Annotated in this window: 47 protein-coding genes and 1 tRNA gene (1 of these 48 running past the window's edge); 34 read left to right on the plus strand and 14 right to left on the minus strand. The window is 74.0% G+C overall.

The window, feature by feature from the left end:
- From HIR71_RS06745 to HIR71_RS06765, 5 genes are all read right to left on the minus strand, one after another.
- A protein-coding gene (locus HIR71_RS06745) for a Maf family protein (RefSeq protein WP_169324287.1) crosses the window boundary here: on the minus strand, nt 1-313 show its 5' end (the start). Its footprint begins 362 nt before the window's first position; 313 of the gene's 675 nt are visible here — the first part of the coding sequence; the start codon lies at nt 311-313; the stop codon falls past the left edge of the window.
- Nucleotides 314-426: 113 nt separating this feature from the next.
- The gene (locus tag HIR71_RS06750; RefSeq protein ID WP_169324288.1) at nt 427-2199 is read right to left on the minus strand and encodes a DUF885 domain-containing protein; all 1773 of its coding nucleotides are present in this window, start codon (nt 2197-2199) and stop codon (nt 427-429) included.
- A 61-nt stretch (nt 2200-2260) separates the two neighbouring features.
- Nucleotides 2261-2521 carry an acyl-CoA carboxylase subunit epsilon gene (locus tag HIR71_RS16400; RefSeq protein ID WP_169324289.1) on the minus strand — a complete coding sequence of 87 codons (261 nt, stop codon included), beginning with the start codon at nt 2519-2521 and terminating at the stop codon, nt 2261-2263.
- The gene (locus tag HIR71_RS06760) at nt 2518-3072 is read right to left on the minus strand and encodes a hypothetical protein (protein ID WP_169324290.1); all 555 of its coding nucleotides are present in this window, start codon (nt 3070-3072) and stop codon (nt 2518-2520) included. Before HIR71_RS06760 ends, HIR71_RS16400 begins: the two co-directional genes overlap by 4 nt.
- A 121-nt stretch (nt 3073-3193) precedes the next feature.
- Complete coding sequence (locus HIR71_RS06765; protein ID WP_311836151.1) at nt 3194-4774, minus strand: acyl-CoA carboxylase subunit beta; 1581 nt, start codon at nt 4772-4774, stop codon at nt 3194-3196.
- 109 nt (nt 4775-4883) lie between these two features.
- Between HIR71_RS06765 and HIR71_RS06770 the strand changes: the two genes are divergently transcribed.
- Complete coding sequence (locus HIR71_RS06770) at nt 4884-5789, plus strand: biotin--[acetyl-CoA-carboxylase] ligase (protein ID WP_169324292.1); 906 nt, start codon at nt 4884-4886, stop codon at nt 5787-5789.
- A gap of 29 nt (nt 5790-5818) precedes the next feature.
- A complete protein-coding gene (locus tag HIR71_RS06775) occupies nt 5819-6919 on the plus strand; it encodes an adenylate/guanylate cyclase domain-containing protein (protein ID WP_311836145.1) in 1101 nt (366 codons plus the stop codon).
- A 3-nt stretch (nt 6920-6922) separates the two neighbouring features.
- Here the strand turns inward: HIR71_RS06775 and HIR71_RS06780 are convergent, their stop codons facing one another.
- Complete coding sequence (locus tag HIR71_RS06780; RefSeq protein WP_169324293.1) at nt 6923-7660, minus strand: SOS response-associated peptidase; 738 nt, start codon at nt 7658-7660, stop codon at nt 6923-6925.
- Nucleotides 7661-7720: 60 nt separating this feature from the next.
- Here HIR71_RS06780 and HIR71_RS06785 point away from each other — a divergent pair, with 60 nt between their 5' ends.
- A complete protein-coding gene (locus tag HIR71_RS06785) occupies nt 7721-8950 on the plus strand; it encodes a multidrug effflux MFS transporter (protein WP_169324294.1) in 1230 nt (409 codons plus the stop codon).
- A gap of 6 nt (nt 8951-8956) precedes the next feature.
- On the opposite strand, the gene HIR71_RS06790 is transcribed toward HIR71_RS06785, so the two are convergent.
- The 3 genes from HIR71_RS06790 to HIR71_RS06800 all read right to left on the minus strand — a co-directional run bounded on the left by HIR71_RS06790 (nt 8957) and on the right by HIR71_RS06800 (nt 10948).
- The gene (locus HIR71_RS06790) at nt 8957-10192 is read right to left on the minus strand and encodes a pyridoxal phosphate-dependent aminotransferase (protein WP_169324295.1); all 1236 of its coding nucleotides are present in this window, start codon (nt 10190-10192) and stop codon (nt 8957-8959) included.
- 23 nt (nt 10193-10215) lie between these two features.
- A complete protein-coding gene (locus tag HIR71_RS06795; protein ID WP_169324296.1) occupies nt 10216-10344 on the minus strand; it encodes a molybdopterin oxidoreductase in 129 nt (42 codons plus the stop codon).
- A gap of 148 nt (nt 10345-10492) precedes the next feature.
- Nucleotides 10493-10948 (minus strand): hypothetical protein, encoded by a 456-nt coding sequence (locus tag HIR71_RS06800; RefSeq protein ID WP_169324297.1) that lies wholly within the window; start codon nt 10946-10948, stop codon nt 10493-10495.
- A gap of 147 nt (nt 10949-11095) precedes the next feature.
- Between HIR71_RS06800 and HIR71_RS06805 the strand changes: the two genes are divergently transcribed.
- The gene (locus HIR71_RS06805; protein WP_169324298.1) at nt 11096-11569 is read left to right on the plus strand and encodes a nucleoside deaminase; all 474 of its coding nucleotides are present in this window, start codon (nt 11096-11098) and stop codon (nt 11567-11569) included.
- Nucleotides 11570-11614: 45 nt separating this feature from the next.
- On the opposite strand, the gene HIR71_RS06810 is transcribed toward HIR71_RS06805, so the two are convergent.
- The 3 genes from HIR71_RS06810 to HIR71_RS06820 form a co-directional block, all read right to left on the minus strand.
- The gene (locus HIR71_RS06810; protein WP_169324299.1) at nt 11615-11785 is read right to left on the minus strand and encodes a hypothetical protein; all 171 of its coding nucleotides are present in this window, start codon (nt 11783-11785) and stop codon (nt 11615-11617) included.
- 37 nt (nt 11786-11822) lie between these two features.
- Nucleotides 11823-11895: transfer RNA gene (locus tag HIR71_RS06815), tRNA-Arg, on the minus strand.
- Nucleotides 11896-11974: 79 nt separating this feature from the next.
- Nucleotides 11975-12628 carry a FadR/GntR family transcriptional regulator gene (locus HIR71_RS06820; protein ID WP_169324300.1) on the minus strand — a complete coding sequence of 218 codons (654 nt, stop codon included), beginning with the start codon at nt 12626-12628 and terminating at the stop codon, nt 11975-11977.
- An 86-nt stretch (nt 12629-12714) separates the two neighbouring features.
- On the opposite strand from HIR71_RS06820, the gene HIR71_RS06825 reads away from it, so the two are divergent.
- From HIR71_RS06825 to HIR71_RS06955, 27 genes are all read left to right on the plus strand, one after another.
- The gene (locus tag HIR71_RS06825; RefSeq protein WP_169324301.1) at nt 12715-13968 is read left to right on the plus strand and encodes a CynX/NimT family MFS transporter; all 1254 of its coding nucleotides are present in this window, start codon (nt 12715-12717) and stop codon (nt 13966-13968) included.
- A gap of 35 nt (nt 13969-14003) precedes the next feature.
- Nucleotides 14004-15671, plus strand: coding sequence for an arginine--tRNA ligase (gene argS / locus HIR71_RS06830; protein WP_169324302.1), 1668 nt, complete (start codon nt 14004-14006; stop codon nt 15669-15671).
- On the plus strand, nt 15668-17038 hold the full coding sequence (gene lysA, locus HIR71_RS06835) for a diaminopimelate decarboxylase (protein WP_169324303.1): 1371 nt from the start codon (nt 15668-15670) through the stop codon (nt 17036-17038). Before argS ends, lysA begins: the two co-directional genes overlap by 4 nt.
- A 190-nt stretch (nt 17039-17228) precedes the next feature.
- Complete coding sequence (locus tag HIR71_RS06840) at nt 17229-18602, plus strand: homoserine dehydrogenase (protein WP_169324304.1); 1374 nt, start codon at nt 17229-17231, stop codon at nt 18600-18602.
- The gene (gene thrC / locus HIR71_RS06845; protein WP_169324305.1) at nt 18602-19702 is read left to right on the plus strand and encodes a threonine synthase; all 1101 of its coding nucleotides are present in this window, start codon (nt 18602-18604) and stop codon (nt 19700-19702) included. The genes HIR71_RS06840 and thrC overlap by 1 nt, the downstream gene beginning before the upstream one ends.
- On the plus strand, nt 19699-20637 hold the full coding sequence (gene thrB, locus HIR71_RS06850; RefSeq protein ID WP_169324306.1) for a homoserine kinase: 939 nt from the start codon (nt 19699-19701) through the stop codon (nt 20635-20637). Before thrC ends, thrB begins: the two co-directional genes overlap by 4 nt.
- Before the next feature lie 320 nt (nt 20638-20957).
- Entirely contained in the window at nt 20958-22970 is a 2013-nt protein-coding gene (rho, locus tag HIR71_RS06855; protein ID WP_169324307.1) for a transcription termination factor Rho, read from the plus strand.
- Nucleotides 22971-23132: 162 nt separating this feature from the next.
- Entirely contained in the window at nt 23133-23354 is a 222-nt protein-coding gene (gene rpmE / locus HIR71_RS06860) for a 50S ribosomal protein L31 (protein ID WP_169324308.1), read from the plus strand.
- A 120-nt stretch (nt 23355-23474) separates the two neighbouring features.
- On the plus strand, nt 23475-24566 hold the full coding sequence (gene prfA / locus HIR71_RS06865) for a peptide chain release factor 1 (RefSeq protein ID WP_169324309.1): 1092 nt from the start codon (nt 23475-23477) through the stop codon (nt 24564-24566).
- Between the two features lie 98 nt (nt 24567-24664).
- Entirely contained in the window at nt 24665-25573 is a 909-nt protein-coding gene (prmC, locus tag HIR71_RS06870; RefSeq protein WP_169324346.1) for a peptide chain release factor N(5)-glutamine methyltransferase, read from the plus strand.
- Entirely contained in the window at nt 25570-26232 is a 663-nt protein-coding gene (locus HIR71_RS06875; RefSeq protein ID WP_311836146.1) for an L-threonylcarbamoyladenylate synthase, read from the plus strand. Before prmC ends, HIR71_RS06875 begins: the two co-directional genes overlap by 4 nt.
- A complete protein-coding gene (locus HIR71_RS06880) occupies nt 26229-27353 on the plus strand; it encodes a glycosyltransferase family 4 protein (protein WP_169324310.1) in 1125 nt (374 codons plus the stop codon). Before HIR71_RS06875 ends, HIR71_RS06880 begins: the two co-directional genes overlap by 4 nt.
- Complete coding sequence (locus HIR71_RS06885) at nt 27350-27877, plus strand: hypothetical protein (RefSeq protein WP_249051637.1); 528 nt, start codon at nt 27350-27352, stop codon at nt 27875-27877. Before HIR71_RS06880 ends, HIR71_RS06885 begins: the two co-directional genes overlap by 4 nt.
- Nucleotides 27878-27972: 95 nt before the next feature.
- Complete coding sequence (gene atpB, locus HIR71_RS06890) at nt 27973-28839, plus strand: F0F1 ATP synthase subunit A (protein WP_169324311.1); 867 nt, start codon at nt 27973-27975, stop codon at nt 28837-28839.
- A gap of 115 nt (nt 28840-28954) precedes the next feature.
- Nucleotides 28955-29194 carry an ATP synthase F0 subunit C gene (gene atpE, locus HIR71_RS06895; RefSeq protein ID WP_169324312.1) on the plus strand — a complete coding sequence of 80 codons (240 nt, stop codon included), beginning with the start codon at nt 28955-28957 and terminating at the stop codon, nt 29192-29194.
- The gene (locus HIR71_RS06900; protein ID WP_169324313.1) at nt 29194-29778 is read left to right on the plus strand and encodes a F0F1 ATP synthase subunit B; all 585 of its coding nucleotides are present in this window, start codon (nt 29194-29196) and stop codon (nt 29776-29778) included. Before atpE ends, HIR71_RS06900 begins: the two co-directional genes overlap by 1 nt.
- A complete protein-coding gene (locus tag HIR71_RS06905; RefSeq protein ID WP_169324314.1) occupies nt 29778-30590 on the plus strand; it encodes a F0F1 ATP synthase subunit delta in 813 nt (270 codons plus the stop codon). The genes HIR71_RS06900 and HIR71_RS06905 overlap by 1 nt, the downstream gene beginning before the upstream one ends.
- Nucleotides 30591-30665: 75 nt before the next feature.
- A complete protein-coding gene (gene atpA / locus HIR71_RS06910; RefSeq protein WP_169324315.1) occupies nt 30666-32294 on the plus strand; it encodes a F0F1 ATP synthase subunit alpha in 1629 nt (542 codons plus the stop codon).
- 2 nt (nt 32295-32296) lie between these two features.
- Entirely contained in the window at nt 32297-33190 is an 894-nt protein-coding gene (locus HIR71_RS06915; RefSeq protein WP_169324316.1) for a F0F1 ATP synthase subunit gamma, read from the plus strand.
- A 112-nt stretch (nt 33191-33302) separates the two neighbouring features.
- Entirely contained in the window at nt 33303-34790 is a 1488-nt protein-coding gene (gene atpD, locus HIR71_RS06920) for a F0F1 ATP synthase subunit beta (protein WP_169324317.1), read from the plus strand.
- A 44-nt stretch (nt 34791-34834) separates the two neighbouring features.
- Nucleotides 34835-35113, plus strand: coding sequence for a F0F1 ATP synthase subunit epsilon (locus HIR71_RS06925; protein WP_169324318.1), 279 nt, complete (start codon nt 34835-34837; stop codon nt 35111-35113).
- Between the two features lie 13 nt (nt 35114-35126).
- Nucleotides 35127-35552 (plus strand): DUF2550 domain-containing protein, encoded by a 426-nt coding sequence (locus tag HIR71_RS06930; RefSeq protein WP_311836147.1) that lies wholly within the window; start codon nt 35127-35129, stop codon nt 35550-35552.
- Nucleotides 35553-35614: 62 nt separating this feature from the next.
- On the plus strand, nt 35615-36310 hold the full coding sequence (gene nucS, locus HIR71_RS06935) for an endonuclease NucS (RefSeq protein ID WP_169324319.1): 696 nt from the start codon (nt 35615-35617) through the stop codon (nt 36308-36310).
- A gap of 26 nt (nt 36311-36336) precedes the next feature.
- Nucleotides 36337-37566: an N-acetylglucosamine-6-phosphate deacetylase gene (locus HIR71_RS06940; protein WP_169324320.1), complete on the plus strand. Its 1230-nt coding sequence runs from the start codon at nt 36337-36339 to the stop codon at nt 37564-37566.
- Nucleotides 37563-38996, plus strand: coding sequence for a GH1 family beta-glucosidase (locus tag HIR71_RS06945; RefSeq protein ID WP_311836148.1), 1434 nt, complete (start codon nt 37563-37565; stop codon nt 38994-38996). Before HIR71_RS06940 ends, HIR71_RS06945 begins: the two co-directional genes overlap by 4 nt.
- Nucleotides 38997-39043: 47 nt before the next feature.
- The gene (locus HIR71_RS06950) at nt 39044-39343 is read left to right on the plus strand and encodes a hypothetical protein (protein WP_169324322.1); all 300 of its coding nucleotides are present in this window, start codon (nt 39044-39046) and stop codon (nt 39341-39343) included.
- 88 nt (nt 39344-39431) lie between these two features.
- Nucleotides 39432-40259, plus strand: a complete 828-nt coding sequence (locus tag HIR71_RS06955) for an alpha/beta fold hydrolase (RefSeq protein WP_169324323.1) — start codon at nt 39432-39434, stop codon at nt 40257-40259.
- Nucleotides 40260-40384: 125 nt separating this feature from the next.
- On the opposite strand, the gene HIR71_RS06960 is transcribed toward HIR71_RS06955, so the two are convergent.
- On the minus strand, nt 40385-40810 hold the full coding sequence (locus HIR71_RS06960) for a hypothetical protein (protein ID WP_169324324.1): 426 nt from the start codon (nt 40808-40810) through the stop codon (nt 40385-40387).
- On the minus strand, nt 40807-43059 hold the full coding sequence (locus HIR71_RS06965; protein ID WP_211373869.1) for a coiled-coil domain-containing protein: 2253 nt from the start codon (nt 43057-43059) through the stop codon (nt 40807-40809). The genes HIR71_RS06960 and HIR71_RS06965 overlap by 4 nt, the downstream gene beginning before the upstream one ends.
- Before the next feature lie 274 nt (nt 43060-43333).
- On the opposite strand from HIR71_RS06965, the gene HIR71_RS06970 reads away from it, so the two are divergent.
- The 3 genes from HIR71_RS06970 to HIR71_RS06980 are packed head-to-tail and all read left to right on the plus strand — an operon-like array spanning nt 43334 to nt 46929.
- Nucleotides 43334-44920, plus strand: coding sequence for a hypothetical protein (locus tag HIR71_RS06970; RefSeq protein WP_169324325.1), 1587 nt, complete (start codon nt 43334-43336; stop codon nt 44918-44920).
- A complete protein-coding gene (locus HIR71_RS06975; protein WP_169324326.1) occupies nt 44920-45939 on the plus strand; it encodes a DUF8094 domain-containing protein in 1020 nt (339 codons plus the stop codon). The genes HIR71_RS06970 and HIR71_RS06975 overlap by 1 nt, the downstream gene beginning before the upstream one ends.
- A gap of 39 nt (nt 45940-45978) precedes the next feature.
- Entirely contained in the window at nt 45979-46929 is a 951-nt protein-coding gene (locus HIR71_RS06980) for a tetratricopeptide repeat protein (protein ID WP_169324327.1), read from the plus strand.
- The last annotated feature ends 476 nt before the right edge of the window (nt 46930-47405 follow it).

A 47405-nucleotide genomic window follows, 5' to 3' on the forward strand; every position in this document is an offset into this window, starting at 1 on the left:
AGCGCCGGGTCGCGTCCGCCGCGTCGAGCGGCTTGCCGAAGATCTCGCCGTCGAGCTCGAGCATCGAGTCGCACCCGAGGACGAGGAGGTCGTCGTCGTCGGTCCCCACGCCCTCGCTCACGACGTGCTGCGCCTTGGCCTGGGCGAGGACCAGCACCGCGTCGGCCGGCTCGAGCGTGCCGAAGCGCTCGCGCGCGGCCGCGAGCGCGGCGTCCTCGTCCACGCCCGACGGCGAGACCAGCACGTCGATGCCTGCGGCGGCGAGCGTCGCGCGCCGGGCAGGAGAGGCGGAGGCCAGGAGGAGACGGGTCACGGCGACGGAGCGTATACGGCGCACGCCCTCGTCGCCGTCGCCGCGGGGGTCGTGCTGCTCGTCGCGATGATCCTGCTGGAGCACGGGCCGGCGCTGCTCGGCTCAGCCGCCCGTCAGGCCAGGGTCTGCCGCAGCACGTCGAGGCCGACCGACCCGAGGCCGAGCGCGCGGGCGTGGAACTCGCGCAGGCCGCCCGCCCCGCCGGGCGCCCGCCGGGCGGTGACCGCAGCGTCGCGCGTCTGCTCCCAGAGCCGCTGGCCGATCTTGTACGAGGGCGCCTGCCCGGGCCAGCCGAGGTACCGATCGAGCTCGAAGCGCAGGTACGGCTGGGGCATCGCCACGTTGGCCCGCAGCAGCTCCCACGCCTTCTCCGCGTCCCAGGTGCCGCCGCCCCAGCGGGCGGGCGCCGGGAGCCCGAGGTGGACGCCGATGTCGAGGACCACGCGGACCGCCCGCATCCGCTGGCCGTCCAGCATGCCGAGCCGGTCGCCCGGGTCGTCGAGGAACCCCAGGTCGCCCATGAGGCGCTCGGCGTAGAGGGCCCACCCCTCGCCGTGGCCCGCGACCCAGCACGCGAGCCGGCGCCACCGGTTGAGCGTGTCGCGCGCGTGCACCGCCTGGGCGCACTGGAGGTGATGGCCGGGGACGCCCTCGTGGTAGACGGTCGTGCGCTCGCGCCAGGTCGTGAACTCCGTGACCCCGGCCGGCACGGACCACCACATGCGCCCGGGCCGGGAGAAGTCGTCGCTCGGCGGCGTGTAGTAGATGCCGCCCTGCTGGGTCGGCGCGATCAGGCACTCGAGCGCCCGGATCGGCTCGGCGATGTCGAAGTGGGTGCCGTCGAGGGCCAGCACCGCCGCGTCGGACGTCTCCTGCATCCAGGCCCGGAGGGCCTGCGTCCCGTGCAGCTGCCGGGCGGGGTCCGCGTCCAGCGCCGCGACCGCGCGCGCCACGACGTCGGGCCCCCCGGCGTCGCGCGGCCCGAGCACCTCCCGTGCGACCGACTCCTGCTCGGCGACCACCCGGTCGAGCTCCTCGAGTCCCCACGCGTAGGTCTCGTCGAGGTCCACGTCGGCGCCGAGGAAGTACCGCGACCACAGCGCGTACCGGTCGCGGCCCACGGCGTCGGCGGCAGGTGCGTGCGGAGCGAGCTCCTCGCGCAGGAACCCCGCGAGCTCGGCGTACGCGGAGCGCGCCGCGGCGGCGCCGTGCTCGAGCTCCTTGCGCACGAGCGAGCACGCCGCCGACTCGTCGAGCACCGCGTCGACGGCCGGGCCGGTGATGAACGACGTGAAGAACGACGACGCCGGGTCGGCGAGCTCGTCGGCCTGCGTCGCGCCGATCGCCACCTGGCGCGCGGCGGGGACGCGACCGCGGGCCGCACCCGCGCGCAGGGACGCCCGGTAGCCGGCGAGCGCGCCGGGCAGCGCGTTCAGCCGGGCGGCGACGTTCTCCCACGCCTCGACGCTGCTCGTGGGCATCAGGTCGAAGACGTCGCGCAGGTCCTGCACCGGGGACGCGATGTTGTTGAGCTGGCCGAGCCACTCGCCGGCCTCGTCGAGCTCGAGGTCGAGGCCCAGCCGCTCGCGCATGACGGCGAGCGTCACGTCGTCGACGTCGTCCACGGGCGGGGTGGTGTCGAGCTCGCGCAGGACGGCGCGGGCGGCGTCGGCCCGGGTCGCGTGCCCCGCCGGGGAGAGGTCCGTCATCTCGTGGTCGTGGCCGGGGACGCCCATCGACGTGGCCGCGAGCGGGTCCAGGCGAGCGATCGTGTCGACGTAGCGGTCGGCGACCGCGTCGATCGGGCTCGATGCGCGGGCGGGCCCCGGCGAGGGGGGCGTGGCCGGCGTGGACGGCGTGGACGACGGCGTGGTGCTGGACGGCATGCTCCGAACCTACCCGCGCGCTCGGTCGCCCTCAGCCACGCGACCGCCTGCCTCGGGTCGCTCAGCCGCGCAGGCTCCAGCGCCACGTGTCCGGGCCGGGATCGCCGAGCTGACCCGGTCGACGCAGCAGGCGTCCGCGGTCCGACCACGCCGCGGGCGCCGTCGTGGTGTGGCTCGGGGGCTCGTCGGCGCCGGCCGTGGCGAGCCCGGCGACGAGCGCCGCCAGCTCGAGGTCGTCCGGCGCGCCCCGCACGACGCGCACGTGGGTCCGCGGCGAGGCCTCGGCGGCGGGCTGGCCGGTCGACCCGGGGTGCTCGCTCACTCGTCGTCCTCGTCGTCGTCGAAGCCGTCGAAGTCGGCGGGTTCGCCGCGCGACGTCGCCCACTCGACGACCTCGAACCCGGCGTCGACGAGTCGCACCACGAGGCTCTCGCCGCCCTGGTCGAGCAGGTCGAGCACCGAGTCCATGGTCACGTCGCTCGTGCCCTGCGGCGGGCTGATGACGAAACCCAGGTGGAACACCTCGGCGGTCTCGGGCACCGGGGGCGCGTCCGGGTCCACGACCTCGTGGACGTGCTCCCCGGCGTCCCAGGCCATCGACGTGAGATCGGCGTGCAGGCCGAGCCGGTCGTGGAGCCGGTCGTACAGCTCCGCGTTGAGGGTCCCGACGCGCGCCTCGAGCGCGAGCACGCGTGGGTCCTCGTCGGCCTCGTGCGACCCGAACTCGCCGCGGACGCCGACCGCGGTGTCCACGTACTCGTGCAGCGCCGCCGCGAGCGCGTCGACCGCGGCGTGCAGCGGCGCGGCGTCGACCGGGCCGAGCGGCCGGTCGGAGTGCGCGGCCCCCGAAGAGTCGTGGTCGTGGACGCTCACAGCCCCCTCCGTTCGCGCGCGGTGCCCCGCTCGCTGCGCTCCCGGCGCCTCCCCGCGCTCACAGTGCTTGTCATTTCGCGCGCGGTGCCCCGCTCGCTGCGCTCCCGGCGCCTCCCCGCGCTCACAGCGGGATGTTCCCGTGCTTCTTCGGCGGCAGGCTCGCCCGCTTGGTGCGCAGCGCGCGCAGCGCACGGACGACCTGGACCCGGGTCGCCGACGGCTCGATCACCGCGTCGACGTACCCGCGGTCGGCCGCGTCCCACGGGTTCACGATCGCCTCCTCGTACTCGGCGGTCAGCCGGCCGCGCTCCGCCTCGACGTCGCCCCCGGCGTCGGCCATCTTCTTGAGCGCCCCGCGCTGCAGGATGTTGACGGCACCGCCCGCGCCCATGACGGCGATCTGGGCCGTCGGCCAGGCGAGGTTGATGTCGGCGCCGAGCTGCTTGGACCCCATGACGATGTACGCGCCGCCGTAGGCCTTGCGCGTGATGACCGTGACGAGCGGCACGGTCGCCTCGGCGTAGGCGTAGATGAGCTTGGCGCCGCGCCGGATGATGCCGTTCCACTCCTGGTCGATGCCCGGCAGGAACCCCGGGACGTCGACGAACGTGAGCACCGGGATGTTGAACGCGTCGCACGTCCGCACGAAGCGCGCGGCCTTCTCGGCCGCGTTGATGTCGAGCGTGCCCGCCATCTGGAGCGGCTGGTTGGCGACGACGCCCACCGCGTGCCCCTCGACGTGCCCGAACGCGGTGAGCACGTTGCGCGCGTAGAGCGGCTGCACCTCGAGCAGCACGCCCTCGTCGACCACGTGCTCGACGACCGTGCGCATGTCGTAGGGCTGGTTGTCCGAGTCGGGGACGAGCGAGTCCAGCTCGAGGTCGGCGTCCGACACCTCGAGGGGCCCCTCGCCGCCCGCGAACACCGGCCCGTCGGTGAGGTTGTTCTGCGGGAGATAGCTGAGGAGCGACTTCACGTAGTCGAACGCGTCGTCCTCGTCCGCCGCGAGGTAGTGCGCGACGCCGGACCGCTCGTTGTGCGTGTGCGCGCCGCCGAGCTCCTCGAACCCGACGTCCTCGCCCGTGACGGCGCGGATCACGTCGGGCCCCGTGATGAACATGTTCGAGGTGCCGTCGGCCATGACGATGAAGTCGGTCAGCGCGGGGGAGTAGACCGCCCCGCCGGCGCTCGGCCCGAGGATCAACGAGATCTGGGGGATGACGCCCGACGCCGCGACGTTGCGCCGGAAGATCTCCGCGAACTGGGTCAGGGCGGCCACGCCCTCCTGGATCCGCGCCCCGCCGCCGTCGGAGATGCCGAGGAGCGGCACGCCGGTGCGCAGGGCCAGGTCCATGACCTTGGTGATCTTCTGGCCGTGGACCTCGCCGAGCGACCCGCCGAAGACCGTGAAGTCCTGGGAGTAGATGCAGACCTGACGCCCGTGGATGGTGCCGTGCCCGACGACGACGCCGTCGCCGGGGACCCGCTTCTTCTCCAGCCCGAAGTTCACCGAGCGGTGCCGGGCGAACGCGTCGAGCTCGACGAACGAGCCCGGGTCGAGCAGGCCGTCGATGCGCTCGCGCGCGGTCTTCTTGCCGCGCGCGTGCTGCTTCTCGGCGGCCACGGTCTCGGGGTCCACCGTCGCGGTCTGCGTCCGCCGACGGAGGTCGGCGAGCTTCGCGGCCGTGCCGGACGTGCGCACCGTGCCGGAGGAAGGACTCGTGGGGAGGGAGCTCGTCGATGCGGAGCTCGATGCGTCGGTCACACGCCGAGACTAGTTCTCCCGTCGGTCGTCGCGAGATGATCGGCCGATGGGTGAGCCGGTCGACCGTCCCGCGCTGCGCGCCTCGGCGCTGCGCGAGCTGCTGCTGCACCCGGCGGGCCCGCTGGGCCGCCTCGAGGTGGTCGAGCGCGCGGAGTCGACCAACACCGAGCTGGCCGCGGCGCTCACGCGCGAGCCCGACGCGTGGCGCGGCGTCGGCATGGTCGTCGCGGACCACCAGGCCGGTGGACGAGGCAGGGCCGGGCGTTCGTGGCAGACGCCACCCCGGGCCGCGCTCACGCTCTCGATCTCGGTCTGGCCGACCGCGCAGGACCAGCGGTCGATCGGCTGGCTGCCGCTGCTCACCGGGCTGGGTGCGGTGCGAGCGCTGCGCGCGACCGCGGGGGTCGACGCCGGGCTCAAGTGGCCGAACGACCTGCTGGTGCTCGGCGCCGCGGCCACCGAGGGCGACGCGCTCGACGGGTGGGGCACCGATCGCAAGGTCGGGGGCGTCCTGTCCGAGCTCGTCCCGACCGCGGCCGGCCCCGCCGCGGTGCTCGGCATCGGCATCAACGTGTCTCAGACGGCCGACGAGCTGCCGGTGCCGAGCGCGACGTCGCTCGCGCTCGCGGGCGCGAAGGACCTCGACCGCGAGGTGCTCGTCGTCGCGCTCGTCACCGCGCTCGCCGAGCTCAAGGCGCGCTGGAGCACGGCGGGGGGTGACGCCGTCGCCTCCGGTCTCGCCGACGAGGTCCAGGCGGTCTGCCGCACGCTGGGCCGACGGGTGCGCGTGGCGCTGCCCGGCGGCGGCGAGCTTGTCGGGACGGCGCGGCGGCTCGACGGGGCCGGCGCCCTCGTCGTCCGGGACGACGCCGGGACCGAGCGCACGGTGCTCGCGGGCGACGTGCTGCACGTGCGCGGGGCCGAGCCGGTCGGGCCCGGGCAGCGCCCGTGACCCAGCTCACCGTGAACTAGCCTGGCCGGGTGCCCGACGCCACACCCCCCGAGCCGGTGCGCGGGCCGGACCACGCCCGCTCGACCGCCGAGGAGCTCGACGCCGCGCTGCTCGGCGGCGACCGCTCGCTGTCCTTGCGCGACCTCGCGGCACGTGCGGGCGACGACGTCTCGCTCGAGGACGTGGCGCTGTTCTGGTCGACGCTCGGGCTGCCCCAGCCCGACGTCGAGGAGCAGGTCTTCACCCAGGCCGACCTCGACGCCGTCACGCGCATCACGGGGCTCGTCCGGTCGGGCCAGATCGAGCGGCGCACGGCGATCACCCTCACGCGCGCGCTCGGGCACACCTCCGAGCGGCTCGTCCTGTGGCAGGTCGAGGCGCTCGTCGAGGACGTCGCGTCGCGCCACGCCCTCGACGACACCAGCGCGCGACTGGTCGTCCTCGACCGTCTCGACGAGTACGGGCCGCTCCTCGAGGCCCAGCTCGTCCACGCGTGGCGTCGACACCTCGCGGCGATGGCCGGCCGGATCGCGGGCGAGTTCGGGTCGGCGAGGGCCGACGAGCTCCCGGACCCGACCGCGCTCCCGCTGGCCAGGACCGTCGGGTTCGCGGACATGGTCTCGTTCACCCGCCGGACGGCCGGGCTCGGCCCGACCGACCTGTCGGCCTTCGTGCAGCGCTTCGAGACGGCTGCTCGCGACGTCGTGACGGCGGCCGGGGGCCGGGTCGTGAAGACGATCGGCGACGCCGTGCTCTTCGTCGCCGACGACGTCGTCACGGGCGCCGACGTCGCGCTCGGGCTCGCCCGGGTGCTCGGCGAGGAGCTCGACGTCGAGGCGGAGCGCGCGGTGGGCGGGTTGGCCGAGGGCGCGCGCGGCGTCACGCCGGTGCGCGTCGGCTTCGTGCAGGGCCGGGTGCTCTCGCGGTTCGGCGACGTTTTCGGCCCGTCGGTGAACGTCGCGGCGCGCCTCACCGACATCGCCGAGCCGAGCACGGTGCTCACCGACCCGCAGACCGCGACGCTGCTGCGCGGCGACCCGCGGTACGTGCTCGAGCCGCAACCGAGCCGGGAGCTCGCCGGGCTCGGGAGCGTCGCCCCCGTGCGGGTCCGCGCGGCGGCGACCTCCTGACGCTCAGTCGGCGACCGGCCGGATGAGCTCGGGTCCGTCGTTGCCGACCTTGTTGACCGCCGTCGAGACCGGCGTCAGCTCGAGCCGGGGGAGCGGCGAGTCGAGCAGCGTGGCCGCCTGCTCGGCGTCGACCGCCGGATCCAGCCAGGCGTCCCACCGGTCGGGGCGCAGGATGACGGGCTGGCGGTCGTGCACGTGCCCCATCTCGTCGACGGCGGTGGTCGTGATGACCGTCGCGGACACGAGCCAGCGCTCGGGGTCGTCCTCGGCCTTGGTCGGGTTCTTCCAGAACTCGTAGAGCCCTGCCATGGCCAGCGGTGAGCCGTCCGGTGCGTGGATGAAGTACGGCTGCTTGGTCGTCGACCCCGACGCCGAATCGGGCGGCTGCCACTCGTAGTAACCGTCGGCCGGCAGCAGGGCGCGGCGGAGGGCGAACGCGCGCTTGAACGCGGGCTTGGTCAGGAGCGTCTCGGCGCGCGCGTTGATCATCCGCGAGCCGATGCCCGGGTCCTTGGCCCACGACGGCACGAGCCCCCAGCGCGCCGTCCGCAGCGTGCGCTCGATCGCTCCGTGCGAGCCGTCCTCGAGCCGCTCGGGTCGCTCCACGACCATGCGCACGGGGTCGGTCGGCGCCACGTTCCACGACGGCGCCAGCAGGCGCACGTCGTCGGCGACCGACGCGAGGGCGAACTCGTCCGCCAGGTCCTGGGCCCCACGGAAGGAGGCGTATCTGCCGCACATGGGCCCAGGGTGCCGTACGGCGCGACGCGCAGCGCGTCCGGTGGTGGGAGGATCTGCGTGATGACGACCGGCGGCGACCACTCCCCACCTTTCCGTCGACCCCAGGCGAAGCACGTGCTGCTGCTCGGGCTCATGGCCGCGCTGCCCGCCGTGACGAGCGACATCTACCTGCCGTCGCTGCCCGAGGTCGGCCGGGACCTCGGCGCCACCACGACGGCCGTGCAGCTCACCATGACCGGCGTGCTGGTCGGGTCCGGCGTCGGGATGCTCGTCGTGGGACCGCTCTCGGACTGGCTCGGGCGGCGGAGGCCGGTGCTCATCGGAGTCGGCGTCCACGTCGTCATCTCGGTGCTCTGCGCGTTCACGCCGGGGATCGAGGTGCTGATCGCGCTGCGCGTCGTGCAGGGGTTCTTCAACGCGGCGGCCACCGTCGTCGCCCTCGCCGTGATCCGGGACCTGTTCAGCGGCGCCGACGCCTCGAGCCTGCTCTCACGGCTCATGCTGGTCATCGGCATCGCGCCGCTGCTCGCCCCGACGGTGGGCGGGCTCATCGCCAGCGTGGCCGGATGGCGTGCGGTCTTCCTGGCGCTCGCCGCGTTCGGTGTCGCGCTCTGGCTCGTGGTGTACCGCCGTCTTCCGGAGACGCTGCCACCCGAACGGCGCCGCGAACGGGGCATGCGGCCGGCGCTGCGGGGGTACGCAACCTTGCTGCGGGACCGGCACTTCGTCGCCGTCGCGGTCCTGCCCGGGCTCTCGATGTCGGTCCTGATGAGCTATGTGGTGGGGTCGCCCTTCGTGCTCCGCGAGGGCTACGGGCTGTCGGCGAACCAGTTCGCCCTGGTCTTCGCGGTCAACGGCGTCGCCCTCGTGGGCGCGGCGCAGATCAACGCGGCCCTCGTCCGGCGGGTCGCCCCCATCCGCATCCTGCGGGTCGCGCTGCCGCTGGCGCTCGGGTGCGCGGGCGTGCTGCTCGCGGTCGCGCTGACCGAGGCCGGCGGCCTCCTCGGGCTGCTCGCGGTGCTCTGGGTGCTCCTCGGCCTGCTCCAGTTCCTGCCGCCCAACGCCTCCGCGATCGCCCTGAGCAGGCACGGGGAGATGGCCGGCACGGCCGCCGCGTTCATCGGCGCGCTGCAGACCGGGATCGCCGGGACCGTCAGCCCGCTCGTGGGCGTCCTCGGGGGCGACGCCCCGGCGATGGCGGTCGTGATGGTGGGCAGCGCTGCGGTCGCCCTGCTCGTGCTCGCGCTCGCCACGCCCGCCTACCGCCGGGACGGTTGGCCCCTGCTCTGACGGCGGTCAGGAGGCCAGTCGCGCCAGCCGGTCGACCGCGTCGTGCAGCACGTCCTCGCGCTTGACGAAGGTGAACCGGACCGCGGACGCCAGCGCGTCGTCGGCGGCCGAGCCGGGCCGGGTGAACGCGCGCACCGGCACGCCGACCACACCGGCGAGCTCGGGCAGCCGCCGGCACAGGTCGGCGCCGTCCTCGAAGCCGAGCGGCGCGCCGTCGGCCACGACGAAGTAGGTTCCCGCCGGCCGCGTGACGGTGAACCCGGCCGCCTCGAGCCCGTCGCAGAGGAGGTCCCGGCGGGCGGCGAGCGACGTGGCGAGGTCGCGGACCCACGCGGCCACGGCGTCGTCGGTGAGGGCGTGCGCGATCGCCGGCTGGAACGGTGCGCCCGACACGTAGGTGAGGAACTGCTTGACGGCGCGCACGGCGTCGACCAGCGGCGCGGGACCCGTGAGCCAGCCGATCTTCCAGCCGGTGAACGAGAACGTCTTGCCGGCCGACGAGATCGTGAGGGTCCGGTCCGCCATGCCCGGCAGCGTCGCGACCGGGACGTGCTCGGCGCCGTCGAACACCAGGTGCTCGTACACCTCGTCGGTCACGACCAGCGCGTCGTGCTCTCGCGCGAGCCGGGCGACGAGGCCGAGCTCGGTGCGGCTCAGCACCGCGCCCGTCGGGTTGTGCGGCGTGTTGAGGAGGACGAGCCGGGTCCGGGGGCTGAACGCCGCGCGGAGCGCTGCCTCGTCGAGCCGAAAGGCGGGGGCCGACCCCCTGGCGGGCACCCGGACGAGCGGTGCCGTGGTGTGCGTCGCGCCGGCGAGCGCGATCACGGCCGCGTACGAGTCGTAGAAGGGCTCGAGCGTCAGCACCTCCTCGCCCGGTCCGGCGAGCGCGAGCACGGTCGCGGCGAGGGCCTCGGTGGCGCCCGTCGTGACCAGCACCTCGCGGTCCGGGTCGACGTCGAGGCCGTAGTGCCGTCGCTGGTGGTCGACGACGGCGCGGCGCAGCTCGGGCGTCCCGGCGCCGGGCGGGTACTGGTTGCGACCCGAACGCATCGCCGCGACGGCGGCCTCGACGACGCTCGCCGGACCGTCGACGTCCGGGAACCCCTGCCCGAGGTTGACGGCGCCGGTGCGCGCGGCGAGGGCGGACATCTCCGCGAAGATCGTGGGACGCGCGGTCCCGTCGGGGCCCAGCAGGCCGACCGCGCGGGCGACCTCGGACCATCGCCCATGCGGCTGCGTCATCCCGCGAGGGTACGGGAGCGCGCTCAGCCCATCCCGAGGGCGCCCGCGAGCCCGCCGAGGACCAGCAGGCCGAGCGACGACCAGGCGGCGACGGTCCACCAGGCGGGGCTGTGGGCCCGTCGCTGGTGGTGCCGCGTGGTCTGCGTCGTCATGCCTGGGAGATCGGCACGGGAGGCGACCATGACAAGGGTTCGCGGGTGAGATCCGCGCCCGGGTCACCCACTCGGCGGCACGGCTGCTCGAGCGCCGCCGCGCAGCCGCGCCGCCGCGCAGCCGCGCCGCCGCGCCGCCGCGCAGCCGTTAGCTCGCCGTCGCCTCGAGCCGCTGGCTGAGCTCGTCGATCTTCGCGGACAGCGCCTCGAGCGCCGACCTCGTCACGCCGTCGACGTTCGCCGCCGCGGCGTCGAGCTTCGCGCGCGCGTCGGCGAGCCCCGCCTCGGCCTCGGCGACTGCGCTCGAGGCGTCGGCCGCGTCGAGCGCCGCCTGCGCGTCGTCGATCGCGGTCGTCGAGGAGGCGATGGCGTCCTCGATGCCGGCGCGCGCCTCGGGCGCGACCCCCTCGAGCCGGGCCCGCGCCTCGTCGATCGCGCCGCGAGCGTCGTCGACGCTCGCCTGTGCGCTCTCGACCGCGCTCGAGATCGACTCCCCGAGCTGCTCGAGCTCGGGCGAGTCGACGTCGGTCGAGCAGCCGGCGAGCGCGAGCACGAGAGCGGTGCCGGCGGCCGCGGCGGCCGCAGGGATCCGGTCGGTGCGCATGGTGCTCCTCACGTGGGGGTGCGTCCATTGTGCCCGGTGACGTGCGTCGGCGTCGGGCGAGCGGCAGCCGGACGAGGGTGATCCGCTCAGCGCGCTGGGCCGCGGATCACCCTCCCGCTCCGGACCGCAGCCCACTACCCTCGGCCGATGGACCACGCACCGGAGCGCTACCTCGAGCAGGCGATCGACGTCGCCGTCCGCAACGCGGCGGGATCGGGCGGCCCCTTCGGCGCGGTGGTCGTGGCACCCGACGGCCGGGTCTTCGAGGGCGCCAACCGGGTGACGTCGGCCAAGGACCCGACTGCGCACGCCGAGGTCGTCGCGATCCGTACGGCGTGCGCCGCGCTCGACACGTTCGACCTCGCGGGCTGCACGCTCTACAGCAGCTGTGAGCCCTGCCCCATGTGCCTCGCGGCGGCGCTCTGGGCACGCGTCGACGCGGTCCGCTTCGCGGCCGACCGGCACGCTGCGCTCGCCGCCGGGTTCGACGACGTGCTGTTCTACGAGTACCTCGCGGGCACGGCGCCCGAGGGGCTCATGCAGGTCGTCCAGGTCGAGGTCGAGAACCCGGGGGCGCCGTTCGAGGCGTGGGCAGCGAACACGGCACGGATCCACTACTGAGGGGCCGGTTGCTTGCCCGGTCAGGGCAGCTTCAGGCAGTGCGCGTCACGCCGGATCGGCCCTGACCTGCCAGAGTCGCGCGGTGGTGAGGCGGTCGTCGCTCTTCTGCGAGGACTTCGTGGGCGTGCCGGCCGCGAAGGACCGACCGGTGACGGCGTGGAACTCGGGGGGCGAGGCCACGTGGACGGACGTGGCGGCTCCCTGGCGGGCGTTCATCGCTGCAGGTCAGTTGATGAAGCTGCAGTTGGAGGGGTGCCCGCGAAAGGACTCGAACCTTCGACCTTCCGCTCCGGAGGCGGACGCTCTATCCACTGAGCTACGCGGGCCTGTGCCGGTGTCGGCACGGGCAACGACACTACCGCACGCCGGAGAGCCGGCACACGTCCCGTGCGACGGCCGCACCGATCACGCGTCGCCGAGGTGCTCCGACAGGTAGTGCGTGATCTCGCGCGCCGCCCGCTCGGCGTCACCGGCTTCGATGGCCTCGACGAGCCCGTCGTGGCTGTCGTGGCCGGACACCGGCCGCTCGAAGTTGAACCGGATGTTCTCGCTGATGGCCCCGACGAGGTTCTCGTAGAGCGACAGGAGGACGGGGTTCCCGGCGGCGCGAGCGATCGCCCGGTGCAGCGCGAGGTCCGTCGAGACCATCGCGTCGAGGTCACCCTCCCGGTACGCCTTCTCGCGCGCCGTGCGGTGCTCGTGCAGCTCGGCGAGGTCGGCGGGGGTACGACGCCGCGCGGCGAGCCGGGCTGCCTCGACCTCGAGCGAGCGCCGTACCTCCAGGACGTCGCGCTGCCGCGCGTCGGCGATCTCGCGCCCCATCGTCACGCCGAGCTCGGAGCGGCCGACGACGTACGTCCCCGAGCCCTGCCGGCGCTCGAGGAGACCGGCGTGGACGAGCGACTGCACGGCTTCCCGGGCGGTGTTGCGCCCGACGCCGAGCAGCTGGGTCAGCGCCGGCTCGGCCGGGATCCGGGTCCCCAAGGGCCACGTGCCGTCGCTGACGAGAGCACGCAGCCGAGCGACGGCCCTGTCGATGAGACCGGTGCGGCGAGTCATCCCAGGTATTCTCCTCGTGGGGACGGTGCCGTGCAGTCAACACGCCGGCCATCGCCGTCCGCCAGTCCCGAGCAGAAGTAGGAGCGATGACCGCCCTTGCCCCGCGCCGCCCGTGGCGCGGCCGGTGGATCGTGCTCGCGGGGATCGTGCTCGTGGGCCTCAACCTGCGCATCGCGGTCGCCGCGGTCTCGCCGATCCTCGACGCCGTCCGGGTGGACGTCGCCCTCACGGACACGCTCGTCGGGCTGCTCGCGACGATCCCGGTCCTGTCCTTCGCCGTGTTCGGCTCGCTCGCGCCGCTCCTGGCGCGCCGGTTCGGGCTCGAGCCGACCCTCATGGCGGCCATGGTGCTCTCGGCGGTCGGGGAGATCGTGCGGTCGGTGACCGACACCCCCGCCGGCTTCCTCGGATGGACCATGATCGCCCTCGCCGGGATGGGCATGGGCAACGTGCTGCTGCCCCCGCTGGTCAAGCGGTACTTCCCCGACCGGATCGGGCCCGTCACCGCCGTGTACTCGATGGCGATGGCCTTCAGCACCACGCTGCCCGCCCTCCTCTCGGTGCCCATCGCCCGCCAGGTGGGCTGGCGGCTCACCCTCGCGTCGTGGGCCGTGATCGGCCTCCTCGCCGTCGTGCCCTGGGCCGTGGTCATCATCCGGTCCGCCGTGGTGCGCTCCGAGCTCGCGGCGGTGCTGCGACGCGCGCCGACGCAGACCTCGGCGCTCGCGGGCCGGCACCGCGCGCAGGGCCGGGTCTGGCGAAGCCCGCTGGCGTGGGGGCTCGCCGTGATGTTCGCCATGAACTCGCTCAACAGCTACGTCGTGTTCGGGTGGCTCCCGGTGATCCTCACGGGCTCCGGGATGAGCGCCGAGGCCGCCGGCCTCTGGCTCGCGCTCTACGGGATCCTCGCCCTGCCGGGCTCGTTCGTCGTGCCGCCGCTCGCCGCGCGCATGCGCAACCCGTTGCCGCTCGTCCTGGGCTTCGCGGTCTGCTTCGTCGTCGGGTACGTCGGGCTCATGCTCGCGCCGCTCGACGGCACCGCGGTGTGGATCGTCTTCCTCGGCGTCGGCCCGAGCGCGTTCCCGCTCGTGCTGGCGCTGCTGAACCTTCGTACGCGCACGTCCGCGGGGGCGGTGTCGCTCTCGGGGTTCGTCCAGGGGGTGGGCTACGCGCTCGCCGCCGGCGGACCGCTGCTGGTGGGTGTGCTGTACGCCTCGACGGGCACGTGGACGGCCGTGTACGCGTTCCTGCTCGGCACCGTCGTGGTGCTCGTCCTCGCCGGGGTAGTGGCGTGCCGTCCCGTGATGCTCGAGGACACATGGGGTGCGCGACCGCACTGACCGAAGCGCCCAGGGGCACTCGGTACCCTTCCTGGGTGACCCCTGCCGATCTCTCCGACGCCCTCCACGCAGCCCTGACCGACGCGGTCGCGGACGGCACCTTCGTGCTCGCCGCGGGCGACATCCCGGCCGCGGTCCACGTCGAGCGCCCGCGTCAGCGCGAGCACGGGGACTGGGCGACCAACGTCGCGATGCAGCTGGGGAAGAAGGCCGGCATGGCGCCGCGCGCGTTCGCGGAGGAGCTCGCGCGGCGCCTGGGCGCGGTCCCGGGCGTCGCGGCCGTCGACGTCGCGGGTCCGGGCTTCCTCAACATCACCCTCGAGGCGGCGTCGGCGGGCGAGCTCGCGCGCACGATCGTGGAACGTGGGGGGGACTTCGGCGACGGCGCGGCGATGGCCGGGCAGAACGTCAACCTCGAGTTCGTCTCGGCGAACCCGACGGGGCCGATCCACATCGGCGGGGTGCGGTGGGCCGCCGTCGGCGACTCGTTGGCGCGGATCATGCAGGCGGCGGGCGCCACGGTCGCCCGCGAGTACTACTTCAACGACCACGGCGGGCAGATCGACCGCTTCGCGCGCTCGCTGCTCGCCGCCGCCCGCGGTCAGGAGGCGCCCGAGGACGGCTACGGCGGCGCCTACATCTCCGAGATCGCCGACCAGGTCGTCGCCCAGGCGACCACGGACCCGCGGACCCTGCCCGACGACGAGGCGCAGGAGGCGTTCCGGGCCGCGGGCGTCGAGCTGATGTTCGCGGAGATCAAGAAGTCGCTGCACGAGTTCGGCGTCGACTTCGACGTGTACTTCCACGAGAACTCGCTGCACGAGTCGGGCGCGGTCGACCACGCCGTCGCGCGGCTGCGCGAGCTCGGCCGGGTCTACGAGGCCGACGGCGCGACGTGGCTGCGGACCACCGACTTCGGCGACGACAAGGACCGGGTCGTCATCAAGGCCGACGGCGACCCGGCCTACATCGCCGGCGACCTCGCCTACTACCTCGACAAGCGCGAGCGCGGGTTCGACCGCGTGATCATCATGCTGGGCGCCGACCACCACGGGTACATCGGCCGCATGATGGCGATGTGCGCGGCGTTCGGTGACGTGCCGGGCGTCAACCTCGAGATCCTCATCGGGCAGATGGTCAACCTCCTCAAGGACGGCGAGCCGGTCCGGATGTCCAAGCGCGCCGGGACCGTCGTGACGATCGACGACCTGGTCGACGCCGTCGGGGTCGACGCCGCGCGCTACGCGCTGGCGCGCTCGTCCGCGAACTCCTCGCTCGACATCGACCTCGACCTGCTCACGCGCGCCACGAACGAGAACCCGGTCTTCTACGTGCAGTACGCCCACGCGCGCACGGCGAACGTCGCCCGCAACGCGGCCGACGCGGGCGTCCGGCGCGCGGACGGCTTCGACGCCGCCCTGCTCGACCACCCGGCCGAGGCCGCGCTGCTCGGGTCGCTGAGCGAGTTCCCGCGCGTCGTGGCCCAGGCCGCCGAGCTCCGCGAGCCGCACCGCGTCGCCCGCTACCTCGAGGAGCTCGCCGGGTCGTACCACAAGTGGTACGACCAGCGCCGGGTCGCGCCCTTCGGCGACGAGGAGGTCACCGATGTGCACCGCACGCGCCTGTGGCTCAACGACGCCACCCGCCAGGTGCTCGCCAACGGCCTGGGCCTGCTGGGCGTGAGCGCGCCGGAGCGCATGTGACCGGCGCGCAGGTGACGGATCTCGACCCGGCCGTGTGGGCCTCGGGGGTGCGGCGCGGGGACGACGGCGCGCTCGTCGTCGCGGGCGTCGACGTGCGGGAGATCGCGGCGACGCACGGCACGCCCGCGTACGTGCTCGACGAGGCCGACTTCCGCGCGCGTGCCCGGGCCTTCCGCGAGGCGTTCACCGACGCGTTCGCCCACGTCGGGACCGAGGTCGACGTGTACTACGCCGGCAAGGCGTTCCTCTCGGTCGCGGTCGCGCGGTGGGCGCACGAGGAGGGGCTCCGCGTCGACACCTCGACCGGGGGCGAGCTCGCCGTCGCGCTGCGAGCCGGCGTCCCGGGAGCCGCCATCGGCCTGCACGGCAACAACAAGTCCGACGCCGAGCTCCGACGCGCGCTCGACGCGGGCGTCGGGCGGATCATCGTGGACTCGATGACCGAGATCGACCGGATCGCGGCGGCGGTGCGTGAGCGCGCGGACGGCCGCCGCGCACCGGTGATGGTCCGCGTCACGACCGGCATCCACGCGGGCGGTCACGAGTACATCTCGACCGCGCACGAGGACCAGAAGTTCGGGCTCTCGATCGCGGGCGGGCAGGCGGCGGCGGCGCTGCGGGCCGTGCTCGCCCGGCCCGAGCTCGAGCTGCTCGGCGTCCACTCGCACATCGGGTCGCAGATCCTCGACCCGGCCGGGTTCACCGAGGCGGCGCGCACGCTGCTCGAGCTGCGCGCCGAGCTCGCGGCCCGGACCGGGCACCTGCTGCCCGAGGTCGACCTGGGCGGCGGCTACGGCATCGCGTACCTGCCCGGCGAGGTCCCGATCGAGCCGGCTCGCGTCGCCAAGGACCTCGCGACAGCCGTGGGCGACGTGTGCGCGGCCCTCGGGACGCCCGTGCCGCGCATCTCGATCGAGCCCGGCCGCGCCGTCGTCGGCCCGACCACCTTCACGCTGTACGAGGTCGGCACCGTCAAGCCCGTCACGGTGGACGGGCCGCCCGCCTTCACGCGCACCTACGTGTCGGTCGACGGCGGGATGAGCGACAACCTGCGGCCCGCGCTCTACGACGCGCGGTACACCGCGGTGGTCGCGTCGCGCGTCGGGGCGGCCGAGACGGTGCGGGCGCGCGTCGTCGGCAAGCACTGCGAGAGCGGCGACATCGTGGTGCACGACGTCGAGCTGCCGGCCGACATCGGGCGCGGCGACCTGCTCGCGGTCCCGGCGACGGGCGCGTACGGACGCTCGATGGCGTCCAACTACAACCACGTGCCGCGCCCGCCCGTGCTGGCGGTGCGCGACGGCGAGGTCCGCGTCCTGGTGCGTCGCGAGACGGAGGACGACCTCTTCGCGCTCGACCAGGGCTGACGGGATCCCGACCAGACCACGCAGACGAAGCCGTGGATCCGGACCCGTATCCTGAGACGGCCGTCCGCGGGTCGACCCGGGCGGCGAGGATCGACCCCCCGGACGAGGCAGAGCGGCGCGCCGCCTGGTGCGGCTGCGCCCTGGCGCGGGGCGGCGGCCGGGTGGACGACGACGAGAGGTGGGCGGCGCGGTGGAGGCTCGGGAACGTGCACGGCGGAGCGCCCAGCAGGGTGCGGCGGATCCGGCGCTGCGCGTCGCGCTGCTGGGTGCCGGGGTCGTCGGGAGCCAGGTCGCACGGCTGCTCACCTCGCAGCGCGACGACCTCGCGGCGCGCGCCGGCGCCGCGCTCGAGCTCGTCGGCGTCGCGGTGCGGGACGTGTCGGTGCCGCGCGACGGCGTCGACCCCGCGCTGCTGACGACCGATGCCGAGGGTCTCGTGGAGCGCGCCGACCTCGTCGTCGAGGTCATGGGCGGCATCGAGCCGGCCCGCTCGCTGCTCCTGCGCGCCATCGCGGCCGGCGCGTCGGTCGTGACCGCCAACAAGGCGCTGCTCGCGGAGGACGGCCCGACGCTCTACGCCGCGGCCGACGACGCGGGGGTCGACCTCTACTTCGAGGCGGCAGTCGCGGGCGCGATCCCGCTGGTCCGCCCGGTCCGCGAGTCGCTCGCGGGTGACCGGATCCGGCGCGTCCTCGGCGTCGTCAACGGCACGACGAACTACGTGCTCGACCAGATGGCCACCGAGGGCCTCGACCTCGACCAGGCGGTCAAGCAGGCGCAGGCGCTCGGCTACGCGGAGGCCGACCCGACCGCCGACGTCGAGGGCTTCGACGCCGCGGCGAAGGCGGCGATCCTCGCCTCGCTCGCGTTCCACACCCGGGTGCCGCTCGAGCAGGTGCACCGCGAGGGCATCACCGCGGTGACGGCCGACGACGTCGCGTGGGCCGCGCGCACGGGTCACGTCGTCAAGCTGCTCGCCATCGCCGAGTCGACCGACGCGGGCGTCTCCGTGCGGGTGCACCCCGCGCTCGTGCCGACGAGCCATCCGCTCGCGGGCGTGCACGGCGCCTTCAACGCCGTGTTCGTCGAGGCGGAGGCCGCAGGAGAGCTGATGTTCTACGGTCGCGGTGCGGGTGGCGCGCCGACGGCCTCCGCCGTGCTCGGCGACCTCGTCTCCGCCGCGCGGCACCGCGTGCTCGGCGGACGGGGCCCGGTCGAGTCCAGCTACGCCGACCTGCCGCTGTTGCCCGCGTCCGCCGCGCTGACCCGCTACCAGGTCCGGCTCGACGTGGCCGACCGCCCGGGCGTGCTCGCGCAGGTCGCCCATGCCCTCGCCGAGCACGAGGTGTCGATCGAGGCGGTGCGGCAGGCGCCCACCGCCTCGGGCGGGGCGGCGTCGCGAGCCGTCGCCCCGGCGTCGGGCACCGACCCGCTCGCGCTGGCGCACCTGGTCATCACGACCCACGAGGCCACCGACGCGGCGCTCGCCGCGACCGTCGCCGCGCTCGCCGAGCTCGACTCCGTGACCCGGGTCGTCTCCGTCCTGCGAGTCGAAGGAGCCTGATGGCGCACCAGTGGCGCGGGATCATCGCCGAGTACGCCGACCGGCTGCCCGCGCACGTCCAGGAGCGCGTCGTCACGCTGGGGGAGGGCGGCACGCCGCTCGTGCCCGCACCGGCGCTCTCGCTCCTGACCGGGGCGGACGTGCACCTCAAGGTCGAGGGGATGAACCCGACGGGGTCGTTCAAGGACCGGGGCATGACGACGGCGATCTCGGCCGCGGCGGCGCGGGGCGCGAAGGTCGTGGTGTGCGCGTCGACGGGCAACACCTCGGCGTCCGCCGCCGCCTACGCGACCGCGGCGGGGATGACCTGCGCGGTGCTCGTGCCCGACGGCAAGATCGCGATGGGCAAGCTGAGCCAGGCCATCGCCCACGGCGCCCGGCTCCTGCAGGTCGACGGCAACTTCGACGACTGCCTCGTCGCGGCCCGCAAGCTCGCCGAGGCCTACCCGGTCGAGCTGGTCAACTCGGTCAACCCCGACCGGATCGAGGGCCAGAAGACGGGTGCGTTCGAGGTCGTGGACGCGCTCGGTGACGCGCCGGACATCCACGCCCTGCCCGTCGGCAACGCGGGCAACATCACGGCCTACTGGAAGGGCTACGCCGAGTACGCCGAGGCGGGCGTCGCGACGCGCCGACCGCGGATGTGGGGCTTCCAGGCCGTGGGCTCGGCGCCGATCGTGGCGGGCCACCCGATCACCCACCCCGAGACGATCGCGACCGCCATCCGGATAGGGAACCCGGCGTCGTGGACGCAGGCGGAGGACGCGCGGGACACCTCGGGCGGGCTGATCGAGGCCGTCACCGACGAGCAGATCCTCGCCGCGCACCGGATCCTGTCGAGCCAGGTCGGCGTGTTCGTCGAGCCTGCCTCGGCGGCCGGCGTCGCCGGCATCCTCGCCCTCGCCGAGCAGGGTCGGGTGCCCGCGGGCGCACGGATCGTCGTGACCGTGACCGGCCACGGCCTCAAGGACCCGCAGTGGGCGCTGCGCACCGCCGACGGCAGCGAGGTGGTCCCGGTCCGCGTGAGCGCCGACATCGTGTCGATCGCCGACGCGCTCGAGCTCGGCTCAGGCGGCCCGATGCGCTCGGTCCCGTCATGAGGCTCGGCTCGGACCACGTGCGCGTGGTCGTGCCCGCCACGGCAGCCAACCTCGGCCCGGGGTTCGACTCGCTCGGGCTCGCGCTCGGGATCCACGACGAGCTCGAGGTCCGTGCGCTGGGCTCACCCGACGTCGTCGTCGAGGTGACGGGCGAGGGCGCGCGCGAGGTGCCCGACGACGACACGCACCTCGTCGTGCGTGCGCTGCGGCTGGCCCTCGACCACGTGGGTGCGCCGCAGACCGGCGTGCACCTCACGTGCACCAACCGGATCCCGCACGGCCGTGGCCTCGGGTCGTCGGCGGCCGCCGCGGTCGCCGGGATCCTCGCCGCGCGCGGCCTCATCGCCGACCCCGAGGCGCTCGACGACGCGGTCGCGCTGCGCCTGGCGAACGAGCTCGAGGGGCACCCGGACAACGCCGCGCCGGCCCTGCTCGGCGGCGCGACCGTGGCGTGGTGCGACGTCGACGGGCCGCACGCCGTCCGGCTCGAGCCCGCCGACGTGCTCACGCCCGTCCTGCTCGTGCCGCCCGACCGGCTCGCGACCTCGCACGCGCGCAGCGTGCTGCCCACCCGGGTGCCCCACGGCGACGCGGCGTTCCAGGCCGGGCGCGCGGCTCTGCTCGTCGAGGCGCTCACGCGACGGCCGGACCTGCTGCTCCCCGCCACCGAGGACATGCTGCACCAGCAGTACCGTGCCGCGGTCATGGCGCAGACGCTCGGGCTGGTCGGTGCGCTCCGCGAGCGAGGCGTCGCGGCGGTGGTCTCGGGCGCCGGTCCCACGGTGCTCGTGCTGGCGCGCGCAGCGGCGGCCGGAGCCGGCACCGACGCGGACGACGTGATCAGCGACGTCCTCGCCGAGGCGTGCGGCGACTGGCAGGTCGTGTCGCCGGGGGTCGACGGCGGAGGGGCGCACGTCGCGCGCGTCGGACGCTGACCGGCGGATCGCTGCCGACCTGCGCGAGCGTACGGCCCGTGCTCGCGCGTCCGGGTGAAAACGCCGCTCGTCGGGGGGAAGACGCCCGGTGCGTCGGTCGACCGACGTCACGGTGTTAGCATGAACGTGCTCCCTGAACCTGATCCCGAGATGCGCACGTGCGCGCCGGTCGGTCAGGGGGTATCTCCAGCCCAGGTGCCACCGACGTCGTCGTACGCCGGACCTGACGCTCGAGCAACGATCCGGCCGTCTGGTGCCGGACGTCGACCGCGGCCCGCCCATTCTTCGTGCCGGCCGCCGACGAGGGGGAAGGATCCTTCGTGACTGACACCATCGATGCCGCCGTGAGCAGCGCCCCAGGCGCTGCAGGCGGCACCACCCGGAGCGCCGCGATCTCCGCGATGCGCCTGCCGGAGCTGCAGGCGCTCGCCGCGCAGCTCGGCGTGACGGGTACGTCCAAGATGCGCAAGAGCGATCTCCTGGACGCGATCAGGGAGCGCCGGGGCGGCGCGCGCAGCGTTGCGCCCGAGTCCCGCCAGAGCGCTCCCGCCGCGACGACCGCCGCGGCACCCGCGGCGCCGAGCGCCGAGGCACCGGCCGGGTCGGCTGTCGCCGACACGCTGCCGCTCGGGTCCGCGGGGGAGCGGCCGCAGCGGAGCCGCCGTGCGTCGCGCAGCGCCGCCCCCGCCACGAGTGCCACGACCGACGACCGCCCTGCACCCGACCTCGACGTCCGCCAGGCGCTCGCCGAGTCCCGCGACGACCGCGCCGCGCGCGCGGCCGAGGCCGTCGGCTCCGTCGCCGTGGAGCGCGAGCGCGGATCGCGGCGCTCCGGCCGCAACGCCGGTGCGCCTCAGGACGACCAGACGCCGGGCGAGCAGGCGTCGGTCGAGGGCTCGGACGAGGGCGCGCAGCGCCAGCCCCACCCGCAGGGCCAGAGCAACCAGAGCCAGCAGCAGCACGGGAACCAGCAGGGCAACCAGCAGGGCAACCAGCAGCGGCAGAACCGCCAGCCGCAGGGCCAGGACGAGGACGACGAGCGTGGCGGCCGGCGTCGCCGCAGCCGCGACCGGTTCCGCGACCGCGACCGCAACAAGCGCACGCGCGGCGGACGCCAGGGCGGCGGCGAGCTCGGGGCCTACGAGGAGGTCGAGGTCCACGACGACGACGTCCTCCTGCCTGTCGCCGGCATCCTCGACATCAAGGACAACTACGCGTTCGTCCGCACCAGCGGCTACCTGCCGGGCGACAACGACGTCTACGTCGCGATGGGCCAGGTCAAGAAGGCCGGCCTGCGCAAGGGCGACGCGGTCACCGGTGCGGTCCGTCAGCCGCGCGAGGGCGAGACGCCCACCCCGAACCAGGGCCGGAACAGCAAGTTCAACGCCCTCGTCCGGCTCGACACGGTCAACGGCATGAGCCCCGACGACGCGCGCAAGCGCCCCGAGTTCGGCAAGCTGACGCCGCTGTACCCGCAGGAGCGCCTGCGCCTCGAGACCGAGCCGAACATCCTGACGACCCGGGTCATCGACCTCGTCTCGCCGATCGGCAAGGGTCAGCGCGGTCTGATCGTCTCGCCGCCCAAGGCGGGCAAGACGCTCGTGCTCCAGGCGATCGCCAACGCGATCACCACGAACAACCCCGAGGTCCACCTCATGGTCGTGCTCGTCGACGAGCGGCCCGAGGAGGTCACGGACATGCAGCGCACGGTCAAGGGCGAGGTCATCGCCTCGACCTTCGACCGGCCGGCCGACGACCACACGACGGTCGCCGAGCTCGCGATCGAGCGCGCCAAGCGCCTGGTCGAGCTGGGCCAGGACGTCGTCGTGCTGCTCGACTCGATCACTCGCCTGGGTCGCGCGTACAACATCGCGGCGCCGGCCTCGGGCCGGATCCTGTCCGGTGGCGTCGACTCGAGCGCGCTCTACCCGCCGAAGCGGTTCTTCGGGGCCGCGCGCAACATCGAGCACGGCGGCTCGCTGACCATCCTCGCGACGGCGCTCGTGGAGACCGGGTCGAAGGCCGACGAGGTCATCTTCGAGGAGTTCAAGGGCACCGGGAACATGGAGCTCAAGCTCTCCCGGCAGCTCGCGGACAAGCGGATCTTCCCCGCGGTCGACGTCGACGCGTCGGGCACCCGGCGTGAGGAGATCCTCGTGCCGGCCGACGAGCTCAAGATCAACTGGAAGCTGCGCCGCGTGATGAGCGCGCTCGACCAGCAGCAGGCGATCGAGCTGCTGCTCGGCAAGCTGCGCGAGACGCACAGCAACGTCGAGTTCCTGCTGCAGGTCCAGAAGACCACGCCCAGCGCGCCCGGCCACCGGGACGACTGAGCCACCGGGACGACTGAGCCGACAAGCACCCGTGCGCCGGGACGGCTCCGGGGGAAGAATCCGACCCCCCGAGTCGTTCTGGCACAATGTTCCACCGGTCTCCGGTTCACCTGAGCGCGTCCGCGCACGGGACCCGGGGCAGCAACCGAGGAGTAGCCCCCTGTGAAGAAGGACATCCACCCCGCGTACGTGGCCACGACGGTCACCTGTACCTGCGGCAACACGTTCACGACGCGCTCGACCCAGACGTCCGGCGAGATCCACACCGACGTGTGCAGCGCGTGCCACCCGTTCTACACGGGCAAGCAGAAGATCCTCGACACCGGTGGCCGCGTGGCCCGGTTCGAGGCCCGGTACGGCAAGAAGGACGCTGCGGCGAAGTAGCGACCTCACAGCGCCGGTGATCCCGGGGCGTCGCCCTCCATGGCGGCACCCGGGGCCACCGGCGCTGTTGTCTGTCCTGGCAGATCCACCTGCTGAGGTCCGGTCCGACGAAGGGGTGACATGAGCGAGACGTTCGCGGCGGTCGAGCCGATGCTGGCCGAGCACGCCGAGATCGAGACGCAGCTCGCCGACCCGGCGGTCCACGCCGACGCGGGCCGCGCGCGCACGCTGGGCCGCCGCTACGCCGAGCTCGGCCGGGTGGTGGGCGCCTACCGCGCGTGGCACCAGGCGAACCAGGACCTGAGCGAGGCGACCGAGATCGCCGAGACGGACGAGACGTTCGCGGCCGAGCTCCCGGCGCTGCAGGCGGCCGCCGACGAGGCGGCCGAGCGGCTGCGCCGCGTGCTGGTCCCCCGCGACCCCGACGACGCGCGCGACGTCATCCTCGAGATCAAGGCGGGGGAGGGCGGCGAGGAGTCGGCGCTGTTCGCGGGCGACCTCCTGCGCATGTACCTGCGGTACGCCGAGCGGCGCGGCTGGAAGGCCGAGCTGATCGAGACGACCGAGTCCGACCTCGGCGGCTACAAGGACGTCCAGGTCGCCGTGAAGTCGCGCGGAGGCGGCCCGGCCGACCCGGCGGACGGCGTCTGGGCGTCGCTCAAGTACGAGGGCGGGGTCCACCGCGTCCAGCGCGTCCCCGTGACCGAGTCCCAGGGACGGATCCACACCTCGGCGGCCGGCGTCGTCGTGCTGCCGGAGGTCGACGACCCGGGTGAGGTCGCGATCGACGCGAACGACCTGCGCATCGACGTCTACCGCTCGTCGGGCCCCGGTGGGCAGTCGGTCAACACGACGGACTCGGCCGTGCGCATCACGCACGTGCCGACCGGCATCGTCGTGTCGATGCAGAACGAGAAGTCGCAGCTCCAGAACCGCGAGCAGGCGATGCGGGTGCTCCGTGCCCGCCTGCTGGCCGCGCAGGCCGAGGCGGAGGCGGCGGCGGCGTCGGAGGTTCGCCGGTCGCAGGTCCGCACGGTCGACCGGTCCGAGCGCATCCGGACGTACAACTACCCCGAGAACCGGATCGCCGACCACCGGACCGGCTACAAGGCGTACAACCTCGACGCCGTCCTCGACGGTGACCTGGACCCCGTGGTGCGGTCGGCGGTCGAGGCCGACGAGGCCGCGCGGCTCGCGGCGGCGGGCGCGTGAGCCTGCCCGACGGCGTCGTGCGGCCCACGCGGCGGCGCGTGGGTGACGAGGTGGCGGAGCCCGCTGCGGGCGCGGTCGGTCGACCGCTGCGTGCCGTGCTGCGCGACGCCGAGGTGGTGCTCGCCGCCGCCGGGGTCCCGTCCCCGCGCGCCGACGCCGAGCTCCTCGCCGCGCACCTCCTCGGCGTGGGGCGCGGCGAGCTCCGCACTGCCGCCGCGCTGGGTCGGGACGCTCCGCCGGAGCTGGACCGCCTGGCGGAGCTCCTCGCCCACCGGTCGGCCCGCATCCCGCTCCAGCACCTGACGGGCTCGGCTCCGTTCCGTGGGATCGAGCTCGCCGTCGGGCCGGGGGTGTTCGTGCCGCGACCCGAGACCGAGCAGGTCGCCGAGGTCGCCGTCGCGGCCGCCCGCGAGGCGGTCCGGCTGCGCGGCGAGGCGCTCGTCGTGGACCTCTGCACGGGCTCGGGCGCGATCGCGCTCGCCGTCGCGCACGAGGTGCCCGGCGCCGTCGTGCACGCGGTCGAGCTCGACGCCGACGCCCACGCCTGGGCGGCCCGCAACGTCGCCGCCCTCGCCGGCACGGTCGCGGGGGCCGCGGTGCTGCACCGGGGGGACGCGCGCACCGCGCTGCGCGAGCTCGACGGCACGGTCGACGTGGTGGTGTCCAACCCGCCCTACGTCCCGCCCGGCGCCGTCCCGGTCGACCCCGAGGTGGCCGAGCACGACCCGGCCGTCGCGCTGTACGGCCTCGGCGCCGACGGGCTCGAGGTGCCGCGCGGGATCGTCGCCGCGGCGGCGCGGCTGCTGCGGCCGGGCGGGTTGCTCGTGATGGAGCACGCGGAGGTCCAGGACGAGGCGGCCCGGGCGGCCGTCGACGCGACCGGTGCGTTCACCCCGGCTCGGACGTCGGTGGACCTCGCCGGCCGGCCGCGCATGGTCGTGGCCTGCCGCCTCGCCGCCGGTGGTGGCACGACGGGTCCCGTCGACGTGGAACACTCGCCGTCGTGAGCGCGTACGACCGACTGCACGACGTGTCGGACCCCAACACCTGGGGGGCTGCTCTCGACGAGGCGGTCAACGTGGTCGGCCGCGGCGGGCTCGTCGTGCTCCCGACCGACACCGTGTACGGCATCGGGGCGGACGCGTTCTCGCCGCCCGCAGTGGCCGCGCTCCTCGCGGCGAAGGGACGCGGCCGGCAGATGCCGCCGCCCGTGCTCGTGCCCGACGTCCGGACGCTCGACGGCCTGGCCACGCAGGTCCCGGTCTCGGTCCGCGAGCTGGTCGCCGCGTTCTGGCCCGGCGGTCTCACGGTGATCTGCCACGCGCAGCCCTCGCTCGCGTGGGACCTCGGCGAGACGCGCGGCACGGTGGCGCTGCGGATGCCCGACCACCCGGCGGCGCTCGCGCTGCTGCGCCGGACCGGCCCCATGGCCGTGTCGAGCGCCAACCGGACGGGCGGTCCCGCCGCGCTGAGCGCGCGCGACGCCGTGGACCAGCTGGGCGACGCCGTCGCCGTGTACCTCGACGCGGGCACCGCCCCGGGCGGCGTCGCGTCGACGATCGTCGACGCGACCGGCGGCACCCTGCGCCTCGTGCGCGCGGGCGCGATCGACCTCGCGACGCTGCGCGCGGTCGCCCCGATGGAAGGCGAGGACGACGCCGGGTGAGGGTCTACCTGCTCGTCCTGCTGATCGCCGCGGCGGTCACCTACCTCGTCACCCCCGTCGCGCGCTGGGTCGCGCTCCGCGTCGGGGCCATCACGGCGGTGCGTGACCGCGACGTCCACGCGGTCCCGACGCCGCGCCTCGGTGGGATCGCGATGCTCGCGGGCCTGGCCGTCGCCTTCGCGGTCGCGAGCCAGATCCCCTTCCTCGCCGGGGTCTTCGCGGACTCGCGGCAGGCGTGGGGAATCCTCGGGGCGGCGACGATGGTCTGCCTGCTCGGTGTCGCGGACGACATCTGGGACCTCGACTGGATCACCAAGCTCGTCGGGCAGGTGCTCGCGGCGGGGTTCCTCGCCTGGTCCCGGGTGCTGCTCTTCCAGCTCCCGATCGGCAGCGCACTGTTCGCGTCCTCGGACCGCACGTGGCTTTTCCTCACGGTGCTGACCGTGGTCGTCGCCATGAATGCGGTGAACTTCGTGGACGGGCTCGACGGGCTGGCTGCCGGGATGATCGCCATCGGCGGAACCGCGTTCTTCGTGTACACCTACCTGCTCACGCGCGAGGCGAGCCCGACGGACGTCTCGAACCTCGCCACGCTCGCGATGGCGGCGCTCGTGGGAGCATGCCTCGGGTTCCTGCCGCACAACTTCTACCCGGCGCGCATCTTCATGGGCGACTCGGGCTCGATGCTGATCGGTCTCGTCATCGCGGCGGCCACCATCGTGGTCACCGGGCAGATCGACCCGGCCGTGGTCACCGCTCGCCAGACGATCCCCGCCTTCCTGCCCATCCTGCTGCCGATCGCGGTGCTCCTGCTGCCGCTGCTCGACATGGGCCTGGCGGTGATCCGGCGGGTCGGCGCGGGGAGGTCGCCGTTCCACCCGGACCGTATGCACCTGCACCACCGGCTGCTCGCCCTGGGCCACTCGCACCGGCGTGCGGTCGTCATCATGTACCTCTGGACCGCGGTGTTCGCGTTCGGTGCGGCCGCCCTGGTCCTGCTGCCGACGACCACGGTCCTGTGGACGCTCGCGGCGGCGGCGGTCGTCGCCGTCCTGCTCACGCTCGGGCCGCTGCGCGGACGTGACCGCGCCGGCCACCTCGACGAAGGGAACACCCCATGACCACCCCAGACCCGGCCGCACCGGTCGAGCCGACCCCGTCGGGCCCGCCCCGGGGCGATCACGCGGGCCGCAGTGGGACGCAGGGCGCGGGCCCCGCGGGCCTGCCCGGGTCCGAGGCTGCACGCGCGGTCTTCCGGACCGCCCTGCGCGACATGCTCGTCCTCGTCGCGGTGGTCGCCGTGCTCGGCCTCGCGGTGGGCTACCTCACCGCCGGGGTGCCCGGGGTGTGGGGAGCCGTGCTGGGCGTCGTGCTGACCCTGGTCTTCTCGGGCACCACGGTGGTCTCGATGCTCGTCACCGCGGCCTCGAGCGCCCAGACGACGGCTGCCGTCGTGCTCGGCGGCTGGCTCGCCAAGATGGTGGTGCTCGTGGCGGTGCTCGCGCTGCTCCGCGACCAGACGTTCTACGACCGGGTCGTGCTCGCCGTCGTCCTGCTGGTCGGCGTGCTGGGGTCGGTGCTCCTCGACTTCCGGGCCGTGCGCGCCGCACGGATCCCCTACGTCGAGCCGCCGGTCGGCGAGTAGTCCGTCCGAACACACTCCTGAGCCGCACGTCAGGATCAGTGGCTCGAGTACGTTAGGCTTCAGGCGATCCAAGACGGCCAGGTCCGTCGGTCCGCATGCGCAGACGCGGCGTCGACCGCCGCCCGCACGACCCCGAGGAGCTCGTTCTGTACACCGCTGCGACGACACGACTTCTTGCCGCCGCCGGTGAGAGCGGGGGCGGCTTCAAGGCGCCGACGATTGCCGAGTTCTTCCCCGGCGTGATCGCCTTCGAGGGCACCCTCTTCGAGTTCAACCGGATCATGCTGGTCCGCGTGATCGGGGCCGTCGCGCTGTGCCTGCTGTTCTGGGCCGCCTCGCGCCGGGTCTCGCTCGTGCCCGGCCGAGGTCAGGGCGTGGCCGAGATGGCGCTCGACTTCGTCCGCGTGAACATCGCGCAGGAGGTCCTGGGCAAGGACTCGAGGCGCTACGTGCCCATGCTGACCACGCTGTTCTTCGCGATCCTCGCGTTCAACATCACGGGTGTCATCCCGCTGCTCAACATCGCCGGCACCTCGCTCATGGGGCTGCCGCTCGTCCTGGCCGCGTGGGTGTACGTGGTGTACCTGGCGGCCGGCGTCAAGGCGCACCACGGGGTGGGCGCCTTCCTGAAGTCGAACCTGTTCCCGCCCGGCGTGCCGCCCGTGCTGTACCTGCTGATCACGCCGATCGAGATCCTCCAGGTCTTCCTCTTCCGACCGGCGACGCTCGCGATCCGGCTCACGGCCAACATGATCGCCGGCCACCTGCTCCTGGTGCTGTCCTTCGCCGCGACCCAGTTCTTCTTCTTCGAGGCCACGGGGGCGATCAAGGCGATCGGCGCGCTCTCGCTCGCGGCAGGCTTCGCCTTCACGCTGTTCGAGCTGCTCGTCGCCGCACTGCAGGCATACATCTTCACGCTGCTCGCCGCGGTCTACATCAACCTCTCCACGGAGGCGCACTGACCTGTGCGCCTGGCGGGCGCACGCTCTGCACCACCCTCTGCCGTTCACCTGCTCTGCTGTTCACCTGCTCTGCTGTTCACTGCCCTGCACAGGGCGCCAACGGAAGGAACAACCCATGGCGGACTCCACCATCCTCGCCGAGGTCGTCGGGAACGTCGCGACCATCGGCTACGGCCTCGCGACGCTCGGCCCTGGCATCGGTCTCGGCATCCTCATCGGCAAGACGGTCGAGGGCATCGCCCGGCAGCCTGAGGTCGCCGGCCAGCTGCGCACCACCATGTTCATCGGTGTGGCCTTCGTCGAGGTGCTGGCCCTGCTCGGTCTCATCGCCGGCTTCCTCTTCCCCTCGGCGTGATGTCAGCCCTCTCCACCGTCGGCGCCGTGCTCGCCGCGAAGGGTTCCGGGGAGATCGACGGGATCAGGCTGTTCGTGCCGGCGTCCTACGACATCCTCTGGTCGCTCGTGGTCGTCATCCCGATCGCGATCCTGTTCTACAAGGTCGTCCTGCCGAAGTTCACGGCGGTGCTGGACGAGCGGACGGAGCGCATCGAGGGCGGCATCGCCAAGGCCGAGTCGGCTCAGGCCGAGGCCGAGGCGGCGCTCGCCCGCCACACGCAGGAGCTGGCCGAGGCCCGCGCCGAGGCAGCCCGCATCCGCGAGGACGCCCGCGGCGAGGGAGCGGCCATCGTGGCCGAGCTCCGCGCCAAGGCCGGGGCCGACGCCGAGCGCATCCTGGAGACGGCGCAGCGGCAGATCGAGGCCGAGCGCCAGCAGGCCGTCGTCTCGCTCCGCGCGGAGGTCGGGACGCTCGCGACCCAGCTCGCTTCCAAGATCGTCGGTGAGGCGCTCGACGACCAGGTGCGTCAGTCGCGCGTCGTCGACCGGTTCCTCGACGAGCTCGAGGCGTCCATCACGGCGGACGCCGGCAAGGGGAAGTGATGCGCGGGACGAGTCGGGTCTCCCTGGAGCGGGCCGCCGAGCGCTTCGAGCCGGTGCTCGGTGCTGCCGGTGCACAGGCGGCGGGGCTCGGCGAGCAGCTGTTCGCCGTGGTCGACGCTCTCGACAGCTCCGGCTCGTTGCGGCGCACCCTGACCGACCCGTCGATCGACGGTGACGCCAAGGCGGGCGTGGTTCGTCAGCTGTTGGCGGACGCCGACCCGCAGGTCGTCGAGCTCGTCAGCGACATGGTGCGGTCGCGGTGGTCGGCGGAGCCCGACCTCGCGACCGCGCTGGAGGAGCTGGGCTTCCACGCCCTGATCGCCTCGGCCGAGGCGGGCGGCGAGCAGGTCCGGGTCGAGGACGAGCTGTTCCGGCTCACCCGGGCACTGGTCGGTCAGCGGGAGGCGCGCCGCGCGCTCGCCGACGAGTCGGTGGCGGTCGAGCGGCGGCTGGCCCTGATCGACCAGATCCTGGCCGGGCGCACCTCTCCCGTGACCGCGGCGATCGCACGGCGTGCCACGGCCTCGCCGCGGGGCCGGCGGTTCGCAGCGACGCTCGGGCACGTCGGTGAGCTGAGCGCCGCACGTCGTCAGCGGCTCGTCGCCGCCGTCACGACGGGATCCGGGCTGAGCGTCACCCAGCAGGACCGTCTCGAGGGCATCCTCGCCCGCGCCTACGGACGCCCCGTGAAGCTCAACGTCACCGTGGACGAGGCGGTGGTCGGCGGTCTGCGGATCCAGGTCGGGTCCGACGTCGTCGACGCGACCGTGCTGTCCCGGCTCGACGACGCCCGACGGCGACTTGCCAGTTGACGGTCGGCCCACCGCCGCACCGCACCCAGAACGTGACGACCGCCCTCCCCGTGCGGTCACGACAGGAGAAGAGCAATGGCTGAGCTGACGATCCGGCCGGACGAGATCCGGGCCGCGCTGGACAGCTTCGTGCAGTCCTACGAGCCGAAGGGCGCCGTCACCGAAGAGGTCGGCCGCGTGACCCTGGCGGGCGACGGCATCGCACAGGTCGAGGGCCTGCCCGGCGCGATGGCCAACGAGCTGCTGCGGTTCGAGGACGGCACGCTCGGCCTGGCGCTGAACCTGGACGTGCGCGAGATCGGCGTCGTCGTCCTGGGCGAGTTCACCGGCATCGAGGAGGGCCAGGAGGTCCGCCGCACGGGCGAGGTGCTCTCGGTCGCCGTCGGTGACGGGTACCTCGGCCGGGTCGTCGACCCGCTCGGGAACCCGATCGACGGCCTCGGTGAGGTCGAGACCGTCGGCCGCCGTGCGCTCGAGCTGCAGGCCCCCGGCGTCATGGCGCGCAAGAGCGTGCATGAGCCGTTGCAGACCGGTCTCAAGGCGATCGACGCGATGATCCCGATCGGCCGTGGCCAGCGTCAGCTGATCATCGGCGACCGCCAGACCGGCAAGACGGCGATCGCGATCGACACGATCATCAACCAGAAGGCGAACTGGGAGAGCGGCGACCCGTCGAAGCAGGTGCGCTGCATCTACGTCGCCATCGGGCAGAAGGGCTCGACCATCGCGGCGGTCCGCGGTGCGCTCGAGGACGCGGGCGCTCTCGAGTACACGACGATCGTCGCCGCCCCTGCCTCCGACCCGGCGGGGTTCAAGTACCTCGCGCCGTACACCGGCTCGGCCATCGGGCAGCACTGGATGTACGACGGCAAGCACGTCCTGATCATCTTCGACGACCTGTCGAAGCAGGCGGAGGCCTACCGCGCCGTGTCGCTGCTGCTGCGCCGCCCGCCGGGCCGTGAGGCGTACCCCGGTGACGTCTTCTACCTGCACTCGCGTCTGCTCGAGCGCTGCGCCAAGCTGAACGACGAGCTCGGTGCGGGCTCGATGACCGGTCTGCCCATGATCGAGACCAAGGCGAACGACGTGTCGGCCTACATCCCGACGAACGTCATCTCGATCACCGACGGTCAGATCTTCCTGCAGTCGGACCTGTTCAACGCCGACCAGCGTCCGGCCGTCGACGTCGGCATCTCGGTGTCGCGCGTCGGTGGTTCGGCGCAGGTCAAGGCCATGAAGAAGGTCTCCGGCACGCTGAAGCTCGACCTGGCGCAGTACCGGTCGCTCGAGGCGTTCGCGATGTTCGCCTCGGACCTGGACGCCGCCTCGCGGGCCCAGCTGACTCGAGGGGCCCGGCTCATGGAGCTCCTCAAGCAGCCGCAGTACTCGCCGTTCGCGGTCGAGGACCAGGTCGCGTCCATCTGGGCCGGCACCAAGGGCAAGCTCGACGACGTCCCGATCGAGGACGTGCGTCGCTTCGAGTCCGAGCTGCTGGACCACCTGCGGCGGAACACCGACGTCCTGACGACCATCGGGACGACCGGCAAGCTCGAGGACGACACCGAGGCGGCGCTCGACGCGGCCGTCACGAAGTTCCGCGACCGCTTCCTCAAGGGTGACGGCACCCCGCTGGTGGGCGGCGACGACGAGGACGAGGCCGTCGAGGTCGAGCAGGAGCAGATCGTCCGGCAGAAGAAGGCCTGAGCATGGCGGGCCAGCAGCGCGTCTACCGGCAACGGATCCGGTCGACTCAGTCGTTGAAGAAGATCTTCCGTGCGATGGAGCTCATCGCGGCGTCCCGCATCGGGAAGGCGCGCGCGCGTGTGACGGCGTCCACGCCGTACGCCCGCGCGCTGACCCGGGCGGTGTCGGCGGTGGCGACGCACTCGGACATCGCGCATCCCCTGACGACGGAGCGTCGCGACACGAACCGTGTCGCGGTGCTCGTCGCCACGTCCGACCGCGGCATGGCCGGCGCCTACTCGGCCTCGGCCATCCGCGAGGCGGAGAAGCTCGTCGACCAGCTGGTGGCCGAGGGCAAGGAGGTCGTGCTCTTCCTGACGGGCCGCCGTGCCGTCTCCTACTACACGTTCCGCGGGCGGGAGATCGCCCAGAGCTGGGTCGGCCAGTCGGACGCCCCGACCTACGACGTGGCCGAGGACATCGCCGACACGCTGCTGGCGCGGTTCCTGGCACCGTCGGACGAGGGCGGAGTCGCGGAGCTGCACATCGTGTTCACGCAGTTCGTCAACATGGTGACGCAGGTGCCGCGGGTCATCCGCATGCTGCCGCTCGAGGTCGTCGAGGGTGTCGCACCTGCCTCGAAGGCCGAGGCGCTGCCGCTGTACGACTTCGAGCCGTCGCCGGAGGACGTGCTGGACGCGCTCCTGCCGCGGTACGTCCGCAGCCGGATCTACAGCTGCCTGCTCCAGGCGGGCGCGTCCGAGCTGGCCGCGCGCCAGCGGGCGATGCACACCGCGACGGAGAACGCCGAGGACCTCATCCGCGACTACACCCGGTTGGCGAACCAGGCTCGCCAGGCCGAGATCACCCAGGAGATCAGCGAGATCGTGTCGGGGGCCGACGCGCTCGCCTCCTGACCCTGGCAGCGCGGGGCGACACGCCTCGGCGACCAGACCGACCACAGCACCACGCAGAGCACCACGCACAGACCCACCGGGGCACGCTCCGGTCGAGCGAAGCGAGAGACACATGACTGCCACCGCAACCGAAGCTGCGGCCGACCGCGCGGGCGCGCCCGCCCAGGGTCGCGTCGCCCGCGTGATCGGCCCCGTCGTGGACATCGAGTTCCCGGCGGACGCCATCCCGGAGATCTACAACGCGCTCAAGGTCGACATCGACCTCTCGGGGCAGGGTGAGGGCGAGGGCAGCGGCCTCCTGACCATGACGCTCGAGGTCGCCCAGCACCTCGGTGACTCGATGGTGCGGGCGATCGCGCTGAAGCCCACCGACGGCCTCGTGCGCGGCACCGTCGTCACGGACACCGGCGGGCCGATCAGCGTGCCGGTCGGCGACGTGACGCTCGGCCACGTCTTCGACGTGACCGGCGAGGTGCTCAACCTCCAGCCCGGCGAGAAGCTCGAGGTCACCGAGCGCTGGCCGATCCACCGCAAGGCGCCGAGCTTCGACCAGCTCGAGTCGAAGACGCAGATGTTCGAGACGGGCATCAAGGTCATCGACCTGCTCACGCCGTACGTGCTCGGGGGGAAGATCGGCCTGTTCGGCGGCGCGGGCGTCGGCAAGACGGTCCTCATCCAGGAGATGATCTACCGCGTCGCGAACAACCACAGCGGTGTGTCGGTGTTCGCCGGCGTGGGCGAGCGCACCCGTGAGGGCAACGACCTCATCGAGGAGATGACCGAGTCGGGCGTCATCAAGCAGACGGCCCTGGTCTTCGGTCAGATGGACGAGCCGCCGGGCACGCGTCTGCGCGTCGCCCTGTCCGCCCTCACGATGGCGGAGTACTTCCGCGACGTGCAGAAGCAGGACGTGCTGCTCTTCATCGACAACATCTTCCGGTTCACGCAGGCCGGCTCCGAGGTGTCGACGCTGCTCGGCCGGATGCCGTCCGCGGTCGGCTACCAGCCGAACCTCGCCGACGAGATGGGTCAGCTGCAGGAGCGGATCACCTCGACGCGCGGTCACTCGATCACGTCGCTCCAGGCGATCTACGTCCCGGCGGACGACTACACCGACCCGGCTCCCGCGACGACGTTCGCGCACCTCGACGCGACGACCGAGCTGTCGCGCGAGATCGCCTCGCGCGGTCTGTACCCGGCCGTCGACCCGCTCGCCTCGACGTCGCGCATCCTCGACCCGCGGTACGTGGGTCAGGCGCACTACGACGCGGCGACGCGCGTGAAGCAGATCCTGCAGCGCAACAAGGAGCTCCAGGACATCATCGCGATCCTCGGTGTCGACGAGCTGTCGGAGGAGGACAAGACGGTCGTCGGCCGGGCGCGGCGCATCCAGCAGTTCCTCTCGCAGAACACCTACATGGCCGAGCAGTTCACCAACGTGCCTGGCTCGACCGTCCCCATGGCGGAGACGATCGAGGCGTTCACGAAGATCGCCGACGGGGAGTTCGACCACATCTCCGAGCAGGCGTTCTTCAACATCGGTGGGCTCGAGGACCTCGAGCGGAACTGGGCCCGGATCCAGAAGGAGTACGGCGTCTGACGTCGTCCCCCGACCGACGCGTACCGGACAACGAAGGAGCACCCGTGGCACAGCTGGACGTCGACCTCGTGGCGGCCGACCGCAAGATCTGGTCGGGCCAGGCGAGCATGGTCAGCGCACCCGCGTCCGAGGGCGAGATCGGCATCCTGCCCGGGCACTCGCCCGTGCTCGCCGTGCTGCGGGCGGGGGAGGTCCGGATCACGCCGGTCTCCGGCGCCGGCATCCGCGGCACGATCGACGGCGGGTTCCTCTCGGTGGACCACGACCGCGTCACGATCGTCGCGGACGCCGTGTCCATGACGGCCGGCGCGTCGACGCGCTGAGCCGGAGCGCGCAGTGGCCCTCACGATCGTCGAGGTGGCGGTGGGCGCACTCGTGCTCGCCGTCGTCGTGACGTTCGGGCTCGGAGCATCGCGCCTGCGCACGCTCTCGGGTCGGGTCGGGTCGTTCGTGTGCGCCGCCCGGCCGGCCCAGCCGCCGGGCGGCGCGTGGTCCGCGGGGATCGCGCAGTACGGGGCCGGGCGGCTCGACTGGTGGCGGTCGTGGTCGCTGTCCCCGCGGCCCGCTCGGTCCTGGGAGCGGAGCGAGCTCGAGGTCCTCGGCCGCGACTCGATGGAGGCCGCGGGCCGTCCCGACCTGTACCTCGTCCGATGTCGGCACCGGGACGCCGAGCTCGAGCTGACGATGTCGCCCGGTGCGTACGCCGGCCTCACGTCCTGGCTCGAGGCCGCTCCGCCCAGCGACGTCGCCCGGCTCGTCTGAGCGACCTCGTCCTGGCAGACAGCGCGTCAGCCCGTTCCGCGATACCGAAGGAAGGCACCCTCGTGCGTCTGGTCGTCGCCAGGTGCTCGGCCGACTACTCCGGCCGGCTCAACGCCCACCTGCCGCTCGCCACGCGCCTCGTGCTCGTCAAGGCCGACGGCAGCGTCCTGCTCCACTCGGACGGCGGCTCCTACAAGCCGCTCAACTGGATGAGCCCGCCGTGCACGCTGGCCGTCGCGACGCCGGACGCCGATGCGGCAGCGCGCGGCGTGGAGCAGGTGTGGACGGTGCAGCACGCCAAGAGCGACGACCGGCTGGTCATCGAGCTCCACGAGGTCCTGCACGACTCCGCCCACGAGCTCGGCGTCGACCCCGGGCTCGTGAAGGACGGTGTCGAGGCGCACCTCCAGGCCATGCTCGCTGCCCAGATCCAGCTTCTCGGCACAGGGCACAGCCTGGTCCGCCGCGAGTTCCCGACCGCCATCGGGCCCGTCGACATCCTCGCCAAGGACCCCTCGGGTGGCACCGTCGCGGTCGAGATCAAGCGTCGCGGTGACATCGACGGCGTCGAGCAGCTCACCCGCTACCTCGAGCTGCTCAACCGCGACCCGCTCCTGGCGCCGGTGCGAGGCGTCTTCGCGGCGCAGGAGATCAAGCCGCAGGCCCGCGTGCTCGCGACGGACCGCGGGATCGGCTGCCTCGTGCTCGACTACGACGCCATGCGGGGGCTCGACGACGTCGACGCCCGCCTGTTCTGACCGTGCGCGTGCGCCATGATGGCCCCATGACCGAACCCGCCGCCCCGCTCGTCCTGCGCGGCCGTGTCGTCACCCCGGACCGCGTGATCGAGGACGGCGCCGTCGTCGTCGAGGGGGCGCGGATCGTCTGGGTCGGTGACATCGCGAGCGCGACCGCTCCGCCCGCACTGTCCGAGGTGGTCGGGGCGACCGACCCACCCACAGGTGGCACCACGCTGCTTCCCGGACTCGTCGACCTGCACAACCACGGAGGCGGCGGCGCGAGCTTCCCGGACTCGGCCGACGTCGGGACCGCGCGAGGGGCGGTCCGCGAGCACCTGCGCCACGGCACGACGAGCATGCTGGCGTCCCTGGTCACGGCCGACCCGGCGACGCTCGTGGAGCGCGCCGCCCTCCTGGCGGACGTGGCCGACACCGGCGACCTGGTCGGCATCCATCTGGAGGGGCCGTTCCTCTCGCACGCGCGCTGCGGCGCCCAGAACCCGGCCGACATGCGCCCCGGGGACCCGGAGCTCGTGCGCCGGATCGCGGACGCCGCGCGGGGGCACCTCGTGTCGATGACGGTCGCCCCCGAGGTCGAGGACGTCGTCGGGCCCGGCGGGGTGATCGAGGCGCTCGCGCGCGCCGGGGCCGTGCCGTCGATCGGCCACACGGACGCGTCCTTCGACCAGGTCGAGCGGGCGGTCGCAGCGTCGCGCGACGCCCTTGCGGCGGACACGGCGCGCTCCCGTCGCCCGACCGCGACGCACCTGTTCAACGGGATGCGTCCGCTGCACCACCGCGACCCCGGGCCGATCGCCGCATGCCTGGCGGCTGCGGGTCGCGGCGAGCTGGTGGTCGAGCTCATCGCCGACGGCACCCACCTGGCTCCGGGGATCGTGCGCACGGTGTTCGACCTCGTCGGCCCGGGGTCGATCGCCCTGGTGACGGACGCGATGGCGGCCGCCGGCATGCCCGACGGCACCTACGACCTCGGCCCGATGCGGGTGCGGGTCGCCGAAGGCGTGGCGCGCCTCGCGGACGGCGACGCGATCGCGGGCGGCACGGCGCACCTCGTCGACGTCGTGCGGTCCGCGGTGGCTGCGGGGGTCCCCCTGGCCGACGCGGTGCGCGCCGCCAGCGTGACGCCCGCCGAGGTGCTCGGTCGCACGGACGTCGGTGCTCTCGAGCGCGGCCGGCGTGCGGACGTCGTCGTGGTCGACGCCGACCTCGTCCCGCAGGCCGTACTGCGCGCAGGGCAGTGGGTCGAGCGGTGACGCCGTCCCGGAGCTTCCCCGACACCTTCGTGTGGGGGTCGGCGACGGCCGCGTACCAGATCGAGGGCGCGGCCTCGGAGGGTGGCCGCGGCCCGTCCATCTGGGACACCTTCAGCCACACCCCGGGAAGGACGCTCAACGGCGACACGGGTGACGTCGCGGTCGACCACTACCACCGCTGGCGCGACGACCTGGCGCACATGCGGGCGATCGGCCTGCGGGCGTACCGGTTCTCGGTCTCGTGGTCACGCGTCCAGCCGGGCGGGTCGGGAAAGTTCAACGCCGAGGGCCTCGCGTTCTACTCGGCGCTGGTCGACGCGCTGGTCGAGGCCAGGATCCAGCCGGTCGTGACCCTGTACCACTGGGACCTCCCGCAGGAGCTCGAGGACGAGGGCGGCTGGGCCAACCGCGAGACCGCGGTCCGGTTCGGGGCCTACGCGGAGCGCATGGCGCGCGAGCTCGGCAACCGGGTCACCGTCTGGACCACGTTCAACGAGCCGTGGTGCTCGGCCTACCTCGGCTACGCGTCCGGCGTGCACGCGCCCGGCCGGACCGACGACGCCGCGGCGCTCGCTGCGGTGCACCACCTCAACCTCGCGCACGGCCTCGCGGCCCGGGCGATCCGCGGGGTGCTGGGGGACGACGCGCGACTCTCGATCACCCTCAACCTGCACGTCGTCCGGCCCGACGACCCGACGTCGGCGGCCGACCTCGACGCCGTCCGCCGGATCGACGCGGTCGGCAACCGCGCGTTCCTCGGGCCGTTGCTCGACGGCGCCTACCCCGACGACCTCCTCGCGGACACGGCGCACGTCTCGGACTGGTCGTTCGTGCACGACGGCGACCTGGCGACGATCCGCGTCCCGATCGACGTGCTGGGCGTCAACTACTACTCGACGAACCGGGTCCGGCACCACGCCGGTGAGGGTGAGCGCGTGCAGGCGGACGGTCACGGCGACTCGGCCGCGTCCCCGTGGGTCGGTGCGGACGACGTCGACTTCCTCACCCAGCCGGGCCCGTACACCGCCATGGGCTGGAACATCGACCCGAACGGCATGACCGAGCTGCTCGTCGGGCTGCGTGAGCGCTACCCCGATCAGCCGCTCATGGTCACGGAGAACGGCGCCGCGTTCACCGACGAGGTCACGCCCGACGGCCGCGTCCACGACCCGCAGCGTGTCGCCTACCTGCACGACCACCTCGCCGCGGTCGGGTCGGCGATCGACGCCGGTGCGGACGTCCGGGGCTACTTCGTGTGGTCCCTGCTCGACAACTTCGAGTGGGGGTACGGCTACGAGCGGCGGTTCGGCATCATCCACGTCGACTACGGGACGCAGGTGCGTACCTGGAAGGACTCGGCGTACTGGTACCGCGAGCTGCTCCGGACCGGCTCCGTGCCGCCGGTCGAGCTCGCGCGCGAGCTGGCCTGACCCGCGCGACGCACGGACGGCAGTCTCGATCGGAGGGGGGAGGGGCCATGCCCAGCGGCAGGAGGTCCAAGCGGCGTCCGTGGGGCGGCGAGCCTGCGCCCGTCGACGTGCAGCGCGCGCTCGGCGGCCGGCGGACGGAGGACGCGCCCGACGGCTCGTGGACGGTCCAGACGGTCACGGGCTCGACGAAGTCGTACCGCTGCCCGGGCTGCCAGCAGCTGATCGCGCCCGGTGCGGGGCACGTGGTCGCGTGGCCGGCCGAGGGGCTGCTCGGGGCGGAGTCGGCCCTCGCGGACCGACGGCACTGGCACCGCTCGTGCTGGGACGCCCGCGGCCGCCGGCGCTGACCCCGCTGCCCGCTGACCCGACGCCGACGCCGCCGCCTGCGCGACGACGTCGGTGGGTAGGCTCGCGCCCGACGGCGAAGGAGAGCTCATGACGATCGACGGCCTGCTCGCGCTGCACACCTATCGCGACGGGCCCCCGGCCCGCATGCCTCTCGTGCTGCTGCACGGGTTCCCGCTCGACCACCGGATGTGGGACGACGTCGTCCACCTGCTGCCCGGCGAGCGCACCGTCGTGGCGCCGGACCTGCCGGGGCTCGGTTCGTCGCCCTCGGGTGAGGACGTCGCGGGCGCGCTCGGCGCCCCGTCCGAGCCGTCCCTCGACGTGGCCGCCGACGCCGTCGCCGCGACGCTGCGCGCCGCGGGCATCGAGCGCGCGGCGATCGCGGGGCTCTCGATGGGCGGGTACGTCGCGATGGCCCTCGTCGAGCGTCACCGGGACCTGGTCGCCGGCCTGGGTCTGCTGGACACCAAATCGACGGCCGACGACGACGCCGCGCGCGCCAACCGGCTGCGCATCGCCGACACGGTGGTCGCCGAGGGAGAGGTCGCGGCGGTGCTGGGGATGCGGCGTGCGCTGCTGGGTGAGACGAACCGGGTGGCGCGACCGGACCTGGTGGACCGGCTCGAGCAGTGGATCCGGAGCCAGGGTCCCGTCGGCGTGGCCTGGTCCCAGCGCGCGATGGCAGCTCGCCCCGACCGGACGAGCGTGCTGGCACGGTTCACGGGGCCGGCCCTCGTGCTCGTGGGCGCGGAGGACGACGTCACGCCGCCGTCCGCGGCCCGGCACCTGGCACAGGCGCTCCCCGCTGCCGAGGTCGTCGTGGTGCCGCGGGCAGGGCACATGACCAGCATCGAGGAGCCCGAGCCCGTCGCGGCGGCGCTGGACCGGCTCGCGCTCCGGGCCGACGGGAGCTGACTGCGGCTGAGCGGCGCTGGCCGGCGCTGACCGGCACCCGCCAGGCACCCGCCAGGCACCCGCCAGGCACCCGCCAGGATCCGCCAGGATCCGACCGCCGCTGCTCGGACGAGCCGCGGAGCCGCTCAGCGACCGGGCGAGCCGTGCTGCTCCAGCACACGGGCGAGCGCGTCGCCGAGGTCGATCGAGTCCCCGTCGCGGCCGCCCTTGCCGAGCACGAGCGGCGGGTCGTCGGGCGTCGGGCGGGCGCCACGGAACCGAGCGGCGAGGCTCGGTGGCACGGTCAGGACGTAGAACTCGCCGTCGGTCCCGACCGCCACGCTCTCGTCCATCCGGAGGTACCAGCCGCGCAGCGGGGTGCGGTACCGGGCGCGACCGTCGTGGCTGCGCGCCGAGAGCGGACGTGCCGGCACCCGGCGGGCGGTGGCCTCCCGGACGAACTCCGCGATCAGCGCACGCGCTCGGAGCGTCTCGGCGGCGCGCCGACGCTCGAGCGCGGCGGCGTGCTCGGCTGCGGCGTCCCGTCGGCGGGTCGCCCAGTCGTCCGTCATCGGGACGGGTGCGTCGCCGTCCCGTCGTGCGCGGGCTCCGTGTCCGGCTGTGCCTCGCCCGACACGTCCGGCGCGCCGGTCGCGTCCCCGGACCCGCCCGTGCCGGTCGCCTCGGTCGCGTCGGCCTCCTCGTCGACCGTCCCGCGCCCGTCGTCCGCGCCCGCGGCCGCGCTGTCGGACGTGGTCGCCTCGGTCGCGTCCGGCTCCTCGGCAGGACCGGCCTGCGGGGCGACCTGCGGCGTCGCGGCGGAGATCGGTGCCGGCCGCCCCTTCGCCGGCCTGGCGGCTGCACCGGACTTCGTCGCGCCCTTCGCGCCGACGTTCTCCCGCGGCTGCCTCGGCCCCGACCCGCCGGGCGCAGCAGGCGCCGATGCCGACGTCTCGAAGGTCTGCTCCGCCTCGGCGGCGCGCTCGAGGACCGCCCGGCTGGGCTGCGGGTCGTGCCCCAGCAGGTTGCGCAGCTCGTCGAGGTAGGACGTGATCGACTCGCGCTGCCGGTTGAGGTCCTCGACCTGCCGCTGCGCCGTGGTGCGCTCCCGCTCGGCCTCGATCATCGCGTCGGACAGGTTCTTCTCGGCGTACTCGCGTGCCTCGGTGACGACGCGGTCGGCGTTGCGTCGCGCGTTCGACAGGAGCTCCTTGGCGTGCGCGTCCGTGTCGCGACGGACCTGCTCGGCGTGCTCGAGAGCCCGCACGACCCGTTGCTCGGCCTCGGCCGCGTGCGCCTCGGAGTCCCGCACCAGCCGCTCGGTCTCGGCGCGCGCGGTCTCGTGCCGCTCGGCGTCCGCCCGCTCCGCCTCCTCGCGGCGGGTCGCGATCTGGAGATCGGCGTCGGCGAGGGCCTGACGCGCACGCTGCAGCGCGTCGTCGGCCTCGGACCTCGCCTCCGCGGTGTGCTCGGCGGCTGACCGCCGCGCGTCGGTGAGCAGCCGCTCGACCTCGAGCCGCGTGCTCTCGCGCAGCTCGGTCGTCTCGCGCTCGGCGGCGGCCCGCAGGTCGGCCGTCTCGCGCGCGGCGACGGCACGGAGCTCGCCGACCTCGCGCTCCGCGGTCTCGCGCAGGTGCGTGCTCTCGAGCTCGGCCGCTGCGCGCAGCTCGGACGACTCGCGCTCCGCGGTCCCCCGAAGCTCGGCGGCATAGTGCTCGGCGTCGGCCCGGAGGGTGGTGACGTCCTGCTCGGCCTCGGTGCGGGCTGCCGCGCTCTCGTCGGCGACGGCGGCCCTGATCTCTGCGACCTCGCGGTCGGCCGTGGCGCGGACGAAGGCGGCGTACTGGTCCGCCTCGGCGCGGAGGGCAGCCGCCTCGGTCGTGGCTCGCTGCAGGAGCGCGGCGGCGTCGCGGTCGGCGCCGGCCCGGAGCCCGTCCGCGTACTGCTGGGCGTCGGCGCGCAGCGTCGCCGCCTCGGACTCGACCCGCTGGCGGAAGTCCGCCACCTCGGCCTCTGTCGTCGACCGGAGCTGCGCCGCATGCTGCTCGGCGCCGCTGCGCAGGGCCGCGAGCTCGCTGTCGACCCGCTGCCGCAGCGCCGTCGTGTCCGAGTCGGCCGACTGCCGCAGGTCCTGCGCGTACCGCTCGGCCTCCGCGCGCATCGCCGTCGTCTCCGCCTCGGTGCGGCTGCGCAGCTCGGCCGCCGCGGACTCGGTGGTGACACGCAGCTCGGTGGTCTCGCGCTCGACGGTCGCGCGCAGCGTGCCGAGCTCGCGCTCGAGGCCGGTGCGACGCTCGCTCTCCTCGGTCGTGGTCGCGCTCTGGATCCGCGCGGCCTCCCGCTCGGCCGACCCGACCAGCTCCTCGGCGCGGCGCTGCGCGCCGGTCAGGGTGCTCTCGGCTTCGGCCGCAGCGGTGGTCCGCACCTCCTCGGCCTCGCGACGCGCCGTCGCGAGCAGCTCGCCGACCTCGTTCTCGGCGCGCCCGCGCAGCTGGCCGGCGGCCAGCTTCGCCCGGGCCAGCGCGTCCGCCGCCTGCGCGTTCGCCTGCGACATGACGTCGGACGACTGCTCCTCGGCCGACCGCAGGAGCTGCTCGATCCGGGATCCCAGGCCCGAGTACGTGGGCCGCTCGGCCTCGCGCAGCTGCCGGTGCGCCTCGGAGAGCTCACCCGCGACCTGCATCGTCTTGCCGTCGAGCGCCTCGACCTGGGCACGGGCGTCGGCGAGCGCCTGCTCGAGCTGGCGGAGGCGCGCGTCCACCGGGGCGCGTTCGTAGCCGCGGAAGTTCACCACGGGGAAGGGCGGACGGTCGTCGGGCACAGCATCCTCCAGGGCAGGCACGAGCACTCGGGCCGATCGACGTCGGCGCAGGTCGCGCTGGAGCGCACCGGCCGACCGACGCCGATCAGGATATCGGTCGGGTGATTCTGCGACGTCCGGTCCGGACCGGTGGTCCGGCGGGGCCGGCCGGTGCGCGCGCGGTGCGGGGTGCGGTGGGGTCATGGCGGGCGGTTCGAAGCGGACGGGGCGCCCTGGTCTGCCCGGATACCGTCGCTCGCCTATCCTGGAGCGTCGTCTTCGGAAGGGTTCGTACGTGCTGCAACGACTGATCGCCGCCGTCCTGAGCGTGCTGGGCCTGGCCGCCATCGCGTTCGGCGTCGGCTCCGCGACGCTCTGGCGGGCGGAGGACACGCTCGTCGCGTCCGCGCGGCCCTCCGCCGACGGGACGCTCGTCGCGACCGCGCCCGGCGTGCTCGAGCTGGGCGGCGGCGCGGTGACCGTCGCAGCCGAGGCCGTGGGCGGCACCAAGGTCGTGCTCGCGATCGGCAAGGAGCCCGACGTCGCCGGCTGGGTCGGCTCCGACGCGCACACCCTGCTGACCGGGCTGGCGGACGGCGGCACGCTCAGCACCCGAGCCGTCGAGGGGACCGGGCCGGCGGCCCCCGACGCTGCGGACGCCCCGGACGAGGCGCCGGTCGAGGACGGTGCCCAGGCGCCGGCTCCGGCACCCGCACCAGAGCCGACGCCGGCCCCGGACCCGGACGGCTCCGACCTGTGGGTCCAGCAGGCGACGGGGGAGACCACCGCGGAGCTGACGTGGACGCCCGAGCCGGGCCGATGGACGTTGCTCGCGGCGGGCGTCGGCGAGGGCGCGCAGGCGCCGGTCGTGCGGCTCTCGTGGCCGCAGACCGTCACGACGCCGTGGCTCGTCCCCGGGCTCGTCGTCGGCGGCCTCCTGCTCGTGACGGGTCTCGTGCTCGGCGCCCGTGCGTGGCGCCGGGGCCGCGGCCCGGCGGGCCCGTCGACCTGGCACCCGGTCGACACGGGCGCGACGCCCGTGGTCGTCGCGAGCGGCTCCGCACCGCTCGCCGACACCGCGGCGAGCGGCGTCCGGGCGCTCACGCCCGGTCCGCAGCCCACCTCGGACGAGCGCCCGACCGTGGTCCTCACCCGGCGTCAGCTGCGGGAGGCTGCGGCCGCTGCTGCGGCCGCCACGCCGGCCGCGACGAGGCCACGCCTCCCGCTCCGGTTCCGCGCGCAAGCCGGCGGCCCGGCGTCGGCGGCTCCCGAGTCGACCCCGCCCGAGGTCGCCCCGCGCGAGGCCGCGCCACCCGGTTCCGCCGCACGAACAAACGACGCACTGCAGCAGGACGCACTGCAGCACGGCGCACCGCGGGACGACGCACGCGGTTCGGCCGAGCGCCGGAGCGACGCCTTCCTGCCGGCCGCGACGGAGCCCGTGCGGGCGGCGGACCAACGGCGGGGGACCGGCTCGTCCGCGACGACTCCGCAGCCGGTGGCACCCCAGCCGGCACCCGCCCGTCCGAGCCGGACGGCGGCTGCACCCACCTCTGTGGGTCGCCGGGGGACGCTTCCTGAGGGAGCGCCGTCGTCGGCGCCGAGCCGTCCTGACGCCCCACGAACCCCTCCCGTCGCCGGCTCCGGAGCCGCCGGCCCCGGCTCGTCGTCGACCGCCCCGGCGGGCTCCCGGGCCGATGCCTGGCGACGGGCGTGGGGCGTCCCCGGTGCGACGGGTGCGGAGCAGGGCGCGCCGGGACCGGCGGAGGCGCCGGACCAGGGCGCCGCAGCGGAGCGGCATCGATCAGGCGACGGGCCAGGAGACGGGCCAGGAGACGGGCGCGGTGCCGGAGACCCCGAGCGACGTGGGAAGGACAGCTGATGGACCGCACCACCCGCACGCGCCGACGCGCGGCGGCCTGGGCGGCCGTCGCTGCCCTCGTGCTGAGTGCGTGCGCGCCGACTCTGCCCGAGCCGCAGCCGGCCGACGTCCCGGCAGTGCCGCCCCCGGCCGTGACGCCCGCGCAGGCGGAGCGTGTCCTCGACGCCGTCGGCGCGACCCTCACGACGGCCGACGCCGCGCTCTCCACGGACGGGCTCGACGCGCGGCTCTCCGGTCCGGCCCTCGCGAGCCGCACCGCTGAGTACGCGGTGACGAGCGCCACGGCTGGGGCGAAGGGCTTGACGCCGGTCCCGACGAGCGCCCAGACGCTCGTCGTGCCGAACACCCAGGAGTGGCCGCGCGTCCAGCTCGTGGTGACCGAGCAGCCCGACGACCTCTCGAGCCCGCGCCTGCTCGTGCTCCAGCAGGCGAGCCCACGCAGCCAGTACATGCTGTGGGGGTGGGCACGGCTCCTGCCGGGCGTCCAGATGCCCGCCACGGCGACCGCGGACGTCGGCAGCACGCCGCTGCCGCCCGACGCCGCCGGACTGGTGGTCGCGCCGGCCGACGTCGCGTCGCAGTACGCCGACCTCCTGACCAACGGCGACGCCTCCGCGTTCGCCTCGGTGTTCGCCGGCCCCGACTCCTTCCGTCAGGGCCTGCTGACCGGGCGGGAGCCGCTCGCCCAGGTGGCGGCGCAGGCCTCGGGCACGTTCTCGGAGATCTCCACCGCCGTGCCGGACCAGACCTTCGCGCTCTCGACCGCGGACGGCGGGGCGATCGTCGTCGCCGCCATGACCACGACGTCGTCACTCACCTTCAGCGGGGCGACGCTCCCGCTGCCGCCCGAGCTGGCCGCCGTCTCGGGCGGCGCGCTCGCGCCGGGCAGCGAGCTCAGGAGCTCGCTCGGCGTGACGTACTCCGACGTCGTCGCCTTCTACGTCCCGCCCGCCGGGGTCCAGGCGCCCGTCGAGGTCCTGGGCGCCGAGCACATCCGCACGTCCGTCACCGGCGCCTGACCGGACATCTCGGACCGGTAGAAGATCAGGAGACACACCATGAGCCAGCCCAGCAGCCCGCCCTCGCGCTTGGACGTGCGCGGTGCCGTCGACCTCGGCGCACTCGGCCGGCCGACGACCCCGCCACCCGGCGCGCCCGGAAGCGCACCTGCCGCGGGACCGTACGTGGTCGACACGACCGAGTCGACCTTCCCGGAGCTCGTCCAGAGCTCCACGCAGTACCCCGTGGTGGTGCTCCTCTGGTCTTCTCGCAGCCCCGCGAGCACCGAGCTGGCGAGCAGCCTCGGTGCGCTGGCGGGCCAGTACGGCGGGCGCTTCCTGCTCTCACGCGTCGACGTCGACAGCAACCCCCAGATCGCCGCGGCGTTCCAGGTGCAGCAGGTGCCGTCGGTCGTCGCCGTGCTGGCGGGTCAGCCGGTCCCGCTGTTCCAGGGGGCCTACCCCGCGGAGCAGGTGGCCCCGGTGCTCGACCAGGTCCTCGAGGCGGCCGCGGCCAACGGCGTGACCGGAACCGCTCCGGCCGGCACCGAGGACGCCGGGGCCAACGCCGCAGAGCCCGAGCCCGTGGAGGAGCCGCTGCCCCCGTTGCACCAGGCCGCTTACGACGCGATCGAGCGTGACGACCTCGACTCGGCGGCGGCCGCGTACTCGCAGGCCCTGCGCGAGAACCCGCGCGACGACATGGCCCGCGCGGGACTGGCTCAGGTGGGTCTCATGCAGCGGACGCGGGACGTCGACCCCCGGACGGTCCGGGACGCGGCCGCCGCGAGCCCGGGCGACGTGGACGCGCAGCTCGCGGTGGCTGACCTCGACGTGCTGGGCGGCAAGGTCGAGGACGCGTTCGCGCGGCTGGTGGACCTGGTCCGCGCGACGTCGGGCCCGGAGCGGGACCGTGTGCGGCTGCGACTGGTCGAGCTCTTCGACGTCGTGGGGTCCGACGACCCGCGTGTGCCGCCCGCACGACGCGCGCTCGCGAGCGCGCTGTACTGAGCCGCGCCCCGGAGCTCGTGACGAGATCCGGTCGCCTGCGGCCCGATGGTGCCGACGGCACACCGGCGAGGCGATTCAGCGCGCTGACCTGCGACGGAAGCGGTGACCGGCGTCACGTCGCGGCGAGTTGACGCTCTCGGCAGGGGCTGCGTACTGTTCTGGATGTCGCCCGGCAGGGAGGAACGGACACCGCAGCGCCTCTCAGCGCGCAGCGTGGCTGGTCCCGGAGGGTGACCACCCCGAGCACGTCCGTCAGGCGCCTCTGCGCCTGGGTCCGGGTGCGCTCTGAGCCGGTGACCCCGGTCGATCCCGCTGCGAGAGGGGATTTGACGAGGGGGAGCGGCTCGGCTAAGTTTGAACGGTTGCCTCGCGGCGGGTTGGGAGATCCAAGGCGATGCGCGTCTGTTCCTTGAGAACTCAACAGCGTGCCAAGTAGTTGATGCCATGTGGTTCATCGGTTGGTGTTGTCCGGGCTT

The sequence above is a fragment of the Cellulomonas fimi genome (assembly GCF_012952065.1).
Lineage (GTDB): Bacteria > Actinomycetota > Actinomycetes > Actinomycetales > Cellulomonadaceae > Pengzhenrongella > Pengzhenrongella fimi_A.

Coding starts and splice junctions, on each gene's coding strand:
- HIR71_RS06750 (WP_169324288.1), bottom strand. CDS start 2,199: ATGCCGTCCAGCACCACGCCGTCGTCCACGCCGTCCACGCCGGCCACG.
- HIR71_RS06770 (WP_169324292.1), top strand. CDS start 4,884: ATGGGTGAGCCGGTCGACCGTCCCGCGCTGCGCGCCTCGGCGCTGCGC.
- HIR71_RS06780 (WP_169324293.1), bottom strand. CDS start 7,660: ATGTGCGGCAGATACGCCTCCTTCCGTGGGGCCCAGGACCTGGCGGAC.
- HIR71_RS06785 (WP_169324294.1), top strand. CDS start 7,721: ATGACGACCGGCGGCGACCACTCCCCACCTTTCCGTCGACCCCAGGCG.
- HIR71_RS06790 (WP_169324295.1), bottom strand. CDS start 10,192: ATGACGCAGCCGCATGGGCGATGGTCCGAGGTCGCCCGCGCGGTCGGC.
- HIR71_RS06795 (WP_169324296.1), bottom strand. CDS start 10,344: ATGACGACGCAGACCACGCGGCACCACCAGCGACGGGCCCACAGCCCC.
- HIR71_RS06800 (WP_169324297.1), bottom strand. CDS start 10,948: ATGCGCACCGACCGGATCCCTGCGGCCGCCGCGGCCGCCGGCACCGCT.
- HIR71_RS06805 (WP_169324298.1), top strand. CDS start 11,096: ATGGACCACGCACCGGAGCGCTACCTCGAGCAGGCGATCGACGTCGCC.
- HIR71_RS06810 (WP_169324299.1), bottom strand. CDS start 11,785: ATGAACGCCCGCCAGGGAGCCGCCACGTCCGTCCACGTGGCCTCGCCC.
- HIR71_RS06820 (WP_169324300.1), bottom strand. CDS start 12,628: ATGACTCGCCGCACCGGTCTCATCGACAGGGCCGTCGCTCGGCTGCGT.
- HIR71_RS06825 (WP_169324301.1), top strand. CDS start 12,715: ATGACCGCCCTTGCCCCGCGCCGCCCGTGGCGCGGCCGGTGGATCGTG.
- thrC (WP_169324305.1), top strand. CDS start 18,602: ATGGCGCACCAGTGGCGCGGGATCATCGCCGAGTACGCCGACCGGCTG.
- thrB (WP_169324306.1), top strand. CDS start 19,699: ATGAGGCTCGGCTCGGACCACGTGCGCGTGGTCGTGCCCGCCACGGCA.
- prfA (WP_169324309.1), top strand. CDS start 23,475: ATGAGCGAGACGTTCGCGGCGGTCGAGCCGATGCTGGCCGAGCACGCC.
- HIR71_RS06885 (WP_249051637.1), top strand. CDS start 27,350: ATGACCACCCCAGACCCGGCCGCACCGGTCGAGCCGACCCCGTCGGGC.
- atpB (WP_169324311.1), top strand. CDS start 27,973: ATGCGCAGACGCGGCGTCGACCGCCGCCCGCACGACCCCGAGGAGCTC.
- atpE (WP_169324312.1), top strand. CDS start 28,955: ATGGCGGACTCCACCATCCTCGCCGAGGTCGTCGGGAACGTCGCGACC.
- HIR71_RS06900 (WP_169324313.1), top strand. CDS start 29,194: ATGTCAGCCCTCTCCACCGTCGGCGCCGTGCTCGCCGCGAAGGGTTCC.
- HIR71_RS06905 (WP_169324314.1), top strand. CDS start 29,778: ATGCGCGGGACGAGTCGGGTCTCCCTGGAGCGGGCCGCCGAGCGCTTC.
- atpA (WP_169324315.1), top strand. CDS start 30,666: ATGGCTGAGCTGACGATCCGGCCGGACGAGATCCGGGCCGCGCTGGAC.
- HIR71_RS06915 (WP_169324316.1), top strand. CDS start 32,297: ATGGCGGGCCAGCAGCGCGTCTACCGGCAACGGATCCGGTCGACTCAG.
- atpD (WP_169324317.1), top strand. CDS start 33,303: ATGACTGCCACCGCAACCGAAGCTGCGGCCGACCGCGCGGGCGCGCCC.
- HIR71_RS06940 (WP_169324320.1), top strand. CDS start 36,337: ATGACCGAACCCGCCGCCCCGCTCGTCCTGCGCGGCCGTGTCGTCACC.
- HIR71_RS06950 (WP_169324322.1), top strand. CDS start 39,044: ATGCCCAGCGGCAGGAGGTCCAAGCGGCGTCCGTGGGGCGGCGAGCCT.
- HIR71_RS06955 (WP_169324323.1), top strand. CDS start 39,432: ATGACGATCGACGGCCTGCTCGCGCTGCACACCTATCGCGACGGGCCC.
- HIR71_RS06960 (WP_169324324.1), bottom strand. CDS start 40,810: ATGACGGACGACTGGGCGACCCGCCGACGGGACGCCGCAGCCGAGCAC.
- HIR71_RS06975 (WP_169324326.1), top strand. CDS start 44,920: ATGGACCGCACCACCCGCACGCGCCGACGCGCGGCGGCCTGGGCGGCC.
- HIR71_RS06980 (WP_169324327.1), top strand. CDS start 45,979: ATGAGCCAGCCCAGCAGCCCGCCCTCGCGCTTGGACGTGCGCGGTGCC.